The 57,671-nt window shown below is 40.3% G+C and carries 49 protein-coding genes and 5 tRNA genes (1 of these 54 running past the window's edge); 30 read left to right on the top strand and 24 right to left on the bottom strand.

What is annotated here, in order from left to right; genetic code table 11:
• Nucleotides 1-2,928, bottom strand: the 5' portion of a protein-coding gene (locus NU887_RS15070; protein ID WP_258424206.1) for a TAT-variant-translocated molybdopterin oxidoreductase. Its footprint begins 153 nt before the window's first position; the window shows 2,928 of its 3,081 coding nt (coding positions 1-2,928); its start codon is at nt 2,926-2,928; its stop codon lies off the left edge, out of view.
• A gap of 39 nt (nt 2,929-2,967) precedes the next feature.
• Nucleotides 2,968-4,230, bottom strand: coding sequence for a c-type cytochrome (locus NU887_RS15065; RefSeq protein WP_258424205.1), 1,263 nt, complete (start codon nt 4,228-4,230; stop codon nt 2,968-2,970).
• A gap of 367 nt (nt 4,231-4,597) precedes the next feature.
• Between NU887_RS15065 and NU887_RS15060 the strand changes: the two genes are divergently transcribed.
• The 4 genes from NU887_RS15060 (at nt 4,598) to NU887_RS15045 (ending at nt 5,841) form a co-directional block, all read left to right on the top strand.
• Nucleotides 4,598-4,667, top strand: a tRNA-Cys gene (locus NU887_RS15060).
• Nucleotides 4,668-4,987: 320 nt separating this feature from the next.
• A tRNA-Cys gene (locus NU887_RS15055) sits at nt 4,988-5,057 on the top strand.
• 125 nt (nt 5,058-5,182) lie between these two features.
• A tRNA-Cys gene (locus NU887_RS15050) sits at nt 5,183-5,252 on the top strand.
• A gap of 518 nt (nt 5,253-5,770) precedes the next feature.
• Nucleotides 5,771-5,841 (top strand) — tRNA-Cys (locus NU887_RS15045).
• A gap of 105 nt (nt 5,842-5,946) precedes the next feature.
• On the opposite strand, the gene NU887_RS15040 is transcribed toward NU887_RS15045, so the two are convergent.
• From NU887_RS15040 to NU887_RS15030, 3 genes are all read right to left on the bottom strand, one after another.
• Nucleotides 5,947-7,131, bottom strand: coding sequence for a hypothetical protein (locus tag NU887_RS15040; RefSeq protein WP_258424204.1), 1,185 nt, complete (start codon nt 7,129-7,131; stop codon nt 5,947-5,949).
• Between the two features lie 206 nt (nt 7,132-7,337).
• Nucleotides 7,338-9,131 (bottom strand): 30S ribosomal protein S1, encoded by a 1,794-nt coding sequence (gene rpsA / locus NU887_RS15035; protein WP_258424203.1) that lies wholly within the window; start codon nt 9,129-9,131, stop codon nt 7,338-7,340.
• A 232-nt stretch (nt 9,132-9,363) separates the two neighbouring features.
• A complete protein-coding gene (locus tag NU887_RS15030) occupies nt 9,364-10,536 on the bottom strand; it encodes a 6-bladed beta-propeller (RefSeq protein ID WP_258424202.1) in 1,173 nt (390 codons plus the stop codon).
• Nucleotides 10,537-10,776: 240 nt separating this feature from the next.
• Here NU887_RS15030 and NU887_RS15025 point away from each other — a divergent pair, with 240 nt between their 5' ends.
• The 5 genes from NU887_RS15025 to NU887_RS15005 all read left to right on the top strand — a co-directional run bounded on the left by NU887_RS15025 (nt 10,777) and on the right by NU887_RS15005 (nt 15,484).
• A complete protein-coding gene (locus tag NU887_RS15025; RefSeq protein WP_258424201.1) occupies nt 10,777-11,505 on the top strand; it encodes a lysophospholipid acyltransferase family protein in 729 nt (242 codons plus the stop codon).
• Nucleotides 11,506-11,604: 99 nt separating this feature from the next.
• Complete coding sequence (locus NU887_RS15020; RefSeq protein ID WP_258424200.1) at nt 11,605-12,900, top strand: DUF2851 family protein; 1,296 nt, start codon at nt 11,605-11,607, stop codon at nt 12,898-12,900.
• Nucleotides 12,901-12,951: 51 nt separating this feature from the next.
• Nucleotides 12,952-13,590, top strand: a complete 639-nt coding sequence (locus NU887_RS15015; RefSeq protein ID WP_241126205.1) for an acetyltransferase — start codon at nt 12,952-12,954, stop codon at nt 13,588-13,590.
• A gap of 54 nt (nt 13,591-13,644) precedes the next feature.
• Nucleotides 13,645-14,658: an oxygen-dependent tRNA uridine(34) hydroxylase TrhO gene (trhO, locus tag NU887_RS15010; protein ID WP_258424199.1), complete on the top strand. Its 1,014-nt coding sequence runs from the start codon at nt 13,645-13,647 to the stop codon at nt 14,656-14,658.
• Nucleotides 14,615-15,484 (top strand): nucleoside phosphorylase, encoded by an 870-nt coding sequence (locus tag NU887_RS15005; protein WP_258424198.1) that lies wholly within the window; start codon nt 14,615-14,617, stop codon nt 15,482-15,484. Before trhO ends, NU887_RS15005 begins: the two co-directional genes overlap by 44 nt.
• Before the next feature lie 15 nt (nt 15,485-15,499).
• On the opposite strand, the gene NU887_RS15000 is transcribed toward NU887_RS15005, so the two are convergent.
• Nucleotides 15,500-15,775: a hypothetical protein gene (locus tag NU887_RS15000; protein WP_113925238.1), complete on the bottom strand. Its 276-nt coding sequence runs from the start codon at nt 15,773-15,775 to the stop codon at nt 15,500-15,502.
• 102 nt (nt 15,776-15,877) lie between these two features.
• Complete coding sequence (locus NU887_RS14995) at nt 15,878-16,504, bottom strand: response regulator (protein WP_241143411.1); 627 nt, start codon at nt 16,502-16,504, stop codon at nt 15,878-15,880.
• 275 nt (nt 16,505-16,779) lie between these two features.
• On the opposite strand from NU887_RS14995, the gene NU887_RS14990 reads away from it, so the two are divergent.
• Both NU887_RS14990 and NU887_RS14985 read left to right on the top strand, forming a co-directional pair.
• A complete protein-coding gene (locus NU887_RS14990) occupies nt 16,780-17,490 on the top strand; it encodes a DNA alkylation repair protein (RefSeq protein ID WP_258424197.1) in 711 nt (236 codons plus the stop codon).
• A gap of 48 nt (nt 17,491-17,538) precedes the next feature.
• The gene (locus NU887_RS14985) at nt 17,539-18,126 is read left to right on the top strand and encodes a hypothetical protein (RefSeq protein WP_258424196.1); all 588 of its coding nucleotides are present in this window, start codon (nt 17,539-17,541) and stop codon (nt 18,124-18,126) included.
• An 80-nt stretch (nt 18,127-18,206) separates the two neighbouring features.
• Here the strand turns inward: NU887_RS14985 and NU887_RS14980 are convergent, their stop codons facing one another.
• Nucleotides 18,207-19,562, bottom strand: a complete 1,356-nt coding sequence (locus NU887_RS14980; protein WP_258424195.1) for a DEAD/DEAH box helicase — start codon at nt 19,560-19,562, stop codon at nt 18,207-18,209.
• A gap of 133 nt (nt 19,563-19,695) precedes the next feature.
• Between NU887_RS14980 and NU887_RS14975 the strand changes: the two genes are divergently transcribed.
• The 9 genes from NU887_RS14975 (at nt 19,696) to NU887_RS14935 (ending at nt 27,275) form a co-directional block, all read left to right on the top strand.
• Nucleotides 19,696-21,039 (top strand): dihydroorotase, encoded by a 1,344-nt coding sequence (locus NU887_RS14975; protein ID WP_258424194.1) that lies wholly within the window; start codon nt 19,696-19,698, stop codon nt 21,037-21,039.
• Between the two features lie 77 nt (nt 21,040-21,116).
• Nucleotides 21,117-21,192: transfer RNA gene (locus NU887_RS14970), tRNA-His, on the top strand.
• A gap of 102 nt (nt 21,193-21,294) precedes the next feature.
• Nucleotides 21,295-21,435 carry a hypothetical protein gene (locus NU887_RS14965; RefSeq protein WP_258424193.1) on the top strand — a complete coding sequence of 47 codons (141 nt, stop codon included), beginning with the start codon at nt 21,295-21,297 and terminating at the stop codon, nt 21,433-21,435.
• Between the two features lie 109 nt (nt 21,436-21,544).
• Complete coding sequence (locus NU887_RS14960) at nt 21,545-23,461, top strand: amylo-alpha-1,6-glucosidase (protein ID WP_258424192.1); 1,917 nt, start codon at nt 21,545-21,547, stop codon at nt 23,459-23,461.
• Between the two features lie 9 nt (nt 23,462-23,470).
• Nucleotides 23,471-24,754, top strand: coding sequence for a glycosyltransferase family 4 protein (locus tag NU887_RS14955; protein WP_258424191.1), 1,284 nt, complete (start codon nt 23,471-23,473; stop codon nt 24,752-24,754).
• A 2-nt stretch (nt 24,755-24,756) separates the two neighbouring features.
• Nucleotides 24,757-25,971 carry a glycoside hydrolase family 57 protein gene (locus NU887_RS14950; RefSeq protein WP_258424190.1) on the top strand — a complete coding sequence of 405 codons (1,215 nt, stop codon included), beginning with the start codon at nt 24,757-24,759 and terminating at the stop codon, nt 25,969-25,971.
• A 71-nt stretch (nt 25,972-26,042) separates the two neighbouring features.
• On the top strand, nt 26,043-26,552 hold the full coding sequence (locus NU887_RS14945) for a RidA family protein (RefSeq protein ID WP_258424189.1): 510 nt from the start codon (nt 26,043-26,045) through the stop codon (nt 26,550-26,552).
• On the top strand, nt 26,549-27,007 hold the full coding sequence (locus NU887_RS14940; protein ID WP_258424188.1) for a hypothetical protein: 459 nt from the start codon (nt 26,549-26,551) through the stop codon (nt 27,005-27,007). The genes NU887_RS14945 and NU887_RS14940 overlap by 4 nt, the downstream gene beginning before the upstream one ends.
• Entirely contained in the window at nt 26,997-27,275 is a 279-nt protein-coding gene (locus tag NU887_RS14935) for a hypothetical protein (protein ID WP_258424187.1), read from the top strand. Before NU887_RS14940 ends, NU887_RS14935 begins: the two co-directional genes overlap by 11 nt.
• 5 nt (nt 27,276-27,280) lie before the next feature.
• On the opposite strand, the gene NU887_RS14930 is transcribed toward NU887_RS14935, so the two are convergent.
• The 10 genes from NU887_RS14930 to NU887_RS14885 all read right to left on the bottom strand — a co-directional run bounded on the left by NU887_RS14930 (nt 27,281) and on the right by NU887_RS14885 (nt 37,379).
• The gene (locus NU887_RS14930; RefSeq protein ID WP_258424186.1) at nt 27,281-27,961 is read right to left on the bottom strand and encodes a DUF2461 domain-containing protein; all 681 of its coding nucleotides are present in this window, start codon (nt 27,959-27,961) and stop codon (nt 27,281-27,283) included.
• Between the two features lie 105 nt (nt 27,962-28,066).
• The gene (locus NU887_RS14925; RefSeq protein ID WP_258424185.1) at nt 28,067-28,678 is read right to left on the bottom strand and encodes an alpha/beta hydrolase; all 612 of its coding nucleotides are present in this window, start codon (nt 28,676-28,678) and stop codon (nt 28,067-28,069) included.
• On the bottom strand, nt 28,671-29,621 hold the full coding sequence (locus tag NU887_RS14920) for a ring-cleaving dioxygenase (protein ID WP_258424184.1): 951 nt from the start codon (nt 29,619-29,621) through the stop codon (nt 28,671-28,673). Before NU887_RS14920 ends, NU887_RS14925 begins: the two co-directional genes overlap by 8 nt.
• Nucleotides 29,622-29,707: 86 nt before the next feature.
• Entirely contained in the window at nt 29,708-30,235 is a 528-nt protein-coding gene (locus NU887_RS14915; RefSeq protein ID WP_258424183.1) for a YceI family protein, read from the bottom strand.
• Between the two features lie 94 nt (nt 30,236-30,329).
• Entirely contained in the window at nt 30,330-30,779 is a 450-nt protein-coding gene (locus NU887_RS14910) for a MarR family winged helix-turn-helix transcriptional regulator (protein ID WP_258424182.1), read from the bottom strand.
• 104 nt (nt 30,780-30,883) lie between these two features.
• Nucleotides 30,884-31,684 carry an alpha/beta fold hydrolase gene (locus NU887_RS14905; RefSeq protein WP_258424181.1) on the bottom strand — a complete coding sequence of 267 codons (801 nt, stop codon included), beginning with the start codon at nt 31,682-31,684 and terminating at the stop codon, nt 30,884-30,886.
• A 146-nt stretch (nt 31,685-31,830) separates the two neighbouring features.
• Nucleotides 31,831-33,423, bottom strand: coding sequence for an amidohydrolase family protein (locus NU887_RS14900; RefSeq protein WP_258424180.1), 1,593 nt, complete (start codon nt 33,421-33,423; stop codon nt 31,831-31,833).
• A gap of 106 nt (nt 33,424-33,529) precedes the next feature.
• Nucleotides 33,530-33,985, bottom strand: coding sequence for a hypothetical protein (locus NU887_RS14895; protein WP_258424179.1), 456 nt, complete (start codon nt 33,983-33,985; stop codon nt 33,530-33,532).
• A gap of 204 nt (nt 33,986-34,189) precedes the next feature.
• The gene (locus NU887_RS14890) at nt 34,190-36,709 is read right to left on the bottom strand and encodes an ABC transporter permease (protein ID WP_258424178.1); all 2,520 of its coding nucleotides are present in this window, start codon (nt 36,707-36,709) and stop codon (nt 34,190-34,192) included.
• Entirely contained in the window at nt 36,702-37,379 is a 678-nt protein-coding gene (locus NU887_RS14885) for an ABC transporter ATP-binding protein (protein ID WP_258424177.1), read from the bottom strand. The genes NU887_RS14890 and NU887_RS14885 overlap by 8 nt, the downstream gene beginning before the upstream one ends.
• A 144-nt stretch (nt 37,380-37,523) precedes the next feature.
• Between NU887_RS14885 and NU887_RS14880 the strand changes: the two genes are divergently transcribed.
• Together NU887_RS14880 and NU887_RS14875 are read left to right on the top strand one after the other, a co-directional pair.
• On the top strand, nt 37,524-38,192 hold the full coding sequence (locus NU887_RS14880; protein WP_258424176.1) for an arylesterase: 669 nt from the start codon (nt 37,524-37,526) through the stop codon (nt 38,190-38,192).
• 151 nt (nt 38,193-38,343) lie between these two features.
• On the top strand, nt 38,344-39,315 hold the full coding sequence (locus tag NU887_RS14875; protein WP_258424175.1) for a cytochrome c: 972 nt from the start codon (nt 38,344-38,346) through the stop codon (nt 39,313-39,315).
• Between the two features lie 34 nt (nt 39,316-39,349).
• Here NU887_RS14875 and NU887_RS14870 read toward each other — a convergent pair whose 3' ends face one another.
• On the bottom strand, nt 39,350-39,706 hold the full coding sequence (locus tag NU887_RS14870; RefSeq protein WP_258424174.1) for a YraN family protein: 357 nt from the start codon (nt 39,704-39,706) through the stop codon (nt 39,350-39,352).
• Between the two features lie 80 nt (nt 39,707-39,786).
• On the opposite strand from NU887_RS14870, the gene lipB reads away from it, so the two are divergent.
• The 6 genes from lipB to NU887_RS14840 all read left to right on the top strand — a co-directional run bounded on the left by lipB (nt 39,787) and on the right by NU887_RS14840 (nt 46,274).
• Nucleotides 39,787-40,503 (top strand): lipoyl(octanoyl) transferase LipB, encoded by a 717-nt coding sequence (lipB, locus tag NU887_RS14865; RefSeq protein WP_258424173.1) that lies wholly within the window; start codon nt 39,787-39,789, stop codon nt 40,501-40,503.
• Nucleotides 40,504-40,643: 140 nt separating this feature from the next.
• Nucleotides 40,644-41,045: a hypothetical protein gene (locus NU887_RS14860; RefSeq protein ID WP_258424172.1), complete on the top strand. Its 402-nt coding sequence runs from the start codon at nt 40,644-40,646 to the stop codon at nt 41,043-41,045.
• A 151-nt stretch (nt 41,046-41,196) separates the two neighbouring features.
• Nucleotides 41,197-41,931 (top strand): 3'-5' exonuclease, encoded by a 735-nt coding sequence (locus tag NU887_RS14855; protein ID WP_258424171.1) that lies wholly within the window; start codon nt 41,197-41,199, stop codon nt 41,929-41,931.
• A gap of 548 nt (nt 41,932-42,479) precedes the next feature.
• Nucleotides 42,480-44,669, top strand: coding sequence for a ribonuclease R (gene rnr / locus NU887_RS14850; protein WP_258424170.1), 2,190 nt, complete (start codon nt 42,480-42,482; stop codon nt 44,667-44,669).
• Nucleotides 44,644-45,630 (top strand): polyprenyl synthetase family protein, encoded by a 987-nt coding sequence (locus NU887_RS14845; RefSeq protein ID WP_258424169.1) that lies wholly within the window; start codon nt 44,644-44,646, stop codon nt 45,628-45,630. Before rnr ends, NU887_RS14845 begins: the two co-directional genes overlap by 26 nt.
• Nucleotides 45,631-45,644: 14 nt before the next feature.
• Nucleotides 45,645-46,274: a rhomboid family intramembrane serine protease gene (locus NU887_RS14840; RefSeq protein ID WP_258424168.1), complete on the top strand. Its 630-nt coding sequence runs from the start codon at nt 45,645-45,647 to the stop codon at nt 46,272-46,274.
• A gap of 34 nt (nt 46,275-46,308) precedes the next feature.
• On the opposite strand, the gene NU887_RS14835 is transcribed toward NU887_RS14840, so the two are convergent.
• The 5 genes from NU887_RS14835 to rplU all read right to left on the bottom strand — a co-directional run bounded on the left by NU887_RS14835 (nt 46,309) and on the right by rplU (nt 53,475).
• Nucleotides 46,309-46,620 (bottom strand): HPF/RaiA family ribosome-associated protein, encoded by a 312-nt coding sequence (locus tag NU887_RS14835; RefSeq protein WP_258424167.1) that lies wholly within the window; start codon nt 46,618-46,620, stop codon nt 46,309-46,311.
• A 268-nt stretch (nt 46,621-46,888) separates the two neighbouring features.
• Complete coding sequence (locus NU887_RS14830) at nt 46,889-49,474, bottom strand: zinc-dependent metalloprotease (protein WP_258424166.1); 2,586 nt, start codon at nt 49,472-49,474, stop codon at nt 46,889-46,891.
• Between the two features lie 182 nt (nt 49,475-49,656).
• Complete coding sequence (locus NU887_RS14825; RefSeq protein ID WP_258424165.1) at nt 49,657-52,725, bottom strand: WD40/YVTN/BNR-like repeat-containing protein; 3,069 nt, start codon at nt 52,723-52,725, stop codon at nt 49,657-49,659.
• Between the two features lie 145 nt (nt 52,726-52,870).
• Nucleotides 52,871-53,131, bottom strand: coding sequence for a 50S ribosomal protein L27 (gene rpmA / locus NU887_RS14820; RefSeq protein WP_241128279.1), 261 nt, complete (start codon nt 53,129-53,131; stop codon nt 52,871-52,873).
• A gap of 32 nt (nt 53,132-53,163) precedes the next feature.
• A complete protein-coding gene (gene rplU, locus NU887_RS14815; protein ID WP_258424164.1) occupies nt 53,164-53,475 on the bottom strand; it encodes a 50S ribosomal protein L21 in 312 nt (103 codons plus the stop codon).
• Nucleotides 53,476-53,997: 522 nt separating this feature from the next.
• On the opposite strand from rplU, the gene NU887_RS14810 reads away from it, so the two are divergent.
• Together NU887_RS14810 and NU887_RS14805 are read left to right on the top strand one after the other, a co-directional pair.
• Nucleotides 53,998-54,978, top strand: a complete 981-nt coding sequence (locus tag NU887_RS14810) for a ribonucleotide-diphosphate reductase subunit beta (protein WP_258424163.1) — start codon at nt 53,998-54,000, stop codon at nt 54,976-54,978.
• A gap of 33 nt (nt 54,979-55,011) precedes the next feature.
• Nucleotides 55,012-57,417: a ribonucleoside-diphosphate reductase subunit alpha gene (locus tag NU887_RS14805; protein ID WP_258424162.1), complete on the top strand. Its 2,406-nt coding sequence runs from the start codon at nt 55,012-55,014 to the stop codon at nt 57,415-57,417.
• Nucleotides 57,418-57,671 lie beyond the last annotated feature (254 nt).

Below are 57,671 nucleotides of genomic sequence, written 5' to 3'. Positions count from 1 at the left end.
TTTACTGTTGGCATCATTCATGTCTCCAAAAACAATAGCAGTAGTAGGACATGCCGAGGCACAGGCTACGTTGATTTCACCGTCTTTAACTTTCCTACCCTCTCTCTTGGCAGTCAATTTACCTGCTTGAATTCTTTGAACACACATAGAGCATTTTTCTATAACACCTCTTGCTCTGACTGTTACATCAGGATTCAATACCATCTTGCCCATGTCGTCGTTTTGTGCCACGTTAACAGCAGCAAAATCTTTGTTGTCATGATACTTGAACCAATTGAATCTCCTTACTTTATATGGACAGTTATTGGCACAATACCTTGTTCCAATACACCTGTTATAAGTCATTTGGTTTAATCCTTCTGAGGAGTGGGTTGTAGCAGCAACCGGACATACTGTTTCACAAGGGGCATTGTTACAATGCTGACACATCATCGGTTGGAAGGTAACCTCTGGATTATCTGCCGCAACTTCCAATTCTTTATTTGAGGTAGCTTCAGCCGGGGAGCTATAGTACCTGTCAATCCTAATCCAGGCCATTTCTCTTCGGTTAAGCACTTCCTGCTTTCCTACTACAGAAACGTTATTCTCAACCTGACATGCGATCGTACAAGCACCACACCCGATACAAGAATTCATATCAATTGCCAGTCCCCAATGGTGTTGGCTATATTGGTGTCCTTTCCAAAGTGAAATTTTAGAAGGTTTGACAAACTCCCCTTCTTTGTAAATTTTTGGCTGATATCGGCCTGCAGATGCGTCTTCTTTATATTCACCTAAGGTAGCTTCTTGAATCACAAACTCTCTTCCCATGTAAGTTTGATGGGTTTGTGTTTGTGCAATTTTATAAACCTCAGAAGTCAATTCGATAGAAATACCTTCAGTTACATCGAAATTTGTAAAGCCTTTTGAGCTATCTACCAATTCATAGGCATTCACTCCGACTCCATCTGCTACCCTTCCTGCTTTGGTCCTGCCATATCCTAAAGCCAAACCAACTGTTTCGTCTGCTTGACCAGGCTGAACCAAAACCGGTACTATAAGAGATTTACCTCCTACTGTAATTTTTGCTTTCTTAGTCTCACCTTCAGACATCTTTAAGCCATTCTCATTGGCCCATTTTTGAGAAACGGTAAGATAATTATCCCATGTAGCTTTAGAAATTGGGTCGGACATTTCCTGAAGCCAAGGGTTGTTTGCAAATGTTCCATTGCCAATTCCGACTTTGGTATAAATGGCCAATTCTGTGCCTGCACTCTCTGCTTTGTAAGCTTTTGCTACATAAGAGGCTGCGGAAGCCAAATCAGCTACATTGGCAACAGGTGTTGATTCAGATGGAATAGAATACACCCCGTTGAATAGTGATCTATCCCAAAATTCCTGAAAATTTGCTGTTTCAGTTTGGGCTGCAAATAGGGTTGTATTCCAGTTTTGCTGCAAGAAATCATAATAATTGGTTGCAGCGCCTGCCCAAACTAAAAATGTATCCTGCGCTTGTCTCGAATCAAATAATGGAGAAATCGCAGGTTGGCTTAAGCTATATTCTCCTTTTCTTGGATAGAAATCATTCCATGATTCAAGATAATGGTGATCAGGAGCAATGTATTGTACCATGGAAGCTGTCTCATCCATAGTGGAGTTGGTGGCCACTGACACTTTCGCTTTGGCAATTCCTTCAGCTACTTCAGCCCCTTTGGCAAAATCATAAACAGGATTACAATTATAGAAAATCACTCCTCCTATCAGGCCTGCTTTTAGATCCGCTACAAATTGATTCATTTTTGAATCGTCTCCTTTTCTGAAATAGGATGGCTTGGAAAAATCTACGGTAACGCCATTGTTTTCGAGTAAGTCATTGATGGCGTTTACGACAACCTGCACATTAGGATCATTTGAACCTGATACCACGATGGACTTACCTTTGTTAGCCCAAAGTTCCTTTGCAGCTTTATCAAGGTGAGCGATTTCAATTGCACCTGAAACGGTAGCTACTCCGGCCTGCTTTGCAATGGCATTGTATAATGCCAATACTGCAAGTCCGCTTTGAGAAGGTTTTATTGGAGTTCTGTAATCTGCGTTTGCTCCGGTAAGGGAAAGGTTGGATTCAAACTGAAAATGGCGGGACATTACAGGTTTTTCTTTCGAAATTTTTCTACCCTGTCCATATTGCTTAGCAAACTCTATGGGAGAAATCCATGTTCCCAAAAAGTCAGCTCCAAAACTCACGATCACATTGGCTTTATCGAAGTTATAGCTTGGAAGCATTGCTGTTCCATAAGACGTTTCAGCAGCCTTGGTTATTCCATAATTGGAAATAGGATCGTAGGTGATGACTTCCGCGCTACCAAATACCTCGGCAAATTGCTGAAGAACTCTTTCAGTCGATGGAGAAATTACTGTATTGGTAACAATTTTAACTGTACCCGCTGATGCCAATTTGGCTTTTACTTCAGAATCGATAGTTGCCCAATCTGATTTCGTCCCATTGATGTATGGGCCAGCAAGTCTTTGTTTGTCGTACAAAGAAAGAACTGAAGCTTCAACTATGGCACTGATGCCTCCTTTGTTTATAGGAGAAAGTTCATTACCATCTATTTTGATAGGTCTTCCTTCCCGGGTTTTTACTACAATAGAGGCATAATCACCGCCGGAAGAAAATGTTGAAGCATAATAATTAGGAATGGATGGATTGACGTCAACAGGTTTGTTGACATATGGAATTGCCTTTCTCACTGGAGCTTCACAAGCGGCCAAGGATGCAGCCGCCAAACTAAAACCCATCAATTTTAGAAAATCCCTCCTAGATGCACCTTCTTCATTTCCTAAGATTGTTGGCATTTCAGGAAATTCCTTCTCTGCATTCTTAACAAATTCAGGATCATTTGTTAATTGCTCTAAACCTTTCCAATAGGTCTTTTTATTTTCTGTCATTGTATATTCAAGAAAAGTAAGTTCTGAATTATTTTTTAATTAATAATGGCACTTTGCACATTCCAATCCTCCGATATCTTTCACCTTGAGTGCTTCTTTGGAATTGCTGTGTAACTGTACCAATTTATCGTAATATTCATTCCCTTTGGAATTGATGTCTGTCTGCCGGTGACAGTCTATACACCAACCCATTGTAAGCGCACTGTGCTGATAAACTACCTCCATTTCCTGAATTGGTCCATGACAAGTCTGACATTCTATTCCGCCTACAGCTACGTGCTGCGCATGGTTAAAATATGAAAGATCCGGAAGGTTATGGATACGTACCCATTCAATTGGCTGATTATTATCAACCGCTGCATAAATTTTTGCAATTTCAGGAGAGATACCTTCTTTACCGCCAACATTTTGAATATGTGTATGACAATTCATACAAATATTAGCAGACGGTATATTGGCAGATTTACCGATTTCAACACCTGTGTGACAATATTGACATTCAATCTCATATTGTCCTGCATGAAGCTGATGAGAAAAAGCGATAGGTTGCTTTGGACCATATCCCTGCTGAACACCTATAGTCAAAATCTCATCAAGAGCAGTTTTTACAGTAAATGCGATTACAAGTGTTGTGATTATAACTACAAAACCATCGGATTTGATCAGTTTCTTAAAATCAAATTTTTGGTTGATGTATTCTTCATCAGCAGCATCAAGTTTTTGGCTTCCCAAATATTTGGTCAAAATAGATATGATGAGCCCTAAAACAATCAAAATTAAAAGTAATACTACTACGAGTACAACCAATATTATGGTAAGGTATTCACTTGGAATCCCTGATCCTCCCGTAGCACCTGCTTGAACGCCATCGGCAGGTGCCGCAGCTGCAGCTGGGTCAGCTTTATCACCGTATTCAATATATGCCAACAAATTCATCAGGTCGGTATCCGAAAGGAATTCATGTGCCGGCATTACCAGATTATTGAATTGGCTTGAAATAGCGACCGCTTCGGCATCTCCTGAAGCGATCAGTGCTTGTGAATTCTTGATAAACTTTTTGGTCCACTCTATAGAATGACGGTCGGTAACCCCTCTTAAGGCGGGTCCCACATTCTTGGAATCAAGCCTGTGACAAGTCCTACAGTTTGCATTGAATACGGTCTTTCCTGCAGCAATCGCCTCCTCACTGTTGGAAACATCGGGATTTACCGCATAGACTTGTGTCCCTGACAACTGGAAGAATAGCAACAGTAAGAGGCTAAATCTTAAAGGAACACTTAATATTGAGCGATTGATCGACATATTTATTACTTATTAAACAGTTTAAAGCACGTTTTTTGATAAACACTGCAAATGTACTATCGCAATTCTATTTTTCAAACTTGAATCAATTTGAATTGACAACCATATTTTTATAATTATAATTAATTTAAGTATTTGTATTTCAGTGTATTAAACAGTATTTGCTTTAGGTGTATTCAATTTAGATTCATTATAAATAAAATTATATTTGGATTAATATTACCATGAATTAAGCCGATTAAAAATCTTCAAGTTTCTTTTTCAACTTTTAATAATTCACACTTTCGAAAATTTGAGTTTTTATTAAAAAAAAATTAAAAAAAGTTTGTCAATTTAAGGTTTAGTGATTTTATTTGTTTTTATATAAGGTCGAGTGGCCGAGTGTTAGGCGTTAGTCGGCAAGACTTTCTACGGTGGTTCAAATCCATCCTCGACCTCAAATAAAGAACGTTTTAATCACCCAAGGTAAACCGTTCCATCAAATTTTATCATAAAGCCTTTTGGCCAACTGTGTTGGATTAAATTCCTTTCTCATTTGTCTGAAGGTCAATAGTTTTTATAAGGTCGAGTGGCCGAGTGTTAGGCGTTAGTCGGCAAGACTTTCCACGGTGGTTCAAATCCATCCTCGACCTCAATACAGGAATGGTTTTCAGTCCAATCAAAATTCCTTCCCATCTTTTAAAAAAGGCTTTTTAGCAAAGTTGTATTTCGTTTATTTCCGGATTCAGGTTTCTATTAAGTCAAATTGTTTTTATAAGGTCGAGTGGCCGAGTGTTAGGCGTTAGTCGGCAAGACTTTCTACGGTGGTTCAAATCCATCCTCGACCTCAAATAAAGAACGTTTTAATCACCCAAGGTAAACCGTTCCATCAAATTTTATCATAAAGCCTTTTGGCCAACTGTGTTGGATTAAATTCCTTTCTCATTTGTCTGAAGGTCAATAGTTTTTATAAGGTCGAGTGGCCGAGTGTTAGGCGTTAGTCGGCAAGACTTTCTACGGTGGTTCAAATCCATCCTCGACCTCAAATAAAGAACGTTTTAATCACCCAAGGTAAACCGTTCCATCAAATTTTATCATAAAGCCTTTTGGCCAACTGTGTTGGATTAAATTCCTTTCTCATTTGTCTGAAGGTCAATAGTTTTTATAAGGTCGAGTGGCCGAGTGTTAGGCGTTAGTCGGCAAGACTTTCCACGGTGGTTCAAATCCATCCTCGACCTCAATACAGGAATGGTTTTCAGTCCAATCAAAATTCCTTCCCATCTTTTAAAAAAGGCTTTTTAGCAAAGTTGTATTTCGTTTATTTCCGGATTCAGGTTTCTATTAAGTCAAATGGTTTTTACAAGGTCGAGTGGCCGAGTGTTAGGCGTTAGTCGGCAAGACTTTCTACGGTGGTTCAAATCCATCCTCGACCTCAGAAGCTTCCCACAATTGGGAAGCTTCTTTTATTTTATCAAAAAATGAAATTTTATTAGAACCAAAATTAGGTTAAACTCCGTTTGATTTAATTAGTAGAATCCCTACATTTGCATTCCGTAAAAACGGTCGAGTGGCCGAGTGGCTAGGCAGAGGTCTGCAAAACCTTGTACAGCGGTTCGAATCCGCTCTCGACCTCACAAAAAAAGCATCCTTGAAAAGGGATGCTTTTTTGTTTTTCAACGTTAGGTATCCCCAATGTTCAATAAAATTGCAATAATGAATAATTCAACGGATGGTTTTCTATTTACCCACTGGTTGCACTTTATAAATTCTTAAAAAATCTTCTTCCTCTTCCCTATTTGGAGCTTTTTCCATCCATAGAAACCCGCCGCCTGAGGCAAAACCGCTTACATTAACTCCTTCGGGAAAATCAAGGTTTCCAATTACTTCCAAAGTCTTTTGGTCCAATATCAAAATTCCCTGATTGACTTCACTTTCAATTTTTTCATAGAGCTGTTCAGCTTCCGCTTCACTTCCAGAACTATAAAGCGCTTCTAATTCCTTCTTTTTTTCCTCGGGAATTCCACCATAGTATTGAACCAAAATTTTGCCTTCTACAACATGTATGTTTCGAATAGCAGGTGTGCCACCTTTTATAATAACCGTACCTTCGGCAAATTCAGCCCTTGGCGTTACAGGCAGTTTGCCAAAGCCGGGTAAATCAAGCATGACCACCGTATCCAACTCTGCTCCCTCAGGACTCAGGTCATATACATTCAACCGCAGTTCCCCACCCAAGGAAATATAAAGTTTGCTTTCGGAAGCCTCTAATGCCGGAGCATAATCACTTTCAAAATAGCCATTTCCATCCAAAAACTGACTTCCTTGCTCAAAGGGTATAATTTCAATGAATTTCTCTTCCTCAATATCGATAAGTTCCAAAGCCCTGAAGCTGTCATAAAATTTTTGTTCTCCAGGAAAAGTCTCCCGAGTTCTGACAGATTTGCTAAGCAAATACTGCTTTCCATGAAGTATTGCCGTTTCCATTCCTTTACCCGAAAAACTCATAAATCCAGCACCTCCCAAAGACTCAGGATGCGCAAGTTTTTTAATCATATTGCCGTCTAAATCATATATAAAAATCCCATTCATCCCGGCCAGGGCGAGTTGATCTTCATTGACGAAACCGGGGGATTCCATCAGGAATCCATGGGAATCAGGGGTGTCTTCTTTTTTCGAAAACTGGCTCAAAATAGCTCCTGAGCTGTCCGTGATAATAAATTCGCGGTTGGCAAAATCATAGAAGACAATCCGATCCGCTTTTGGGCTGACATCAACAATAAGGGGATCTCCCAAAATATTTAGATCCAACGAATCAATAACCTCAAACGAATAAGTGGTAGGAATTTCTTGCTCCTTTTTTTCTGGGTCCGAACAGGAGCAAAAAATTAGGAGGACGAGCGTATAAAGTTGGAGATGTTTCATAACTCAATTTTAAAAAATAATTTTTAAAAATCAATTTTATTTTTAGTTCATTTTATTCGAATTTGATCTATCCATCCTTTTGCTCCAAATTCAGACCAAGCAAGAAATTGTGATGGGCATAAAAAAAGTGTCCACCTTTCGGCAGACACTCTTCTATATTTAAGAATGAGCTAAGATCTCATGTCTTATATCTCATATCTCAAGTCTTACTTCTTTCCGCCTTCCATCTTCTCCTTCAGCTCAGCCAAAGCATCGATGTCACCGAAAGTTGATTTCTCTGCAGCAGCAGGAGCCTCAGCTTTTGGTTCGTCAGCTTTTTTCTTGCCTTTCTTATCTGCTGCTTTTGCTGCTGCAGTTGCTGTAGCTTTAGCATCTTCCTTGAAAGTAGCAGTGTGGGAAAGGACAATTCTCTTATCGTCTTTAGAGAATTCAATCACTTTGAAATCCAAAGATTCACCGACTTCAACTGTAGATCCGTCTTCTTTCTCCAGGTTTTTGGAGGTTGCAAAACCTTCCAAACCATAAGGTAGCTCAAGAACTGCACCTTTGTCATTTTTGGAATTCACAGTACACTTATGTACTGATCCGATAGGGAATACTGTTTCGAAAGTATCCCAAGGGTTTTCTTCCAATTGCTTGTGTCCAAGTGCCAATCTTCTGTTGTCAACATCAAGTTCCAAAACAGCTACAGCCAATTCGTCACCGACTTTCACAAACTCAGATGGGTGTTTGATTTTCTTGGTCCAGGAAAGGTCAGATACGTGTACCAGACCGTCGATTCCTTCTTCCAATTCAAGGAACAAACCGAAATTGGTCAAGTTTCTTACCACTCCTTTATGTTTGGTTCCAACAGCATATTTGGCAGCCATGTCACCTTTAGTCCAAGGATCTTCAGTCAATTGCTTGATACCAAGAGACATTTTTCTTTCGTCTTTGTCCAAAGTCAAAACAACAGCTTCGATTTCGTCACCGACTTTTACAAAGTCAGCAGGATTTCTCAAGTGCTGTGACCAGCTCATTTCAGAAACGTGGATCAAACCTTCAACGCCAGGAGCCAATTCCAAGAATGCACCGTAATCAGCCACATTGACAATCTTACCTTTCACTCTTGAACCAACTTCCAATTCAGCTGACAAGGCATCCCAAGGATGTGAAGTCAATTGCTTCATACCCAAAGAAATTCTCTTCTTGTCATCATCGAAGTCAAGCACAACAACCTGAACTTTGTCGTCAAGGTTAAGTACTTCTTCCGGATGGTTGATTCTACCCCAAGAGATATCAGTGATGTGAAGCAAGCCATCTACACCACCCAAATCGATGAATACACCGAAGTTGGTCATGTTCTTGATAACACCTTCCAATACCTGACCTTTCTCAAGGTTGTTGAGGATTTCTGCTTTTTGTTTCTCAAGGTCTTTTTCGATCAAGACTTTGTGCGAAACAACTACGTTATCGTTGGTGTGGTTGATTTTAACCACTTTTACTTCCATTTTCTTACCTACATAGATATCAAAATCCCTGATAGGCTTCACGTCGATCTGAGAACCTGGCAAGAAAGCCTCCACACCGTAGATATCCACGATAAGACCACCTTTGGTTCTTCTTTTTACAAGACCTTCGATTACGCTGTCATTGGTAAGGGCATCTTCGATGTCAGTCCATGCACGTACCATTCTTGCTTTTTTCCTTGAAAGGACAAGCTGTCCCAAGGAGTTTTCCTGCTCTTCGATGAATAGTTCTACCTGATCACCGATTTTAAGATTAGGAAGATCACGGAATTCGGATACTGGAACCAAGCCATCAGATTTGAAACCGATGTTGATGATCACGTCCTTGTCATTGATACCTACTACGGTGCCTTTGATGACTTCTTTTTCTGTGATCGTGTTCAAAGTTCCGGCATACATGGCTTCCATGTCGGCCTTTTGTTCTTTGGAATATCCGTCACCAAAACCTTTGGTGGAGAAATTATCCCAGTTAAACTCTTTTTGATTAGACATATTGTGTGATTGACCCTGACATTCCTCTATCCTAGGGTCATGGGATTGAGGCTTTTAGTTGATGAAAAGTCGCTGAGAATCAGTCGCAGAGACCCCGTTCACCCGAACGGACTGCAAATGTAAGGTTTTTTTGGAAAAGGAGAATTATTGAAAGGAAAAATGTATTTGGTTTGCGATCAAGATTCTTTTAAAAACGAAACCCCTGAAATCTCTCAGGGGACGAAGAAGTAGCTTACTTTTTTAATTTATACTTGGCCAAAATCAAAAAATCATCTCTAGTGATCTGCGTGGCAAGTTTTGTGAAATTATTGTCTTGGTCTTTTAATTGATCAATGTTCTTTTCATAATGTTGGAGGATTTCTTCCGGTTCAAAAAATGAATAAAAGTAATCGTCATCCATCCTTTTGATAATACCAAATCCTAGCCCACCATCCACGTCATTCACCGATTTTGAAGAAAGATAAGGGATCTTGTCTTTCATGTCATATACAAAAAAATCAAATCCGGTTTTTTTCCTAAAAGCAGATGTCAGGTATCTTGAATTCCCAAATAGATGAGGCATGTGTATCGATATATTTTTAAATGCTTCTCCATTAAGTACTTTCACCAAATCAGGAATGGATAGTCCATATAACTTTGACAAATCATTTTGTTCAGAACCAAAATCAAGGAAAAACTTTTTTTCGATGCCATCTTTTGAGAGCATATAAATTGTATCACAAAAGTTCGAAGAAAAAAGAACCGTTTCTCCCAATTTAAAAAGATTGTTTTTTTCCCCCATACCATTTATTTTTTCAGGAAAAACCGGATCAAAAATAGGTTCTAAACTATCTAAATCAGTTGAGTAATTGTATAGAATTGCTCGGTCAATTCCTGCTCTTAGTTCCGGTGCCAAGACCTCCGGAAAATAAAACAAATACTTTTCACCATCCAGTTTTAAAAATTTATAAGGCCTGTTCCTTAATTCAATTTCATCAATAAATTCATCTTCTATACTGTACGTGATTAGGTGATTTCGTGAAACAACAATCAAATTATTGTTTGACTCATCAAAGTCGACATCTGTAATCTGAACATATTCACCCGGTCCTTCACCGAATCTACCTATGGGATTGATAAATTTACCATTTTGGTCGTACCTAAATAAGGTATGGTTGCTCCAGAAGTCCGCCAAAATAATTCCCCCGTCAAAAACAAATAATTTGTCGGCTTTAACAAAAGGCTTATTGGGGTTTTCAAAAACTATATACTCGATATTATCTATGATTTTTGAAAGGAATTGAGGTTCTGAATCTCCGACGAGAATTATTTCTACATTTTTGTCTATTGGTTTGGAATTGCATCCGAAAAGTAAGGATCCGCAAAAAACAATGTGAAGGAGGAGTTTAAGTTTGTATTTCGACATAAAATTTTATTAAAATCAAAATGGCATTAATACCAAGAGTTTATTAACTAAAAGACAATGTACAAAAAAAATTATAAAGTCAATTCTTTGAAAATCAAAAATCTTCCTTTGGTTTTTTCCCACTCATACCTCACTTTCTAAAAAAACGAAACCCCTGAAATCGCTCTCAGGGGTTGTTTGCAAGTAAAGAGTTAGTAAATTTATTTAAGGATTGCCAAAATTACCCAAACCTTTTCGGAAATGAAAATCATTCAGTGGATTTATACCCTTTATGCAGCTGTATTGTTTATCCTGTTGATGTTGGTATTTGGATTGTTTATTGTCATTCCTTTATTGGTCAGTTCCAGAGGCGGAAAAGTATCTTTCGTTTTTATCCGTCTTTGGGCAGGGATTTGGTCTTTTTTGGTTGGCATCCGCTATGAAATCCACGGTCGGGGACACATTGACCCGAAGCAAGCGTACATCTATATTTTCAACCACCGGTCCTTTATCGATGCTCCGGTGATTCCGATGGCTATCCAACAGGAAGTAAGGGCTATAGGCAAAAAGGAACTTTCCAAAATCCCGGTTTTCGGGTTTGTGGTTTCAAGAGTGGCGGTTTGGGTAGACAGAAAGGATACCGCTTCGCGAAAAGCCTCCGTGGACAGGCTGATGGAGATTCTCAAAAAAGGCATTTCCATTGTTGTCGCCCCAGAGGGGACAAGAAACGATACCGGGCAAGTTTTGCTTCCATTTCAAAAAGGGGCTTTCAGAATAGCTATCGAAACAGGGACACCCATCATGCCGATGGCAGTCATCGGTGCGGACCGAATTATGAAGCGGGGCTCAATCTTACTGAGGCCGGGAAAAGTCCTAGTCTATTTTTCAGCAGCCATCCAGCCCGGTTCATTCTCGGGAGAAGATGGTTTTTTGAAGTTGGCTGACAAATGCTACAACAGGCTAGAGGCAATGATTCTGACCCACGAATAATATTAGTCGACTAAAATCGCCTCCTGACGGCCTTGGATTTTTTAATCATTGGAATAATCTTGAAATTGATTTTTCCAATTTCAACCCAATTTTTAAGACATGAATTTTCAGGAAGACTTTCTGCAGACGGTGTGGAAATACCAATATTTTGACAAAAATTCCCTTCAGACTACCGAAGGAATTCCCATTGAGGTCAAGAAAATCGGTTACCACAATTTCCATGAAGGCCCTGATTTTTTGGAAGCCCATATCAAACTTGGCAAATTGGATCTTTTCGGACATGTGGAAGTGCACCGCAAAGCCTCAGACTGGAAATCTCACGACCACAATGCAGACCTCAGGTACAATTCTGTCGTGTTGCATGTGGTTTGGGAAGAGGACAAAACCATTCTCAGAAATGACGGAAGCAAAATTCCTACTTTGGAGCTGAAGGGAAAAATCCTGCTTGATGTCATTCGAAATTATGAAAGGCTGACGAGTAGCCGGGATGAAATCCTCTGTGGCAATCTATTAGAAAAGATTCCTTCCATCATCCAATTTTCTATGTTGGAAAAAACCCTTGTAGAGCGGTTGGAAAATAAGTCTGCGGTACTTGTCAGGATATTGAAATCCACAAACAACAATTGGGAGGAAACCGCTTATCGCTGGCTTTTTCAGTGCTTTGGATTCAAGACCAATGCCAACACCATGCTCAAACTGGCAGAAAGTGTTCCTTACAAAATTCTGCAAAAACACGGAAACCAACCGCAGGTGATCGAGGCCATCCTTCTTGGACAAGCTGATTTGATTCCCATAGACCCATTAGATGAATACAGCCTTTTTCTGCAAAAAGAGTATGATTTTTATCAGAAAAAGTACAGCCTCCAAAAAACCATCCACCACCACGAATGGATCATGATGGGAGTCCGTCCACAAAACTTTCCCCCGCTGAGAATCGCACAATTGGCACAGGTATTCACCAAAAACCCAAATCTTTTTTCATCCGTCATCCACCACAATGAGCATTTTGAACAGTTCAAAAAAGTCTTCGATATCGAGACTCCTGAGTATTGGCTTTTCCATATCAAAGTCGGAATACCTTCACAGAAAAAATTGGCCAAAAAACTCAGCAACAATACCTTATCCCTACTTACCATCAACTTTGTCATCCCGCTTTGGTATACCTATGGGCAGTACATTGAGGAAACCGATTGGAAAGAAAAATGCTTTGACCTCCTTCAGGAAATACAGGCCGAAGAAAACTTTATCATCCGCAAATATGCGGCCCACAAATGGAAGGCAAAAACCGCTTTTGACAGCCAAGGGATGATCGGACTCTATCATGATTATTGTAAGCCTAAAAAGTGCCTTGACTGTAAAATCGGACAGAACCTGCTCAAGCCGGATAGGAAATGATTTTTGTTTAAAACCTGATTTGCGTACTTTTGCGATCCGAACAGGAAAAAAATGGAAAAACCAGTTATAATTCTTGGAGCGAAAGGCATCGCCCATCCAGCATTAGAGATTTTCAACAGCAACAAAGTCATTGTCTATGGCTTTTTGGATGAAGATGAAAAGCTCCACGGCACAGAAATCAATGTCGTCCCAGTTTTGGGAAATCCTGAAGATGATGGTTTCCTGAAACTTATCGGACAAAAGTGTGAAGCCTTTGTCGCGGTCGATGACAATAAGTACCGTCAGTTTCTGGTCAAAATGCTCAATGAGCGTAGGAAAGTTCAACCGATCAATGCCATACACGAGTCCTCTTATGTCTCGACAGATGCAGTATTGGGACACGGCAACTTTATCAACGGCAGGGTAAATATCGGTGCAGGAACCAAAATCGGCAGCCATTGTATATTCAATACCGGTGCTATCATTGACCACGAATCAGTTTTGGAAGATTTTGTTCAGATCGGCGCAGGTTCAATTGTCAACTCAGGCGTTACGATCAAAGAAGGTGCGTTTATCGGCTCCGGAGTAACTTTGGTCTCAGGTATCACTGTCGGCAAAAACGCAAGAATAGGAGCCGGATCGGTTGTGATCTCCAATGTCAAAGACGGAGAAACCGTATTCGGGAATCCTGCTGCTCCGATCAAAAAGTAATTATTGAAATCTTATTTATAAACCAAAACACCCTGCCGAAACAGGGCTCAAGTTATGGAAAATCAACCCTACAGCATTCTGCTTTATTATTGCTATGCCACCATCGAAGACACGGAGGCATACCGAGAGGAACACCATCTTTTTTGTATTGAGAATAACATCCGTGGCCGGATCATCATTTCGCCTGAGGGACTGAACGGGACTGTTTCTGGACTGAAGGAAGATTGTGAAAAGTACATGGCTTATATCCATGCCGATCCGAGATTTGCCAAGACGGAATTCAAAATTGAAACCTTTGACAAGCATGCTTTTGCAAAAATCCATGTCCGCGTCAAGCCTGAGATCGTTCACAGCAGCCTTCGCCACCTCGATCCAAATGTCAAGACAGGCAAACACTTAGCACCTGAAGAATTCAAAGCACTCAAAGACCAAGAAGACGTGGTCATCCTCGATGTCCGGTCCAACTATGAGCATGAACTTGGAAGATTCAAAGGAGCCCTGACTTTGGATATTGATAACTTCAGGGATTTTCCCGAAAAGGTAAAAGAACTTGAGCATCTAAAAGGCAAAAAGGTTTTAACCTACTGCACGGGTGGTATCAAATGTGAAAAGGCATCGGCTTTTCTTTTGGAACAAGGCTTCCAAGATGTCTACCAACTCCACGGTGGGATCATCAAATATGGTATGGAAGCAGGAGGCGAGGATTTTGAAGGCAAATGCTATGTGTTTGACAACAGGATCGCGGTCGATATCAACAAAGTAAATCCAAAAGTGATTGCAACCTGCCATATTTGCGGTACCGAATGCGACCGCATGGTCAACTGTGCCAATCCAACCTGCAATGCCCACCTTCCGATATGTGAAAAATGCGGATGGGAAATGGAGGGCGCCTGTTCTGTGGAATGTAAAGACAATCCTGAAAAACGTACCTATGACGGGACAGGCTATTACCAAAAAAATACAAACGGTTACAATCCTTACAAAGGCCTGATACGAAGACAGGACAAAGCAAAACAACCTCTCCATGAGCAAAAGGATCCCGGAATCAGAGCTGATCATCAATCCTGACGGAAGCATTTATCATTTGAACCTGAAGCCAGAGCACCTGGCTTCAACTGTTATTGCGGTGGGAGATCCCGAAAGAGTTTCTAAAGTCTCTCGGTACTTTGACGAAATCGAATTTTCGATCAGCAAAAGGGAGTTTGTAACCCACACAGGTTATTATAAAGGCAAAAGATTGACCGTGATGAGTACCGGAATGGGTACCGACAACATCGAAATCTTTATGACTGAATTGGATGCTTTGGTCAATATTGACCTGCGAACAAGGATCCCAAAGGAAAACCATACCACGCTCAATATCATCAGGGTAGGAACTTCCGGCAGCATGCGGAAGGAAATTCCCGCAGGTACCATGCTTGCTTCGGAATATGGCATTGGGCTTGACACTCTGATGGCATTTTACAATACAGAATACTCCCATTTGGAACAAAAAGTCGGAAGGAAAATCCAGGAAGACCTGGAGCTTTCATTTACTCCCTATTGCGTGAAGGGTTCGAAAAAACTGCTGGATCTCTTGGGAGAAGGACTTTTGATAGGAAATACGGTTACCTGTCCGGGATTTTTTGGCCCTCAGGGAAGGGAAGTCAGAATCAAGCCTGCCATTCCTGATATCATCGAAAAATTAGGAAATATGGACCTGGATGGGTTTAAGCTTTCCAATTTTGAAATGGAGACTTCTGGCTATTATGCGATGGGAAGACTTTTGGGCCATGAAGTTTTGAGCCTCAATGCAATCATTGCTAACAGAATCACCCAAGAATTTACAAAAGGTGCATACGGAATTGTGGACAAGCTGATCCAACATACCTTAAAAAAATTGGCGGACAATTAGTCCGCCAATTTTTGATCAGGCATTGCTTCTCACGTAATAGTGGTCTTTCTCTAGCTTCAAATGATCCCAATCTCTGTAGTCTATATTTTTGATCATTTCGTTCATTGCATCCATACATTCCTTTTTGGCAAGATACACCCCGAACACAGCATCATTGTTATTGACTAAAAATATCCTGTTAGCCTCAAACAATTTCTTCAAACTTTCCCACTCGGACAAAACTAGTAGCTCGTCCTCATTACTGACAGACTGAATTATTTTAAACATTCCAAAAGTACAATGAATATTCATTTCTTTGTATTTAAATAATTTATCCAAAAATAAGCCAATTGTGTTGGTATTTCAATACGTATTAATACTTAATTTTATGGATTAAACACCAAAAAAGGAATTTTAGTATATAATTTCCTTATTTTTTTGCACCCATATCAACAATGAGTTGTGTTTTTTGTCCAGATCAAGTTTTTTGATAATGTTGCTTCTGTGCTTGTCGATCGTCCTTTCTGCGACAAATAATGTCGATGCTATTTCTTTGGTAGTCAGACCATCTGCGATATACCTGATGATTTTTAACTCAGATGGGGTCAGGTTGGAAGGTTTTATTCCAGTATTTACAACAGCCTTTTCAGAAAGAATCCGATCACTCAGGTAGGTTTCGTTTTTAGAAACCAATTCGATGCAATCGAGCAATTCCTCTACGGCATAATCCTTTGGCACGTATCCGGAAATATTCAGTGATTTGGCTTGTTGGTAGATGTAGGACTCTTTGTGAAATGTCAGGAGAATAATTTTTGTTTGGATATCCTTTTCATGACACATTTTAGCCACTTCCAAGCCACTCATTCCCGGCATATCAAGATCGAGTATGGCCAGATTCGGTTCAATTTCCTGAATAAATTTCAAGGCCAAGTTCCCATTAGGTGCCTCTCCTATGACATCGAAATTGTTCTCTTCCAAAAACCCTTTGAGGCCTTTGAGGAAAAGAGGATGGTCATCGGCAATAAAAATCTTTTGTTTCATAAAAACAGTAAAAGTTAAACTCTGATAAATGAAATTCAAAACGAGTGAATCAGTAGATTATTTGGCCGTTTTGAGAAAAATTGGTCTTTGTATACCTTTCAAATATATCAAAAAAAATGCCTAAAATCCTTTAACCTCAGAGATTCATGAGAATTTATCCAAATATTTTCAATGAACGAAATAAAATTTACTTCCAATGATTCATCCAAGGGAAATTTGGAAGAAATTGAAATAAAAAAACAGCAAATTAAAGTCTCCAAAATGTGTATTGAACTATGAAAATTAAAGATCAAATCGAGGAAGCACTTCGGCAAAAGGCAATTCCTGAAAAAGCCGCTTTTTTCCCAAGGTTTTTCAAAACAGGAAAGGGTGAATATGGAGAAGGCGACCTGTTTTTAGGAGTCACAGTTCCGGAGCAAAGAATAATCGCCAAGAAATATTGGAAAGATTTGCCTGACCAAGAGCTTGAGATTATGATCAAAAGTCCCTTCCATGAGGTCAGGTTGACATCCATCCTCATCTTGGTCCTGAAATTTCAAAAAGCTACAAGCAACGCAGAAAAGAAGTCATGGGTTGATTTCTATCTCAAAAACAGGTCTTGGGTCAACAATTGGGATTTGGTGGATAGTTCGGCGCATCTCATCCTCGGGGATTACCTCTTTGACAAAGACAGAAGCATACTCTATGATTTGGCAAAATCCGGGATTCTTTGGGACCAAAGGATTGGGATCATGAGCACTTTTTATTTTATAAGGAAAAAAGATTTTACCGACACTTTAAAAATTGCAGAAATACTACTCCACCATCCCCATGACCTTATCCATAAGGCTGTAGGATGGATGATCCGTGAGGTCGGAAACCGTGATTTCGAAACTGCAAATCAGTTTTTGCTGAAGCACTATCAATCCATGCCACGAACCATGCTGCGGTATGCGATTGAGAAGTTTGACGTGGATGCAAAAGCATTTTTTATGAAAAAGGATTAAATCAGACCTAAATCCACTAACTTAGTGCAACAACAAACCCGGTCAACCATGAAAACTTCCCTCCTATTTTCGATTCTTTTTCTTATTGCTTTCTCTTCCTTTGCCCAATCCATTCCCTCCAAAGAAGTACAAATCAAAACTGCTTTGATGGCCGCTCCTGAGGATAAAAAAGAAGGGGCGACGGTTTATGGATTTGATGAAAAAGGGGAATTTGCCATTTTGAGAAAGGGGACCAATGAAATGATCTGCCTGGCTGATGACCCAAACAGCCCTGGATTCAATACTTCCTGTTACCACAATACTTTGGATCCTTTTATGGAAAGGGGACGACAGTTGAAGAAAGAAGGAAAAACCGCCAAAGAAACTTTTGACATCCGTGAGGAAGAAGCCAAATCCGGCAAACTGATCATGCCCAAAGATGGCGCGACATTATTCGTTTTGAATGCCGATGCAGCTGATTACAATCCCGAAACAGGTGAAGTAAAAGACCCCTACCTGCGCTATGTGGTGTATATCCCTTGGGCCACAGAAGCGAGTACAGGTTTGCCCCTGAAGCCATCAGGTCCGGCTATGCCTTGGATTATGGATCCCGGAACGCATAGGGCGCACATTATGATCAATCCTCCAAGGAATTAGAAAAATCTAAAAAGCCTCCAAATTTACTCAATTGGGAGGCTTTTGGTTTGGGGCATTTCAAAATCGCAGGACTGTTTTAATTACTTTTTCCACTTCGCCTGTGTCTTCATCTGGTTTCTGTTTCTTTTCGCTTTGGAATTTTTGTTACCGCGTTTCTTTTCGACTTTGTTGGGATTGGCTTTTGGAATGGCTTTTTTCTCGTGAAAACCGCCTTTGAAATCAGGATTCATCTTTCTCTTCTGCCCATCGATTTCCCTTTCGTAAGCCTGCTTTTCTTCAAAAGGTGTTGGGACAGTTTCCACCTCAACCGGAATCTGCACAGTCGGCACTTCCATGCGGATGATTTCTTCTATTTTCTCAAAATGATATTCTTCCGCAGGATTGACAAAAGTGATGGCAATCCCTTCGTTTTCTGCCCTTCCGGTCCTTCCGATGCGGTGTACATAATCTTCGTAGATCAGCGGCACGTCAAAATTAACCACGTGGCTGACCATACTTATATCAAGCCCTCTTGCTGCCACGTCTGTCGCCACCAAGATTCGGACATCCCCTGCTTTGAAATCCTCCATGGAGTTGATCCGGGTATTTTGTCCTTTGTTGGCATGGATGACACGCATAGACCCGAGTTTCTTTTTGTCCAGGTAGCTATAGACTAACTCGGCATTTTTCTTTGACTTGGTAAACACCATGATCCTTTTGACATCTTGGGCTTCCAGGATATGGATCAAAAGGTTGGTTTTGGTTTTGATATTGGGGATCAAATATTTGACCTGATGGATGGTCTCGGCGGTAGTAGCTTGTGGAGAAACCTCTACGCGCTCGGGAAATTCCAGAAACTCGTAAGAAAACTTCTCTACCTTTTGGCCAAAAGTGGCCGAGAAAAGGAGGTTTTGACGCTTGGTCGGAATGATCTCGAGTATAGACCTGATCTGTGGCATGAAACCCATGTCCAGCATTTTATCAGCCTCATCCAAGACCATGGTTTTGATCTCTTTGGTGACGATATCTCCTTTTCTATATAAATCCAAAAATCTTCCCGGTGTGGAAATAATGATATCCACACCTTTTTGAAGCTTTTCGATCTGGGTTTTTGGCCCAAGCCCACCGTAAAGGGAGACGAATCTCAGGTCTGTATTTTTTCCAAAAACGATTACCGCCTCTTCGATTTGCATGACCAATTCGCGGGTTGGCGCCAATATCAATGCCCTTGGAAGCATTCCTTGGGCATATTTGATTTTCATCAGGATGGGAAGGATATAGGCGGCTGTTTTGCCTGTTCCAGTTTGGGCGATGCCCAATACATCATGCCCTGCAAGAGACAATGGGATTGCCTTTTCCTGAATCGGAGTTGGTTTGGTATATCCGGCCTCCTTGACAGCGTCTAGGAGCTGTTTGTTTAATTTAAAATTTTCGAAACTGTGAGGGCTATCGGACATGTTTTGTATTTTTGAAAGGTGAGAAACGCCAAAAATGAAATTTAATAGCTTTGATTTTCTTTAGTTTTTGGAAAATCAGCTGTTTAGGATTGGGGTTTCATGGATCAAATTTCCCATCTCATAAAGAATATTCATGAAAAGTATTTTAATCACCGGTGCAAATATAGTGAATGAAGGCAAGATAACCCTCGCCGACATTTTTGTTAAGGACGGAATGATCTATAATGTAGGCACGGATCTGTCAGATTTTGAAGCGGATATACATATTGATGCTACTGGCAAATATGTTTTCCCGGGACTGATCGATGATCAGGTTCACTTTAGAGAACCGGGATTGACCCACAAAGCGGATATTTATACCGAAAGCAAATCCGCCGTTGCAGGTGGCGTCACTTCCTATATGGAAATGCCAAATACCGTCCCCCAAAGCACTACTATCCCACTTTTGGAGGAAAAATATAATATTGCTTCCCAAAAATCGCTGGCCAATTATTCCTTCTTCTTTGGTGCCACCAACGACAACATTGCCGAAATCCTAAAAGTAGATCCTGAAAATGTCTGTGGCGTCAAGGTGTTTCAAGGTTCCTCGACAGGTAATATGTTGGTAGACAATCCTGAAAGCCTCGAAAGAATATTCGCGGATTGTAAATTGCTGATTGCCACTCACAGCGAAAATGACAATATCATTAAAGCCAATCTGGAAAAGTACAAAGCCGAATATGGTGAAGACATCCCTGTAAAGTTTCACCCCATAATCCGGTCTGCAGAGGCTTGTTATGATGCATCCAAGAAGGTGGTCGCATTGGCAAAGAAGTACGGCAGCAAACTCCATGTTCTTCATATCAGCACTGCCCAGGAAGTGGACCTTTTTGACAATTCCATTCCTTTGGAACAAAAGCGCATCACAGCAGAGGCTTGTATCCACCATCTTTGGTTTTCGGAGGAAGATTACGAAGAAAAAGGGAATCTGATCAAATGGAACCCTGCGGTAAAGTCAGCCAAAGATCGGGAGAGAATCCTTCAAGGTGTATTGGAAGACAGGATAGACGTCATCGCCACTGACCATGCTCCTCATACTTTAGAGGAAAAATCAAGGCCATACAACTCTGCTCCATCAGGAGGACCATTGGTTCAGCATAGCCTTGTGGCCATGCTTGACCTTTATCATGAAGGCAAAATCAAGCTGGAGCAAATAGTCCAGAAAATGTGCCATAATGTCGCCATCCTTTTTGAAATAGACAAAAGAGGCTATTTACGTCCTGGATATCATGCGGATCTGGTGATCGCAGACTTGGACAGTCCCTGGAAAGTTGAAAAATCCAACATTCTTTCAAAATGTGGATGGTCTCCATTTGAAGGTCATGTCTTCAAATCAAAAGTCACACACACAGTGGTTTCCGGACATTTGGCCTACGAGAACGGGATTTTTCACGAAGAAAAAAAAGGGGAACGTCTAAAATTTTCAAGAAAAATTTGAGAAATGTTATTGCTTTAGGAATAGCGAAATATTACCTTTGCAGTCCAATCTGATAAAAGATCAGAATAAATAAAAATGGTGGTTGTAGCTCAGCTGGTTAGAGCGCTGGTTTGTGGATCCAGAGGTCGCCGGTTCGAAACCGGTCTTCCACCCTCAAACCCCTGTCTCGGATAGGGGTTTTTATTTTTTACTACTTTCAATGAACCCAAATGGCACAAATTTTGTATTAGTGGTTAAAATTAAATTTGAAAGGCAATGTTTACATTATTCAACTCCTCGCCAAGATTTCCTAAAGTCAATCCGGTAAATCTCAAATTCGTACAGCAGTATATTATCAAGTTTGAGGAATCCCTCCGGAACTTTGAGGAACTGCAAAAAGAAGGGTCGCTCTCTTAATTCAAGAATAATTCAAGGTTATGGAAACATAACCTTTATTTTTGTCCCAATAAATTTTTCTTTCGCATGCAAAAAAGTATTTTTATAGAAATCTCAAACTTTTGACCAAATGAGTTATATCCACTTTGACAAAACCCAATTAATTAACCTCAATTACTCACTTGACAGGGAAATAATTCGAACAAATAGAGGAGGATGTTATACAAGCACCACAATAATCGGCTGTAATACAAGGAAATACCATGGATTATTGGTTGTTCCTCAGCCACAGATCGACGAACAGCTCCACGTGATGTTGTCCACTATCCACGAGACAGTCATTCAAAGAGGTGCAAGCTTCAATTTAGGGATCAGTAAGTTTCCCGGAAACTATTCCCCAAGAGGTCACAAATATTTAGAGGATTTCGACACAGAACCTATACCGAAGCTCACCTATCGTGTGGGAGGCGTTTTGCTTCAGAAAGAACTCATTCTCGATACCAATAGGGATCGTGTGATGATCAAATACACTTTGTTGGAAGCCCATTCCCCAACCAAAATCAGGATTAGTCCTTTTTTGGGATTCCGAGGCTACCATAATCTCTCAAAAGAGAACAACAGGATCAACAAGGAATTTGAAAAAGTTCCAAATGGGGTAAAATTTCAACTTTATCCCGAATATTCCCCTCTTTATCTACAGTTTTCCAAAAGGAATGAATATAATTCCAAGCCGGAATGGTATTTCAATGTAGAATATATCATGGAACGAGAGCGTGGCTATGAATATCAGGAAGATTTGTTTGTTCCAGGCTATTTTGAATTTGATATTGCCAAAGGAGAATCTGTGATTTTTTCTGCAGGATTAACGGAAGCTGACCCTAGTACTAGACAAAGGGCCTTTGAAAAAGAACTTGCAAGAAGGATTCCGAGAAATAATTTTGTCAATTGCCTCAAAAACTCTGCAGGTCAATTTATCCAGAAAAGAGATGGCAAAACACACGTCATAGCAGGTTATCCATGGTTTGGATGGTGGGGCAGAGATACTTTTGTTTCGGCACCTGGATTGGTTTTGACCCAAGGTGACAAAGATACTTTTCTTGATATCATGGATACCATGGTGTCAGACTTACACGGTCCGTTGTTCCCAAATGTAGGAAGCGGTGTGATGAGAAACCTTGCTTCAATGGATGCTCCGCTATGGTTCTTTTGGTCATTGCAACAATACATCCGATTTACGGGAGACACCAAAACGATCAAGAAGAAATATCTCGATAAAATGAAAGGTATTATTGATGGATTTCGTAAAGGTACAGATTACAATATCCACATGCTTGAAAATGGCCTCATTTATGGTGGGCAGGAAGGCGTAGCACTTACTTGGATGGATGCAGTGAATTCGGATGGACCTGTTACTCCACGAATTGGATGTCCAGTAGAAATCAACGCATTGTGGTACAATTCCCTTTGCTTTTACCATGAATTGACGAATGAAACTGAAATCAAAGATTTGGCTGAACAGGTTAAGAAATCTTTTACAGAAGTGTTCTGGGAAGAGAAAAAAGGCTATTTGGCAGACTATGTGAGCGGAGATTATAAAGATTGGGCGATCCGACCAAATATGGTAATTGCTACCTCTTTGCCTTATTCTCCATTGGAAGAAAGCCAAATGAAGAGTATATTGGAAATTGCCAAATCAAAACTTCTTACTCCAAGAGGATTGAGATCACTTGCACCGGATGATCCCGGATATAAAGGCTATTACCATGGGAATCAATATACCAGGGATATTGCCTATCACAATGGAACCGTTTGGGCTTGGTTATTAGGTCACTTTGTGGAAGGATATCTCAGGCTACATGGCAAAGCAGGGAAACATTTTGTAGAAAAAATAGTGCAGGCATTTGACGATGTCATGCCACAATACGGTATAGGAACTGTCGCAGAGATATACGATGGAGATCCTCCACACAGACCAAAAGGCGCCATATCTTCGGCATGGTCCATCGGTGAATTATTAAGAATGATGTATATTTTGGAAAAAGTTTAATTCGGTTTTATGAAGATATTGATGTTCGGTTGGGAATTTCCCCCACATATTTCCGGAGGCTTGGGTACCGCTTGTTACGGGTTGGTGAAAGGCTTGAACCACCACAATCAAGAAGTTATTTTTGTGGTGCCGAAATTATGGGGTGATGAAGAACCATTGGCGGATTTTGTCAATGCGAGTGATGTTGTCATTGATTACCGTGAGAGGAAATTCAAAAAGATCTGGAAAAATCTTACTTACCTTGAAGTTAGCAGTTTTCTTGTGCCATATCTCGGTCCTGAGGAATTCAAAAAGTACACTGACTTTACCATCCATGACAGAACAGATGTTGATGAAAGCGTTTTTTCCAATAAGTTTGAGTTTAGTGGAAAGTACGGAAAAGACTTGATGAAGGAAGTTTCCAGATATGCCCTTGTGGCCGCACAGATCGCAAAATCCAAAGAACATGATGTCATTCATGCACATGATTGGCTTGCATATCCTGCAGGAATAGCTGCAAAAGAGATCAGTGGCAAACCACTAGTAGCCCATATCCATGCCACAGAATTTGACCGTTCTGGGGAATCTGTCAACAAACCCGTCTATGACATTGAAAGGGCCGGAATGCACGCGGCAGACCATGTTGTGGCAGTCAGTCATTTGACCAGAAAAGTAGTAATTGAAAAATATGGAGTCCATCCTGACAAAGTCAGTGTTTTGCACAACGCTGTTTTGGATGCCAGCATCATAAAATCAGATACAAGGAAGCATGTGCCTGAAAAAATTGTAACCTTCCTTGGCAGGATTACTTTCCAAAAAGGTCCTGAATACTTTGTGGAAGCAGCCAAAAAAGTAATAGATAGAGATCCAAATGTCAGATTTGTAATGGCAGGAAATGGCGATTTACTCAATAGAATGATTGAGAGAGTGGCGGAATTAGGCATGGGCACAAAATTTCATTTTACTGGATTTCTGAAGGGAAAAGATGTAGATGACATGTATGCCATCAGCGACGTATATGTGATGCCATCAGTATCGGAACCATTTGGCATCGCACCCCTCGAAGCTGTAAGACATAATACCCCTGTAATCATTTCCAAGCAATCCGGTGTCGCAGAGGTCTTGGTCAATGCAATAAAGGTGGATTTTTGGGATGTGGATGCAATGGCAGATGCGATTTTTGGATTGCTTCACTATGAAAGTATTTCCAAAATGTTCAAGGAACTTGGTAGCGAAGAATTGAAAAAACTGAAGTGGGAGCATGTTGCCGCAAAACTAGTAAAAGTATACGAACAGATGACCTTAAAACAATAGCCATGAGAACAATATGTTTTTACTTTCAGGTACACCAGCCTTTAAGAATCAAGCCTTATCGCTTTTTTGATATCGGTGACGATCATTATTATTGGGACGATTATAGCAATAAAAGTATCATCCGAAAAGTAGCTCAAAAATGCTACTTACCTATGAATGCCCTCCTACTTGATCTGATTCATCAATATCAGGGAAGATTTAAAGTGGCTTTTTCCATTTCGGGTGTTTGTTTGGATCAATTTGAGGCCTTTGCTCCTGATGTATTGGAAAGTTTCAAAAAATTGGTCGCCACAGGTCATGTTGAAATCCTCGCTGAAACCGATGCCCACGCCTTGTGCTCGTTAAAAAGTAAAGGGGAATTCACAAGAATGGTCGGAAGACATGCCGAAAAAATAAAAAGACATTTCAACGGATATACCCCAAAAGTATTTAGAAATACTGAATTGATTTATTCTGACAAAATCGGTGGAATGGTAGCAGAGATGGGCTATGAAGGAATGCTCACTGAAGGTGCCAAACACATATTGGGTTGGAAGAGTCCAAACTTTGTATACCAGAACTCTATAGATCCAAACCTTAAAATCCTACTCAAAAACTTCCAGCTCAGCGATGACATTGCCTTCAGGTTTAGCAATAAGACTTGGGCAGATTATCCTTTGACCACAGAAAAGTTTGTAACTTGGCTGAATGCCGTGCCAAAAGAACAAGAGGTAGTGAACCTGTTTATGGATTATGAGACATTCGGTGAGCACCAATGGGCAGAGACCGGGATATTTGAATTCATGAAAGCACTTCCAAATGCAGTATTTAAGTATACTGATTTCGGATTTTCAACTCCTTATGAAGTGGTTAAATATGGAACTCCCGTAGCTAAAATTCATGTTCCTACGCCAATCTCTTGGGCAGATGAGGAAAGAGATTTGACAGCCTGGTTAGGAAATGACCTTCAGAATGAGGCCTTCTCCAAGCTATATGAAATGGAAAGCAGGGTCAAAAATATTGAAGATGAAGAAATCCAAAGAGATTGGAATTACTTACAGACTTCCGATCACTTCTATTACATGTGTACAAAATTCTTTTCTGATGGCCACGTCCATTCTTATTTCAGCCATTACGACACACCCTATGATGCATTTATCAATTACATGAATGTATTGAGTGATTTTATCCTCCGTGTCAAAATGAAAGAAAGTGAAATGACTGAAGCAGAACAATAAAAGAAATATTGAATCAATAATTAGAGGCTTGGTAACACAAGCCTTTTTAATTCCTGAAAAATAGACAAGCGATGAAAAATATACTTTTCCTTCTACCCATGTTTGCTTTCCTTGGTTCCTGTATGGTCACTACAGAGAAAAAAGAAGTTACCGAAGAAAAGGAGGGATTTATTGTAAGATATGACCGACCCGATGCCGCCATTTTGAGGGGTGTGTATATTCCAAAAGGCGCAGCATATTTCTATACTTCGGGCTTGGTTGCTCCTGTCAAAAACGAGAATGCGATTCCGGGCACATATGGTCGGTATGGCAACACTTATGAGCAAAGTATCGGAATATTGGAAAGAATTAAAGAAACTATTGGGGAAGGTGGATTTACTTTAGAAGATGTGGTTTTCCTTAGGGTTTATTTAGCGCCTGACAAAGATGGAAAAGTAGATTGGGACGCTTGGTTCAAAGCATATGGAGAGTTTTTTAACAATGAAGAAAACCCAAACAAGGTTGCGCGATCTACAATCGCAGTCCATTCGCTTGCCAATCCAGAGTTGTTGATTGAAATAGAAGCCGTCGCAGCAAAATGAAAAAAATCAGTCCAATCTATTTTCTTTTAATTTCCATATTTGTCAGTTCCTGCGCATGCGATGGAGAGACAATGCTCAAAGGTATGATGTGGGGATTTAGCAAAATCGCCGGAGAGGGCTACATTCCTTCAGCAGAAATAATAGCTTTGGGAGAATTTGAAAGTGTAGAAGTCAATGTATCGCAAGAATACACGGATGGCGAAAACCAAGGCACAATCGAACTTAGGTTATTCAATGGAAAAAGTCCTGAAATGAGAATGAGTGAAGAGAATGTTGCCAGAAGATGTGCTGAATTGTATTCCCAAGGATATTCAAAAATTGAGGATTACAAGACCATCAAAATCTCTTTTATACAAACTGATCCTTTCAATGCTGAAAATTATGCCATCAGCGAATATACATTTGAAGTAAAAGATTTGTTAACCTCTCAAAACTCCCAAGAAAATGGAATTTGACTACAATGCGGAATTCAAGCATCCACCTGTAAAAACAAGCGATTGGTTTTTGACAATACTGATAGCAAATATTCCCGTCATTGGTTTTATCATGCTCATTGTATGGGCAGTCGACAAAACCGGAAACCCCAACAAAGCCAATTGGGCCAAAGCCAAATTGATTTGGTATGCCATCGGATTCGGTTTGTTGGTTCTGTTTTTATTGATGATTGGATTTGGAACGGTCTCAGGAGTATTTGATGAAATCGACTGGAACGATTTCCAATAAATCCATCACATCAACCCGTCTCCGCTATCCGATTCATCTATTGCGCGAGAAAGAAAATCATGGAATGGCTTCATCAATTTGAAGCCTTCCACTGCTTTTTTCTTAAAACTTCCTGATGAAATTTCCACATCGGAAATCGGATTGGATACTATAAAACTCTTATGCTTGAGCAATTCAATGTAAGGGTGATCCATTTCATAACCCTTTGGCATATTTTTGAGTTTGTCTCCTTCCAATCCTGAAAAAGTCTTTTTGAACTTCGGTTCATTCAAAATGGCATCCAATTCCTTGCCTGAATAGTCAATCTCCTGTCTTATTTTTTTCAGGCTTTCGGATTCCGGCATCCATATTCCCCCTGCCAAAAAGCTATTGCCAGGCTGTACATGAACATAGTATCCCGGGCCTAGGGATTTCTTTCCCCCAACAGAGAAATATGCAGCAAAATTGGTTTTGTAGGGGTCTTTGTTTGCTGAAAATCGAACATCCCTGTTTTGTCTAAAAACACAGTCTTTTGCTTTGAAAGAAGATAAGGCCGGTTCCCAAACAGAAACTTCAGCGAGCATTTCGCCCACATCATTCAAAAATTCCTCTTTGACAGCAAGGTACCACGCTTTGTTCTCATCCATCCATGATTTATGGTTGTTTTGAGAAAGTGCCTCTAGAAATTTCAAGTATTGATTTGCCATATTCAAATTTAGCTAATAACAAGGAAGCTAGGCATAAGTTTTCCAAAAAATCAGTTAACCAAAAAGCCTGACAGGTAAAGTCAGGCTTTTTGGTTTAGTTTTCAATTACTTCAAAATATTCTTATTAACCCAATCAATCTCCTCTTGACGGATGGTATGCTGCGTATCGGCAAAAAACAAGGTTTTTACTTCTGCGCCAAGATTTTTTATCAATTCCGCTGAAGCTTCAATCCTGCTTAATGGAACATGCATATCCTTGAGACTTGATCCGATAAAAACAGGAGTTCCGAGAAAATCACCTTTGTACTTAGCGGGATTTAATTTTTCCCCAATCAATCCTCCGGTAAATGCTATCACCCCGCCGTACTTTTTGGCGTTTTGAGAAGCATATTCCAAAGAAAGACATGCTCCCTGAGAAAATCCGATAAAATAGATTTGATCCGATCGGAGTCCTTTGTCAAAGAGATCTTGAACAACCTTGTTGATTATCTCAATAGAATTTGAAAATGCAGGTTCATTATTTGAATCCGGTGCGATAAATGAATAAGGATACCAAGTCCCTCCAGGTGCCTGAGGAGCCAATAAGGCAAATTCATCCAGATTCAAATATTGCTTCAAACCTAAGATACTTGAAGCATTTGCTCCTCTGCCATGAATCATGATCGCAACTTTGGAGGATTCATCCAAAGGTTTACCTGATCTTATTATCTCAGCCATATTGCTCAGGTTTCAGTTCAACTTTAGCCAATCTAGATTCTAGCCTTGACCTTTGTGGCTCAATCCACTCCGGCAATTTCAACAATTCCCCCAAATGTGCTTCATCTTCATCAATTGCAAATCCCGGTTCATCGGTTGCGATTTCGAACAACACTCCTCCCGGCTCGCGGAAATAGATGGATTTGAAATAATTTCGATCCTTCACTTCTGTCACATGGTAGCCATTTCGCAATAAGATTTCCTGTATCTCCAATTGGCTGTCAACGTTTGCAGTTCTAAATGCGATGTGGTGAACAGTTCCCGCACTTTGCACTTCCTGTCTCCCATTTGGATCAATGACGATGTCTACGATATCACCCGGTTCTCCCTTTGTTCCATATCGGAATCGACCGCTTTCATCCCCAATAAAACGATAATCCATAAATTGAGTGAGCAAATTCGCTGTCAGTTCTTTTGCTTTCAGATTTAATGTTGCACCGTAAAATCCTCTTATGGAATATTTCAATGGGATATTTCCATAAGTCCAACCCTTTCGATCGTCATTGTCATTGGCGATCAATTCGATCCCCATGCCGTCATGGTCTTCAAACCTGATCAATTTGTCACCAAATCTTGTCAAAGGGGTGGAAATTGGAATGTTGAATTTTGCGAGTCTATCCATCCAAAAACCCAATGCATCCACAGAAATTGAAAATGCCGTATAGGTCAATTCTCCGGTTCCTTTGGTTCCTTTTCTAGCTCCCTCAAACGGGAAAGTCGTGAACACAGTCCCGGGCGCACCCAATTCATCCCCAAAATAGAAATGATAGACATCAGGCGCATCAAAATTGATGGTCTTTTTCACCAACCTCAAACCCAAAATTCCTGTATAAAAATCCAGGTTTTTTTGTGGATTGCCTGCAATTGCGGTGATATGGTGGATTCCGGAAATTAAAGGGGACATGGCGTAAGGGTTTTTGGGTTATATTTTTTTGTTATTTGGTTAATGGTTATTGGCAATAAACCAATAACCATTAACCATTTACTAAATTACTGCTTTACTATCTGAATGTTTGCCAGAATTCTGACTTGATCACTTACTACTACACTTCCTGCTTCGGTTACGGCATTCCAAGTCAAACCGAATTCTTTCCTGCTGATTTTTCCTTCCAATTCAAATCCGGCTTTGGTCTGCCCGTAAGGGTCCTGTACAATTCCTCCAAAATCTGCGGAAAGTTCAACATCCTTGGTTGTCTCTTTTATTGTCAATTCACCTTTCAGCTTGTCGCCTTCCAAAATTCCTGTGAAAGTCATTTTCGGATATTTTTCAGCATCGAAGAAATCAGCAGATTTCAAGTGATTGTCCCGGTCAGATTGGTTGGTATCTATGCTCGCAATATCGGCCGCAAATGAAATCTCTGCTCCTTGAAAATCATCTGAATCGCTTTCTACTCCTCCTTCAAATGATTTGAAATTACCAGTCACGGTAGAAATCACCAAGTGCTTAACTTTGAACGATACTTCTGAATGTGTGGGGTCAATTGCCCATTTGGTTGCTGTTACTGTTGTAGTACTCATAGTTTTGTTTGTTTTATTTTTTGTTAGGTAAATATATTTTTTGAATGAAATTCATATACATTAAATGTCTATACATGTTTTAAATGAAATTTTTTTATCCCCTGAGTTTATCAAGCAAGAAATTCAACTGATCAACTTCTGATGCATCCAATTTGATCAGATTTTGATTTTGATTAAGGATTTCTTGTTGTAGTTGATTCAATAAATCCAAGCCTTTGTCAGTAATGATAATATCCACTTGTCTTCTGTCTGCGGGACATTCATTCCTAATCACCAATCCTTTTTGTTTAAGTTTCTCTACTAACCGTGAAGCATTGGACATTTTGTTGAGCATACGGTCTTGAATGGATGATACTGTAATGGGATTCCCATTCTGTCCTCTTAGAATTCTAAGGACATTGTATTGCTCCGGGGATAGTCCAAATGGTTTAAGAAAACTATTCTGTTTAGTGACGATGTAGCTATGTGTAAATAGGAGGTTGACAGTCGCTTTGTTATAAGCATCCTTAAACTCCTTTTGCTGAATCTCGTCTTCTAACCTCATTTGTATAAAATGTCTTTGTATTAAATGTATATACATACAAATATAATAAAAGGTTTCATACAACCTCAATTTTATTTTAAATTATTTTGCTTGGCTAAAAAAAATCAAAACTGTTTCATCCAGTCTCCAATAAGCCTGTTGATTTCTTGGGGTTTTTCAATGCAGCTACTATGACCTGCTCCCGGCACCATGTGCAAGACCGAATTAGGGATTGACATTTGGATAAACTTGGCCTTTTCCGGTTTAGTGGCAATGTCCTCGTCCCCTACCACGATCATTGTAGGACTTTTGATTTGCCGGATTTCTTCCTCTATCCCTTTTCTGTAGATTACTGCCTCTACGGATTTGGTGATGGTTTTTTTGTTTGACTGAAGCTCTTTGATCCACTTTTTGTAAGAATCCGCATTTTTCGGATTTTCAAGCCAGCTCTGTGCAAACATAATCTTCATCACTGTTCCGGCAACAGTTGGAATAATCCCAAACCATTTGACAATTCCGGTCAATAATTTATACTTTGGCAAATTTTCAACAGGCTCCGGACTAGCTGAGGTTTCCAATAGAATCAAACTTTTAACCTTTTCAGGGAACCTGGCAGCAAGGCGCATCCCAACAAATCCTCCCATGGAAAGCCCTACAAAGTGTACCGGTTTCCCAACCATCTTGTCAATCAACTCCATGGCATCCAAGGCAAGCATATCCATGTCATACGGTCCTGAAGATACTTCAGATTGACCTTGTCCTCGATGGTCATATGCAATGACTGTATAATCCTTTTTCAAAAAATCAATCTGACTTTGAAACATCTTATGACTCCAAAGCAAACCATGGGAGAAAACAATTACTTCCTCTCCCTGACCCTCTTGGATATAAAATAACTTGGCAGAATTAAGTTGAATGTGTGGCATATTTCTATTGTACGAAGTATTGTGTACAAAGTACCATGTATTAAACAAAAGATTTGATTTTCCTTATTATCAATTTGCCGACTCTTTCACTTATCTATACTTTTTAACAAATTTTGGGTCTTGGCACTACGTATTTGATACTTTTTTCACCAATCCAATCCCGGCTGCTTTAATTTCCTGGACTCTTCCCTGTCTTTATGTTGTTGTACTAAATTACGGACGTCAAGAAGCAGTTGTTTGGCATCATATACTATTCCATCCTTCACGGTATACTTTACCCCGCCAACTCTGATAGGCTCATTGTTTTCATCTATCCGGATGGCACCAGTCCCATACAATACCTTGAGGTTTTGAAGTGGATTTTCTTCCAAAATCACAAAGTCTGCCAACTTCCCGACTTCCACAGTTCCGATTTCTTTTTCCATTCCCAAAGCCTCGGCGGCGTACATTGTGGAAGACCTGATGACTTCCAAAGGATGAAATCCAGCTTCCCTCAACAATTCCATTTCCCTGATATAAGCAAATCCATACAATTGATATATAAATCCTGAATCCGAACCTGTAGTCACACGGCCTCCACGGTTTTTGTATTCATTGACAAAAGTCATCCAAAGGCGGTAATTTTCCTTCCATTGGATCTCCTCTTCTGTAGTCCAATCAAACCAATAGGATCCGTGGGACTCGCGGCTCGGCTTATAAAATCGCCATAAGGAAGGAAGCGTATATTCCTCATGCCACTCTGCCCTTCTCGCCCGCATCAGGTCCCGGTTTGCTTCATAGATATTGAAAGTGGGATCCAAAGTAAAATCCAGGTCCAACAGCTCCTGCATCACTTTATTCCAATGCTCAGAATATGGTGGAGCAGCCTGCTTCCACAATTTTCCTGCTTCTGCAAATCTGTGCTGTTCATTCTGATAATTATAATCCAGCCTGTAATCCTGAATGGTCCTATCGGCAAAAAGGGCTTCGGGGAGGCCATACCAATGCTCCATCGTTGTCAATCCAGCCCTAGCAGAATGTAGGACATTCCATCTCGCCACGTCCATCTGGGCATGATGCATCGAAGACCTCAAACCGATTCTTTTGTTTTCTTCCAAAGCTGCCTGCATCACTTCAGGTTTTGCACCAAAGAATTTGATACCGTCAGCTCCTTTTTTAGCATTGTCATTTACCCAAACCCTGGCCTCAGCGGCATTGGTAATGGGTTTTTCTGAACCCTGCCCAAAACTTGTGTACGCAAACAAACGCGGTGCTGTGATGGTGTTGGCTGCAGATTTTTTCTTATGTTCAAGCACCCAACTCAGCCCATTACTTGTAGAGGGGTCTTTTATAGTAGTGATGCCATGCGACATCCAAAGTTTGAAAACATATTCAGCGGGAGTGCCCTGTCCTGAACCTCCTATATGCCCGTGCATATCGATAAATCCCGGCAAAAGGTAATGTCCTGCAAGTTCCATCACTTTGTCATTTGGCCCGGCTTTTGGCCTTTTGTCTTCCTTGATAGGAATACCGGGATAACCTACGACTGTTATTTCCGTGATCCTGTTTTTTTGTACGACGATATCGACAGGACCAATCGGAGGTGAACCTGTCCCATCTATCAATGTCACTCCCCGAAAGATCAGCCTGTCATATGGACCTTCTCCTTCCTTTCTGTCCGGAGAAGGCATAATCTGAGAAAAAATTTCTGAAGTAAAGAAAAAGAGGCTAAAAGCGAATAGAATAAATGATTTCTTCATGATAGGTGGTTTTTATAGGTTCAAAATAATCCTTTTCCACCCAATAAAAAAACCGACCATCCCAATGAAAAGGATAGTCGGTTCTGTCAAGTAGGAGGTCTATATACTAATCTTTTTCCTTCCTGAAAGTGTAGCGCAGACCGATATTCGTCCTAATAGAAAGATCTCCTGACCCTGGGGAGAGATATACATTTGGAGTCGCTTCCATCAAAACAGCAAAATTACGATGGGCAGCTATTGGCTTAAAGGTTAGGCCCAAAGGAATGCCAAATCTACCGTCACCTTCGTCATTAATTCCCAACATAATCCCTGCATGTAAATTTACCCATTCCCCCCGTCTAAAATTTCTATGAAACATCCCTTCCACACCAAATGGGAAATCAATAAGATCAGTTGCATCCAACCTCAATTCCCCGAAATACTTTTTTTCATTATCCGTACCAACACCAACTTGGTTAATTATCCCACTATGGTACACTCCAACATGCACTTGTGCATGAGCCTGAATTGAAATAAAAAGGCCGAAAATCAAGATAACGGCAAAGGATCTGAATTTATTCATGTTTTTTATTGGTTTGAATTATATAAGACAAAAATAGTTTTTAAATCCAATCTACCAAAAAGAAAGTTGGTTTCTGTCTGCGACAAAAAAAGGCCTCCGGGAATTGATATCCCAAAGGCCTACATCGGTCATCCGTCATCGGTCTTCCGACTTAATTAATAAAGAATATTCGGTTATTGGAAAGCTTCCAGATAACCTTCGAAACTATCCCCTCAAAATCTCCATCGGAGGCATCTTGACGATCTTTCTGCCATTGAGCCAACCCAGTAAAATAGTCAATGCTGTAATTGCCAAATAAACAATCAGTGCCTCTTTATACGCTCCTCTAAACGGCAACTCAAACACAAACTCGCTCAGCAACCATGTTGCCAAAAAGGAAAGTAATATCCCGCTCAGCGAAGCCAAAGAACCCAAAAAGAAATATTCCAAAGTATTGATCTTGCTAACCAATCCACTGTCCGCTCCCAAAGTACGTAGCAAGATACTTTCCCGCATCCTTTGGTACTTGCTGATGATCAATGAGCTGATCAAAACCAAAATCCCGGTAATGATGCTGAAGAAGGCCATGAATTGGATCACAAAGCTGATCTTGCCGAGAATCTCTTCCAAGGTTTCTACTATTGCCCCCAAGTTGATCACGGAGATATTTGGAAACTCTCTCACAATCTCTGATTGGACATCTGCCGCCTGACGGTCATTTTTGGTTTTGGTGATGACCACATGAAACTTTGGCGCATTGTTTAGTACATTTTCAGGAAATAAGACAAGGAAATTTGTTGATACCTGATTGAATTTGACATCCCGGAAACTACCCACATAAGTTGTAATTGGTCTTCCCTGCACATTAAATATAATTTCATCGCCTAACTTGATCCCTGTCCGCATGGCATAACCCTGATCAAAAGAAACAAATATGGAATCTTCAGGATTGATTACTTTCCTAAGTTCACCACTTAACAATCTTTCCGAACTGATCAAAGTGTCTCTGTAGGTCACCCTAAATTCCCTGTTGTACAATCCTCTCGAACGTTTTTCTTCCTCAGGCAATGTGTCATTACCTTTTTTGGTCAACCCATTGATAGACTCCAAGCCCATGGTGACAATGGGAACCTGCTGCATGATTGGAAGATCCTTGCTTCGAATCTTATCCGCGACAGCCTCCACCTGATGCGTTTGGATATCAAAAAGCAGCATATTGGGTTGGTCTTTTTTGTCTGCAAACTTCGCTTCATCCAATAACTGGTTTTGGACAAAAAACAAGGTACTGATCATGGCCGTACCCAATCCGATTGTCGCAATCAGGGAAACGGTTTGGTTGTTTGGTCGGTAAAGGTTTGCCAACGATTGTCTAATTGGATACTGCAGTGAGATCGGAAGGAACTTCCGGATCAACCACATGATTCCAATTGCCACTGACCAAAGGATCAAAAAAGCAAAAACAACAAATCCAGTAAACCCAAGTGCTGTTTGCCAACCATTGAGCAGGTAAAAGCTAAAGCCATAGACGAACAAGAGTATTCCTACGACAACTGCCCATCTCAATGGGTCTTTGTTGATTTTTGTCTCACTTTCTTCCGGCCGCAAAGTAGCCATCGGAGATACTTTTCTGATTTTCAACAATGGCAACAAAGCAAATAAAATGGAAACCAATAATCCGGTGATCACCCCAAATCCTATGCTTTTCCAAGAAAGTCCAATATTGACATCAATTGGTAAAAAATCAGCAAAAACTGCAGGAAGGATAAATTGAAGCAGACTTCCCATCAGTGATCCAAAAACCGCACCTGCCAATCCCATGATCACGATCTGAACAAGATAAATCTTCATAGCTGTCCAAGCGGATACGCCAAGACATCTAAGCACCGCTACAGAAGCCAACTTTTCTTTTACGAAAACATTGACCGCACTCGCAACGCCAACACATCCGAGAAGTAGAGCGATAAAAGCAACCAAACTCAGGAAATTGGATAGGTTTTCAAATGACCGGCCTGTCTGTCTTTTCCGGTCTTCCACTGTATCTGCATCGACTTTTTCTTCCTCCCACTGTTCCTCATATTTCTTGACCAAATCATCAGGATTAGTCAAATCATCCAATTGGTAATACCTGACATATTCCAACCTACTGCCATATTGGATCAGTCCTGTTTCTTCCACATATTCCATGGGAATATAAACTGCGGGTGCAACTGTAGCGGTGATTCCGGTTTGACCTGGGACTTTTTGCAATTCTCCTTCTATATAAAAAGAAACGTTACCGACTTTGATGCTGTCACCAATTACCGCATTGAATTGTGCCATCAGGAGTTTTTCTACCAAAGCTCTTTTGCCTCCTTTTCGAAAGGAAGCTTCTGCTTCGGCTGGTATGGTTTCCAATTTTCCATAAAAAGGAAAATTCCCTTCCAAAGCCCTGACTTGAGTTAACCGGCTCGCCCCTGTCGAAGGGAATGCAACCATACTTGCAAAGTTTATCTCCTCAGCAGTACCAATTGCCAAGGAATCGGTAGGCTGCGGTCCAAGCGGTTTGTTATTTTCCAATACCAAGTCAGCACCGACGAGTTCTTTGGATTGTTGGTCGATACCCTTTTTGAGATTTTCACCAAAGGAACTGATGCCTACCAAGGCTGCAATCCCCACGACCATGGAAGAAACAAAAAGGAGGAGCCTTGAGAAATTTTTTCTAAAATCCCGGAAGGCCATTTTCAAAACCCAAGAAAAATCAGACATGGCTGCCCTCCTGGATTTTACCGCCTTTGATATTGATGATGCGGTTTGTTCTTTTGGCTAATTCCGGATCATGGGTCACTAAGATAAGTGTGGTGCCTTGTTCCTTGTTCATATCAAAAATCAGGTCTTCGATCATTTCACCTGTTTCGGTATCGAGATTTCCTGTTGGCTCATCGGCAAAAAGTATTTTTGGTTCATTTGCAAAAGCCCTTGCAATAGACACCCGTTGTTGTTCACCGCCCGAAAGCTGAGAAGGATAATGAGTTATTCTATCTCCCAGACCAACTTTGGTCAGTAACTCGGTGGCTTTTGCTTTGGCATCTTTTCTTTTTTTGAGTTCTAGGGGAACCATTACATTTTCCAAAGCGGTAAGGGTTGGCAGCAATTGGAAATTTTGAAATATAAACCCTATGTTTTTGCTCCTGACGGCAGCCCGCTGATCTTCAGACAGCTTCTCGAAAGCATTTCCGGCCAAGACAACTGAGCCTGTACTTGCGGAATCCAAACCTGCACAGAGGCCTAGCAGCGTGGTTTTTCCACTTCCTGAAGGGCCTACGATGGAGATGCTTTCCCCAGCTTGGATATCAAAATTGACCTGATCTAGGACAGTCAGTTTTCTTGTGCCGCTTTGGTAGGTTTTGGACACATCCTTTACACTCAATATGTTCATAAAAATCTTTGTGGATTGGTTTTGACAATAACACCATCAAACGTGCTAATGGTTTGAATCGTTGACTTTAAATATAAAAGGAAAGGACGGGCTTTGAACAAAATAGCTGAAAAATTGTAGATTTGATGGTAACAAGAATAAAAAATGAAAACATTCAGTAATTACTCAATTCTTTTTTTGTTGGTTTTTTCAATTGCCTGTGGTTCAAAAAACGAAAAAACATCTGAATCTGAATCAACCTCAAAAACTGAAACAGCTCAATCAAAAAAACTAATCCTCTTTTTCGGAAACAGTCTTACTGCCGGATATGGAATTGAGGCCGAGGACGCATTCCCGGGATTGACTGCCGCTAGGATAGACAGCCTTGGCTTGGATTACAGGGTTATCAATGCCGGATTGAGTGGAGAAACAACAGCTAGCGGTTTGAGCAGGTTGGATTGGTTTTTGGAAGAAGAGCCTGCTATTTTCATTTTGGAATTAGGAGGAAATGACGGTTTGCGGGGAATCACGCCTTCAGAGACCAAGAAAAATCTGAAAGGAATCATCCAATTGGTGCGGGGAAAATATCCTGAAACAATTATAGTTTTGGCTGGAATGCAGATTCCGCCCAATATGGGTCAGGATTACACCAAAGAATTTTCAGAATTATTTCCCCAAGTAGCTGCTGAAGAAAATGTGATTTTGATTCCATTTTTATTGGAAGGAGTGGCAGGAAATCCGGATCTCAACCTTCCGGACGGAATCCACCCTACAGAAGAAGGCCACAAAATTGTATTTGAGACTATTTGGGATACATTAAAAAACCTGCTTTAATAGGCATTTATTCATTTTCTAAATTAAAATCTGCCTTATTCTCCACAAGGAAATTCCAATCTTTTCTTCCGTTTTTATCGAATATTCAGGTAGAAGTATTAAATTTTGGATGAATTGTGAATTTTTATTTCATCCCCTAACCACTACCTGAATGAAGAAGATTTTGAAGATTGCTGCATATCTGGTGACAGCTTTAGTTTTGGCAATTATTGGAGCCGTGGCCTATGTTTCTTTTGCCTTACCCAACGTCGGTCCTGCTGACGCAGATTACAAAGTTGAAATTACTTCTGAAAAAATTGAACATGGCAAGTATTTGGCAAACCATGTAATGGTATGCATCGATTGTCACTCCAAAAGAGATTTTAGCCTTTTTTCAGCACCCCCAGTTCCAGGAACAGAAGCGACAGGAGGAGAAAGATTTGATGCTACGATGGGATTTCCAGGGGTATTTATTTCTCCAAATATTACCCCTTTTGGAATTGGGGAATGGACAGACGGTGAATTATTCAGGCTTATCACCACGGGAGTAAAGCGGGATGGAAGTCCAATCTTCCCCATCATGCCATACCACAGTTATGGCAAAATGGATGTCTCGGATATCGAGGCGGTGATCGCCTACATCAGAAGCATGGATCCTGTCGAGACGAACCATCCTAAATCTGAACCAGATTTTCCTTTCAGCCTAATCATGAGGACCATGCCTGTAAAGGCTTCATTTACCAAGAAACCAGATCCAAGTGACCAGGTAGCATACGGCGGTTATTTGGTTACATCCAGTGCATGCGCAGATTGCCATACCAAATTTGAAGATGGTGCCTACACAGGTGTCCCTTTAGCTGGAGGACGAGAGTTTGCCTTTCCGGATGGCATTCTTTCCACATCCAATTTAACCCCACATGCGTCAGGACTTGGAAATTGGACAGAGGAAATGTTTGTACAGCGATTTAAAATGTATGGGGATAATTTTGTTCCCGAGAAACTAAAACCAGGGGATTTTCAGAGTATCATGCCATGGGTGATGTATGCTGGGATGAAAGAGGAGGACCTCAAAGCAATATTTGCTTATCTCCAATCATTACCACCTGTCGATAATCAAATTGAAAAGTTCAAACCAAACAGCTGATTGACAAATCCTGATCTTGAGATCAGGATTTTTTTTAATAAAAAGCATCCTCAAACTGCTTGAAATTTACATTCCCGTTTTGGTCTCTGTACACTCCGATGATATCAAACCGGATGTCATTGTGCCAATCGCGTTCATACACAAAATTATCAGCAGCTTTTATCAACAGTTTCCTTTTGGTACCGTCCACAAATTCCTCTGCATAGCCAAAACCGGTACCGCTTCGGAATTTAACCTCCACAAATACCATGATGCCTTTGTGTTTGAAAATCAAGTCGATTTCAGCGTGTCCGCTTCGATAGTTGGCCTCCACAAATTCATATCCCCTACCTATCAACCAGTCTTTGGCCAAGTTTTCAGCTTCCTTTCCTTTGTCATTGTGCACTGCCATGGGATATTTGTTTATTTTTAGCCCACCAAAAAGAACCTTCATTTTGAAGTTCCTGTTCTTTTTGGATATACATAAAAACTGTGAATCAAGTTATCAATAAAAAAGTTAAGTTTATCGATCTCGGCATAAAGGATTACAAAGAAACTTGGGATTTCCAGGAAGAGCTTTTTGCAAAGACCGTTTCACTTAAAATCCAAAACCGTCAAAACGGCCCTGAATCGCAAATTTCCACCGGCAATTACTTGATTTTTGTCGAGCATCCACACGTCTATACTTTGGGGAAAAGCGGTGAATTGTCCCATCTTTTGTTGGATGAGAGGGGATTGGAAGAGAAAGAAGCCTCGTTTTACAAAATCAACCGCGGAGGTGATATCACCTACCATGGTCCCGGGCAATTGGTGGGCTACCCTATCATTGATCTTGACAATTTCTTTACCGACATACACAAATACCTGAGACTTCTCGAAGAAGCTGTCATTTTGACTTTGGCTGAATATGGGATCGAAGCAGGAAGAATCGAGGGATTGACCGGAGTTTGGCTTGATTACCTTGAGCAGAAAAACCCCAGAAAAATCTGTGCGCTTGGCGTAAAATCAAGCCGATGGGTAACCATGCATGGCTTCGCTTTTAACATCAATGCAGACATTGGCTATTTCAACAACATTGTACCTTGTGGCATAGCGGACAAAGCAGTCACTTCTATGCATCTAGAACTTGGACACAACCTAGACGAAACTGAAGTAAAGGAAAAAGTCAAAAAACATATTATTAAACTATTTGGAATGGAGTTGATTTGAAAAATGGAAATACAGTAAAAATATGATTGAAGTACAATAGAATAAGGTTGAAATAAAGTGATATAACTACCGTAAACATCCTTTGATTCTTATTTTTTCAAATCTCAGATCTCACGTCTCACATCTCAAATCTTAAAAAAATGAAAAAAGACATCGACTTTCACCCTGTCACGGGAGTCAAGCTTGCCATTGCCAAAGAAGAAACCAACGGCAATACCGAATGGTCGGTTTACATCATCAATCTCAACCTGATTGAATTGAATACTGTGATGATTACCTCAAAAGGCTATGGCCAAATCGGTGGAGAAGAAAAGAAAACCTCGGTTTTGAGACATATGATCCAAGAACTTGGATCAGAATCCATTGCCAAAATCGAACCGATTGACCCTACCCTTTTTGCTTTGACCAATGAATATTGGGTAAGTTATTATATCCTAAATCAGATTTTTGACAAAAAATTCATTTTCGCAGAAGGGAGTATGGATCCTTCCAATCTGAGCTTTATCCCTGAATTGGGATTGGAAGGTGTTCTCCATTCATAATGGCAGAATTGAATTTATATGATTTTTTGATTTTTAGTTGAATATTAACTAATATCCCAATATCTTAATGAGTAATTGGATCAATTCCGGAAATAGGATTGCCCAATGTTTATTTGGAAGATAGAAAGGAAACAATCTAAAAATCATTTATATGGGAAATTTTTTGAGTGAATTAGGGGATGTCCTTTTTTTGGATATCGAGACTGCTTCTTTGGAATCCGATTTTAGGGAATTACCACCGCGGCTACAGGAAGAATGGCTTAAAAAAGAAAAGCATATCATGCCCAAGGAGGAAGAAGGAGAACCGGGAAGTTTATTTTTCCAAAAAGCAGGAATTTATGCTGAATTTGGTAAAGTCATCTGCGTGGGAGTCGGATACTTTCATTATTTGAAGGAAGAAAATAAATTGGAATTCCGGACCAAAAGCTATGGGGAAGAATTGGAATACGACACCCTGACTGCCTTTTGTGAATTACTCCAAAAGAAAAAATGGGTCCTGTGTGCCCACAACGGAAAGGAATTTGATTTCCCTTACCTCAGCAGAAGGATCTTGATAAATAGGATTCCCCTTCCTGAACCATTGCAGATCGCAGGCAAAAAACCTTGGGAAGTCCGTCACCTTGATACTTTGGAACTATGGAAATTCGGGGATTATAAGCATTACACAAGGCTCGAATTGCTTGCAGCCATTTTTGACATCCCTACTTCCAAGGAGTCCATCGACGGTTCTCAGGTCAATGAAGCCTATTATATCCAAAAAGACCTGGAATCTATTCGAAAATATTGCCTTCGTGATGTGGTGGTAACAGCCCAGATATATTTGGCTTTTCAAGGACTGCCGCCTGATATCGAAATGGAAGTGATTAACAAGGACAATGAAAGATGATCCAAATCAGAAACTACATAAAGCAAATACGCCCAAATTGACTCTTTTCGAATATAGAAAAACTAATAGACCACATGTCAATTCAAAATTGAACGTATGTAATTTCAAAGTTTATATCGTGTTATTTCAAAGTTTATGTCATGTTATTTCAAAATTGAACCTGTATAATGTCGGACTCAAAAAGTTCGAAGAAATCTCACAAATCCAAAACCTGAAAAAAGTCTTGGTATACGGCGGCAAGGAGTCACAAATACGCAGCAGCGGTAAGTTGCTTTCTTGGAAGGATTTTGGTTAATAAAACCAAATTGGAACCAATTCTGCTTTAAGTTTTTTATTAACTTTAGAAAAAGTAACAACACCTTTTGAGAAAATCCATTTTTGATACGGTTACAATTATTCATTTTTTTGAGGATGAAGAAAAAACATCTCGAATTTTAAGTAATATATCCCTTAATCCGGAATTGACTTTCTCGGAATTTAAAAAAAACAACACAGCCCATTTCGCACAGATTCAGGGCTTATCATTACACAATTGGAAATAAACTTTCATGGGAAGAAAATCAAATAATCAGGGCAAAAAGGGCAAAAAAAGCGGAAAGGTGATAGATGCCGCCCAACTGGCCAAAAAAGTACTCAATTTTTTGGATAACAATTACGGCAAAGAATTCAATGCCAAACAGATTATCAAGAAACTTGAAATCCGCGACTCCATCGCCAAAGGCGGTGTAGAACCGATGTTACATAAACTTGCCGCAGCAGGCAACATATCCAAATCACCTAGAAATTATTTTGCTTCGGTCAAAGAACCTGAGTTCATCGAAGGGGAAGTGGATTTTGTCAATCCCCGCTTTGCATTCATCAAACCTGACGCAAAACATGGATTGGAGGAAGATGTCCTCATTAAAGAAGCCGATCTAAAACATGCTTTGGATGGCGACCGTGTCAGAATTATGGTATACCCCGTCAAAGGAAGTACCGGAAGGCTCGAAGGAAAAGTATTGGAAATCGTAAGCCGAAGCAGGGATGAGTTTGTCGGTAGGGTAGAAATATCCCCGAGATTCGCCTTTGTCGTGCCTGATTTCAAAAAGATGCACTATGACATTTTTGTCCACAGAGGTGACCTTGGCGGTGCCGAACACAACCAAAAAGTAGTTGTCAAACTCTCCGACTGGCGCGAAGACGACAAAAATCCGACAGGGAAAGTCACCCGTGTTCTCGGCAAAGCCGGAGAACATGAAGTAGAAATCCATTCTATCATGGCGGAGTTTGGCTTGCCCTTCGAATACCCACAAGAGGTCGAAGATGAAGCAAACCTGATCCCCGAGGAAATTTCACCTGAAGAAATCAAAAACCGCCGCGATATGCGGGACATTCCCACATTTACCATCGATCCGGCTGATGCCAAGGATTTTGATGATGCGATATCCTACAGGGTATTGGAAAACGGAAACCTTGAAATAGGTGTCCATATCGCTGACGTGACCCACTATGTCAAGCCAAAAACCAAATTGGAAAAAGAGGCCTACGAAAGGGCTACTTCGGTTTATTTGGTGGATAGAACCATCCCGATGCTTCCAGAAAGACTCAGCAATGGACTTTGCTCGCTGAGACCAAATGAGGACAAATTGACTTTTTCCTGCGTTTTTGAAATGGATGAAAATGCCGATGTACTCAATAAATGGATCGGCAGGACCGTAACACATTCCGACAGGCGATTTGCTTACGAAGAAGGGCAGGAAAACATCGACAAGCAGGAAGGTGATTTCTATCAGGAACTCACACTTTTAAATGACCTTGCCAAGAAGCTCCGAAAAAGAAGGTTTGATAAAGGTGCTGTCAATTTTGAGACTGTGGAAGTCAAATTCAAATTGGATGAAAAAGGAAAGCCACTTGGTCTCTTTGTCAAGGAGAGAAAGGATATCCACAAGCTCATTGAGGAATTTATGCTATTAGCTAATAGGACTGTGGCAGAATTTGTCTTCAACAAAAACAAAGGCAAGGATACATTTGTATATAGGATTCACGACCATCCGGATGCGGAGAGGTTGGAGACCTTTGCCAATTTTGCCAAGAAATTTGGCCATGAAATGAAAATCGGGGAAGGAACGAGGATTTCTATGGCCCTAAACAAACTGATGGAGGAGATTCTCGGAAAACCGGAACAAAATGTCCTCGAGCAACTTGCAATCCGTAGCATGGCTAAGGCCAAATATACGACAGAAGCTAAAGGCCACTTTGGCTTAGCCTTCCAACATTATACCCACTTCACTTCTCCTATCAGAAGGTATCCGGATATGATGGTGCACCGATTGTTGCAGCATTATCTTGATGGCGGCAAGTCGCCTGAGGCAGAAACTTGGGAAGACAAGTGTCTCCATTCTTCCGAAAGGGAAAAAAGGGCTGCTGATTCAGAGAGAGCTTCCATCAAATACAAACAAGTGGAATTTATGTCCCTTGCTGAGGAAAAGGATTATGACGGTATCGTTACCGGAGTGACAGAATGGGGAGTTTTTGTGGAAATCACCGAAACCAAGTGTGAAGGAATGATCAGGGTTCAGGATATGAAGGACGATTATTACCAATTTGATGAAAAAAATATGCGTCTCATTGGGACAAGAAATAAAAAAATGATCACTTTGGGTGAAAAAGTAATGGTACGTGTAGTAGCCACGGACATTGATAGAAGAACTATAGACCTGGAATTTGCAGATAATGAACCAAGAAATAAGCGTAGATAAAATCTTACAGGATTTAGAAAAACATATCCAAAGACATTCTTACGGACAATCACCCCAAGAACTTTACGAGCCGATTTCATACATCATGAGCCTGGGCGGAAAAAGAATCCGCCCTTTGCTTACCCTGATGGCTTATTCGCTGTATAAGTCTGACTACCAAAACATCATGAATCCCGCGTCAGCAGTGGAGGTCTTTCACAACTTTACCCTGATGCATGACGATATCATGGATGATGCCCCGCTACGAAGGGGAAAAGCTACTGTCCATGAAAAATGGAATGCCAATACGGCGATTCTTTCCGGGGATGTGATGCTGGTCAAAGCTTATGACATGCTCCTGGACATTGAACCCGGTAAATTCTGGGAATCCATCCGCCTGTTTAATCAAACAGCTGCCGAAGTTTGCGAAGGGCAGCAGCATGACATGAATTTTGAATCCCAAAATTCTGTCACGGAGGAAGCCTATATCGACATGATCAGGCAAAAAACAGCTGTTTTGCTCGGATTTTCACTTCAGTTTGGGGCGATTTTGGCCGATGCTTCGATCGAAGATGCACAAAAACTCTATGATTTTGGAGTCAATATCGGTATAGGTTTTCAACTCAAAGATGACTTGCTCGATGTCTATGCCGACAAAGACAAATTCGGCAAGCAAGTCGGTGGCGATATCATTTCGAACAAAAAGACTTTCCTGCTTATCAAAGCCAACGAATTGGCTGAAGGAGATGCTAAAATGAAATTGGAGTACTGGCTGGAGGCTAAGACTTTTAACAAAGAAGAAAAGGTTGCTGCTGTTACGGCCATTTATGATTCTCTGGGGATTAAAAGCCTGACCGAAGCAAAAATGAAAGCATACTTCGACAAAGGATTTGAGCAATATGCTGCTCTTGAAGTTCCCAACAAGAAAATCTATATATCTCTTCTTCAACTCACCCAAGACCTGGTGCACCGGGAAAAATAATCAAACATTGCTTCATGGAATTATCTGCAACGGTCATAATCATTGCGCTGACAGTCTTGTCTTCATACTTAGCTTGGCAAAAGCCCAACCTGTTGGAAAGATGGATGTTTACACCCTACCAAATCCAAAAAAGGAACCAATGGGATCGTTTTATCCTTTCAGGCTTTATCCATAAGGACGGGACTCATTTACTCTTCAACATGTTTACTTTCTATTTTTTTGGAAGGGTAGTTGAAAGTTTTCTTACGATCAAATTCGGACAAGCAACAGGGATAGGATTGTATATTCTATTTTATATCGGGGCGATTGTAATTGCAGATATCCCGACCCATTTCAAGCATCAATCCCACTTCTACTATCGGGCCCTAGGCGCATCCGGTGGGGTCGCGGCTACGGTGTTTGGCAGCATTATCTTGATGCCTCTGTCTGACATTTGTCTTTTTGGTTTGCTTTGTCTTCCGGGTTTTGCGCTGGGGGTCTTGTTTTTGATTTACAGCATCGTGCAATCCAAAAAAGGTAGCGATGGCATCAACCATGACGCCCACTTGTATGGCGCATTATTCGGAATTGCTTTTATTCTGATCGTGTCCCCACAAAGCGCTTTGAATTTTATAGATCAAATAAAAAGCTTCAGGCTTTTTTGACCTGAAGCTTTAAATAAATTTTCTGAAAAGATTCCTATTTATCCTTTTGAAGCATACGGATATTTTTGTCAGTGACACTCCTTAGCATCGTATTCCATCTCTCCTTTCCTTTTTCCTCAGAATAAACATCCGGGCCGGGAACACCAACCCTCATACCTAAAATTCTTTCAGCTGTTTTTCCTTTTCCTGAAATATTAAAATAGATATCTACAGCATTGATATTGTCGGTGAACCTAGAGATTTTGTCAATTGATTTTCTGATTTGGGCCTGCAAACCTTCAGGCAAATCTACCTGTGGTGCCTGCACATCAATTTTGATTCCGTTATAATTTTCCGTGTAATTCATGGTACAGTATTTTGAGTTTATAAACGTGATTCTTTTACCTTTTACAGTAATTAAAGCTAGTCTAAATTTCTATTTCAACCGAATTTTAGGACACAAAAAACATGAAATTTTTAACCAAAATACATTAACAAACCTTCCAAAAAATCAGATTATCATCCAATATCCAAGTACACAGAAACATTCCTTATTGGTACAAATAATTACTGGAATAAAAAAAACCTCAGACCTGAATGGCCTGAGGCTAAAGAAACAATGTTTCGCTTATTTTTTACTTCACATCCTCAAGTGTATTGTTGATGACCAATTTCAAGTGGTCTTTGTGCGCCTTTGACGATACATTTCCTGAAGAATTATTCACTTTGGTTTTGATATAATTCAGGTTATACAATGCAGCAGACTTGGCAAAGTTGTTATACCTATTACTCTGAGGTCCAGTCACCATACCTTTTAGAGTATTGACATATTCAATCTGAAGGTTTTGTCTGAAGGTATTGACATTACCATTGATGTCTGCATCGAAGATTGCTTTTGTCAGATCACTCATATAGGTTGCCATGTTGTATTCATTGCCATACAATTCCGAATCTACCATTCTTTGTAGGGTATTTGGATGTGTCATATGGGCTAAGACACTCCTTTGGGAATTCAAGACCTGCTGGTGAATTTTTGGATCTTCCGGTCCACCAAAGAAATTGAAGCCCCTTCTTTGCCTTGCTAGGTAATTGATCAGGTCTTCAGGGATTTGATATGCATTTGGGGCCAACATGTATTTACTGATCGCATCCAATGCCCTTTTCTGGTCTTTAAGACTTACCGGAGTATAAGGCTGGGTAGCACCTTCCTGGCCTGCCATGGCACGGTCTACATACACACCACCAATATACCTTGACATCACGCCTCCCGCAGTAGTATAAGTACCCATCAGGACACTATATGCCTGTGTCAACTCTTGGTAGGACTGGCCTTCTTTTGAATATTTTTCTTTGATCCCTTCCATAAGTTTCTTGGAAGTTTCCATCATGTGAATGGAATAGGCAATCTGATCATTGGAAAGGTCACCGATCATCACTCTTGGATCAATGGCTTTGCCCGGTGCTCTCATGTCATCTGCATCATTGCCAAATGTAAGTTCGGGCTTTGTAGAAAGTGCCAAAATCGGATCCAGCTCAGCTTGGGATTTGACAGGTGTGTATCCTGCCTGAATCGCCCAAACATCGTATGGCCCTACTGTAGTGGAGAAATAATGACCTTGGGTGTTCTTATCAGGAGAAAGATTGATGGCTAGGTAATCCATCACAGAACCTGAAAGGGCTTTCCCTTCTATAACATTCTTGTCAGCCAATTCTTTTGGTGAAAAAAGCTGGGAAGCTTTCATGTTATGATTCAAGCCAAGGGTATGGCCAACTTCGTGCATCAGCAATTCAGCCATGGCTTCTTTTTTCATGCCTTCCATCTCCAAGTCGGAAGCTCCATGTGCTCTCAAAAAAGCCTGACCAAACATCATGTTGTTTTGAAGGTGTGCCCCTACAAAACAAAAATGTGGTTGGTTGCCAAGAGAAGTGTGAGTTTCCAAAGCTGCTTCTTCCCCGAAGAGCTTGTCATAAACAACCCTGTTGGTATGGTAGACAAATTCCAACATGATGTCCGCACCTAATATCTGTCCTGTTCTTGGATTGACAAAGCTAGGTCCATAACCGCCAAAAGGAGGATTTGGTGAACTTGTCCATCTTAATACATTGTATCTGATATCACCTGCATCCCAATCTGCATCATCAGGCTGGATTTTCACCTGAACAGCGTTTTTGAATCCTGCTTTTTCAAATGCTTTGTTCCATTCCAATACCGCATCCATGATAGTCCCTCTCCATTCCATTGGGGTTGAATTTTCTATCCAAAACACAATAGGTTCAACAGGGTCAGAAATAGCCGCATTTGGATCCTTTTTTCTCAAATCCCACCTGTGGATCAAATCCCGGAAGGGAGTTGCACTTGCAGAAGTCATGTCTGTCACTTCAGTAGTGAAAAAGCCCACCCTCGGATCGTCAAATCTCGGCTCATAGCCATTGTCAGGTAATTCAATCAAGCTATGAAAAACCTTGATGCTCACATTCCTTCCGTCAGTGACCGCAGAAGAGCCTCCATTCAGAACAGAGGGATTGTTGTACACATATTCTACTGCGAGGTCTGTGTTTTTCTCATAACTTCTGATGGCGAGCACTTTTGTTTTTTCACTGTCAAGATTACCTAACCTGAATGCCATCGGAGATTCACCCGGGAAAGGCGGGTTTTTGATCTGCGAAAAAGTTTCTTTCAAAAAGAGGTTATCTGCTTTGATAAGGATTGTTCCCTTTTCGGCATCTTCAGCTTCGATTTTGGCGCTTGCCATGATTCCCGGACTGATATTGGCATCCGCTGATCTGCTCAGAGGATTGGAAGGATCGAAATAGTGGGAAACGTTTTGCTTTACAAATTCGACGCGGTTGAAATACCTGACGATTTTAAAGATGTTGTTTTCTCCATAAGCACCTCTAAAAGTTCCTGCATCAGTGACACCATCCCCGATCTGGGCAAAATAAATAAACTCTTTTCCCAATTGGTCTTTGGCGACTTCCATTTTCAATTCACCGCTCACAGTGTCTTGGTAAAATGTAAATAGCCCCTCAAATTTTTTACTTCCCTTGGTAAGTTCGGCAATAGACTTTTTCTCGGGCTTTTTCTCAGGAGCCGGGGCCGCCACCACCGGTGCGTCTGATTTCTTTTTCTTTTTCTGTGCCAAAGCCTCGTTCATGGGCAAGGCCACAGTTACCATCACAACCGCCATTGTGAGGAGTAAATTCCTTTTAAGTCTTATCATAATGTTCTAAATAATTTGGTGGTAGAAATAATAATTATGTATTGTTAAAATTTGGGTAGTAATGTACAAATTCTTTCCAAGGCCTTAAAATTACAGGAGTAAGCAAATGAAAATTAAGAATTATTAACAAAAAAAATCCCTACCAATTATCTCGATAGGGATTTTTGAAAATTGAAAATCAGTTACTTCTTTTCTATTTCGGCTTTCATCTCTTCTATATTGAGGATTTTAGAAATCTGGGAGCTTTCAATTTCTCTGAATTTTTTCAACTGGATATCAATCAAACCAGAAATCTCCACTTTCACTTCTTCAGCTCCTGCAGTTGGACGGTAATCGCCGTTACCAACGACAGAATTCAGATGGGCCAACTTATTGTTAAGCCTGATTGGGAAATTCAAAGGATCCTGTCCGCTTCGGTTTTGGGTTTGGTACAGTTCCTTTTCGATATCCGAAATAGCATTTACAATTGGTTCGATCCTTTTTTTCTTTTTAGGATCTTTTTCAACCAATGCATTCAACTCATCCCTATATTTTCTGATGATGATGATGGTTTCATGGGTTTCGGTCAATTTATCCCTGACACCTAAAAGAAATTCATATTGTGCCAATAAATCTTCCTGCGAGGATTCGTAACGTGGATCAGCCAACACTTTGAAAGACTGTTCCTCTGCCTTGCCATCCACAATTAACTTCACTGTATAATCGCCGGGAACTATCTTTGGACCGCGCAAAGGTCCTCCCCACATGATCATTCCTTCAAAACTTTTAGCATCCGGAATTCTCAGGTTCCAATTAAATTCATTGGAACCGGTCTTGTACTTCAAAGTATCTTTTTCAATTCCTTTGGAAGAAAATTCTCTCAGAAGATTTTTATTGTTGTCATAAAACTCGATCTTAACTTCTTCTTTTGGCTCTTCCTTAAGGTTATAATATACCAAAACACCTCCAGGTCTATTGGTCCCTGCTGTTTTGGACTCTCTTTTTACTCCGTCCATTCTGTAAGAATCCTGAGGTTTGAAAAGGTGAAATGGCTTCGTACCCACTTCATCTGACAATTGGTGCAGTACCGTCAGGTCATCTATGATCCAAAAACTCCTGCCCTGCGTCGCTGCTATGAGGTTATTGTCTTTGATCGTTAAATCTGTAATGGGAACGATCGGAAGATTGAGTTGGAATGGCTTCCAGTCCGCCCCGTCATTGAAAGAGATATACATACCTGTTTCGGTTCCTGCATAGAGTATTCCTTTTTTAGCAGGGTCAGCCCTGACTACCCTAGTGAAATGCTGACCGTCAATACCACTGGTTATTTTGGTCCAGGTTTTTCCATAATCAAAAGTTTTGTACATGTATGGTGCGTAATCTCCGTTTTTGTATCCCGTAGCAGCAAAATACAATCCACCTTCCTCAAATGGATGGCCTTCGGTACTATTGATCTGTATCCATTCGGGAAGGCCTTTTGGAGTTACATTTTCCCAAGTCTTACCATTGTCCTTAGAAACATGTACCAAACCATCATCCGAACCTGCCCAAAGCACTCCTTTTTTCAATGGTGATTCGGAGGCTGTAAAAATGGTACTGTAGTATTCTACAGAGGTATTGTCTTTGGTAATTGGTCCACCGGAAGGCCCTAATTTTTCTTTTGCATTTCTTGTCAAATCCGGGCTGAAAGTCTCCCAAGATTGCCCGCCATCAGTAGATCTGTGAAATTGATTGGAAGTAGTATAGAGGACTTTAGGGTCATGTAGGGAAAAGAAAATAGGGAAATTCCATTGGAAGCGATACTTCATATCTTCTGCGCCATGCCCCATCGGATTGTTTGGGTACACATTGACCGTTCTGGAGGTTTTTGTTCTATGGTTTTCTCTGGTCAAATACCCGCCATACGACCCGCCATACACAATGTCGCTGTCGTTCGGATCGGGTGCAATCCAACCACTTTCTCCACCGGCAGTAGGCTCCCAGTCATCTTCAGTAATCCCTCTTCCATCATTTCGGTGGCTGATACGGAGCGTGGAATTATCCTGCTGTGCTCCATAGATTCTGTAAGGAAAATGATTGTCCGTGGTTACCCTGTAAAATTGGGAAGTCGGTTGATTCATATAAGTTGTCCAAGAAGCTCCTCCATCGAAAGAAACCTGCGCTCCGCCGTCATCAGCGATGATCATCCTTTGGTTATCTTTTGGATCAATCCACAGGTCATGATGGTCCCCGTGAGGGGCATCATAATTTTTGAATGTCTTGCCTCCGTCGGTAGATTTATGATAATCGACATTCAGTACATACACCGTGCTGTCACTTTGGGTATCGGCATAAAGTCGCGTGTAGTACCAAGCTCTTTGTCTGAGGTTTCTTTCTTCATTGGTCTTCTCCCAAGTCGTCCCTCCGTCATCTGACCTGAACAATCCACCATTTAGGTTTTCGACCATGGCCCAGATTCGGTTTGTATTGACTGGTGAAATGGTAACTCCAATGATTCCCAATGTACCTTCAGGCAATCCTTTGTTGGTAGAAATTTCGGTCCAATTCTCACCTCCATCTACACTCTTGAACATTTTGGATCCGGGTCCGCCACTTTCAAGACTATAAGGCGTTCTTTTCAATTCCCAGGTTGTAGCAAACATAATATCCGGATTTTTTGGATCCATTACCAAATCCACGGCACCGGCTGTGGGGTTTACAAATAGTTTTCTATTCCAAGTTTTCCCACCGTCAATGGATTTATAAACACCTCTTATCTCTGTTGGTTTGAAGATATCTCCCATCACTGCAGCAAGGACAACATCCGGATTGGTGGGATGAATTCTGATACGAGATACAAAGCGGGATTCTTCCATTCCTAGACTCGTCCAAGTCTTTCCGGCATCGGCACTTTTCCAAAAGCCATAGCCATAAGAAACATTGCCCCTGACGGTCTTTTCTCCCCCGCCGACATAAATGATGTTGGGATCGGAATCTGCCACTGCAACTGCCCCAATAGAACCACCGAAATACCCGTCGGAAATATTTCCCCAGGTTTTTCCTCCGTCGGTAGTTTTCCATACCCCACCACCTGTGGAGCCAAAATAAAATGTATTTCTTTCAGAGGCTACCCCTGCAACGGCCGCCGAACGTCCACCTCTGTGTGGACCGATATTTCGCCATTGTATGGCTTCATATATTTTTTCATCATAGGATTGGGCGCTTGTCTCTAGGCTGATATAAAAAGCCAAAAGAAACCCGATTGTCCAAATCAATCGTATAGTTTTGATCATTGTAAGAAGGTTGGTTATGTATGACGGAATTTAATTCTTTAAAAAGGAAAATTTTATAAAAAGTGATTTCTGGCAATTTTTTAGTCTAAAAATAAAAAAGACTTCCCTGTTAGGGGAAGTCTTTCTGTATCTAAGAAAATAAATGTTATGCTTCAGCGGGAACTACATTGACGTAAGATTTACCATCAAATTTCCTTTTGAATTCAACTTTTCCCGGTACTAAAGCAAATAGTGTATGGTCTTTGCCAATACCTACATTTTCACCTGGGTGATGCTTGGTACCTCTTTGTCTAATGATGATGTTTCCGGCAATAACCGCCTCACCACCAAATTTCTTCACACCTAGTCTTTTGCTGTGTGATTCTCTACCGTTTCTGGAACTACCGACGCCTTTCTTGTGAGCCATGATTTTATACGTTTAGGACTTCTTGCGAAATCTTATAATGAAATGTTTTCAATCAATACTTTAGTAAAGTTTTGTCTGTGACCATTTTTCTTTTTGTAACCTTTTCTTCTCTTCTTTTTGAAGACGATTACTTTGTCACCTTTAACGTGATCAAGAATTTTTCCTGATACCTTGGCCCCTGCAATGGTGGGTGCCCCAATTGATACTGTACCATCGGCTTCAGCCAATAATACCTCATCAAATTCCACGGAAGCGCCAGCTTCGCCTTGCAACAATGGTGCATAAACGTGCTGATCTTTAGTTACTTTGAACTGCTTTCCTGCGATGTTGACAATTGCGTACATATAATGATTTTAATTGCTTTAGGAAATTGAGGTGCAAATATAAAAACTCTTTCCTTAAGAAAAAAGTATCCAGGAGAATAAGCTTACTTTTCTATAATTCTCGACCTCTATATGGTGGCTTTTGGTAAAAATACTGAGTTTTGGTTAAACTAAAAAGAACTACATCCTTCCAGTATAAATTAATTTTGACTTTTATTCAAAAACTGCTTTAAAAATAGGTCAGAAAAAAAATTTATGGACTTTTAAAAAAGTTTTGATGCCTCATACAGCTATATTTGATTAAATTTTTACTTTATATAAATTATTTTAAAATATTGATTTATAGGTTTTTAATTATTTTTTGAATTAAGTTCAAAAAACGATACTTTTAGACATTTAAAGGGTTTTATTTTTGGAATTTGTTCATCATATTTGTTGAAGGCTGTTTCGAAAAAAATGGCCTTTTCTTTCCAGCAATATTTTGAAAACAATATAGCCTTCTAATTCCTTTAAAGAAGACTAACCCCAAAACATTTAAGAGTAATGCAACATTTTGAACCAATTCTCCAGGAGAATAAAAATCGCTTTGTTTTATTTCCCATCCAGCACGATGATATATGGCAATACTATAAAAAGGCTGAAGCAAGCTTTTGGACGGCTGAAGAAATCGACCTGAGCCAGGATCTTAAAGACTGGAAAAACCTCAATGATGGTGAAAGACATTTTATATCGCATGTTTTGGCCTTTTTCGCAGCCAGCGATGGGATAGTTAATGAAAACCTTGCTGAGCATTTTGTTGCAGAAGTTCAATATACTGAAGCCAAATTTTTTTATGGATTTCAGATTGCCATGGAAAATATCCACTCGGAGACCTACAGTTTATTAATAGACACCTACATCAAAGACAATGTTGAAAGGGATAGATTGCTCAATGCCATCGAACACATTGAATGTGTAAGAAAAAAGGCAGATTGGGCATTGAGATGGATAGATAATGGTAATTTTCAAGAAAGACTTATTGCTTTTGCTGCAGTGGAGGGTATATTCTTCTCTGGTTCATTCTGTTCTATTTTCTGGATGAAAAAAAGAGGCCTTATGCCAGGCCTTACATTCTCCAATGAATTGATATCCAGAGACGAAGGATTACACTGCGATTTTGCTTGTCATTTGTACACCCAGCATGTTGTCAATCACTTGCCAAAAGAAACGGTAACAAGGATAATTGAAGATGCAGTAAACATTGAGAAAGAGTTTGTCACAGATGCATTACCGGTAAAACTGATTGGCATGAATGCCGATTTGATGTGCCAATATATTGAGTTTGTTGCAGACAGGCTTCTTGTCGAGCTCGGTTGTTCCAAAATTTGGAATAGCACCAATCCATTTGACTTTATGGACATGATTTCCCTCCAGGGCAAAACCAACTTCTTTGAAAAAAGAGTGGGTGATTACCAGAAGGCCGGAGTGATGAAGTCCAAAGAATTGGTCGATTCACCTAAGTTCTCCATAGGAGAGGATTTCTAAAATTATTTCACCACCAACCCAAATCCATTTGTCATGTTAGTAATTAAAAGAGATGGCCGTCGAGAGTCAGTGCGTTTCGACAAAATAACCGCCCGGATAGAAAACCTATGTTATGGATTGGATATTAATTATATCCATCCAATAGAAGTAGCAAAAAAAGTAATCGATGGCCTTTATGACGGTGTAACCACCACAGAGCTTGACAATCTTGCAGCTGAAGTGGCTGCTTCATTGACAGTAAAGCATCCTGATTATGCTATTTTGGCTGCTAGAATCGCTATTTCAAATTTGCATAAAACTACCTCACAGTCTTTTTCCAATACCATGAAAAGGCTCTATACATATGTCAATCCAAAAACAGAGGAAAATGCGGCCTTGATTGCTCCGGACGTGTATGGGGTGGTAAAAAATCATGCAGCCAAGCTGGATGAAGCCATAGATTATAACAGAGATTTTGACTATGATTATTTCGGATTCAAAACTTTAGAAAAAAGTTATTTGATCCGTTTGGACAATAAAGTTGTAGAAAGACCTCAGCACATGTTGATGAGGGTGGCGGTAGGTATCCATAAAGAGGATGTTGATGCAGCCATCGAAACTTACCACCTTCTTTCCCAAAAGTGGTTTACACATGCCACTCCAACTCTTTTCAATGCCGGTACTCCAAAACCACAACTTTCTTCTTGTTTTCTTTTGACAATGAAAGATGACAGCATTGATGGAATCTACGATACTTTAAAGCAATGCGCCAAGATCTCCCAATCAGCAGGTGGAATAGGACTTTCAATTCACAATGTAAGAGCAAAAGGAAGCTACATAAGAGGAACTAATGGTGTTTCTAATGGTATCGTGCCTATGCTCCGAAATTTTGATATGACTGCTAGATATGTGGATCAAGGAGGTGGAAAGAGAAAAGGAAGTTTTGCGATTTACTTGGAACCGTGGCATGCAGATGTGAAGGATTTCTTGGAATTGAAAAGAAATCATGGCAAAGAAGAAATGAGAGCCAGAGACCTTTTCTATGCCATGTGGATTCCAGATCTTTTCATGAGACGTGTGGAAGAAAATGAAGATTGGTCACTTTTCTGTCCAAATGAGGCACCGGGTTTGGCAGATTGCCACAGTGAAGAGTTTGAAAGACTTTATGAAAAATATGAAAGAGAAGGCCGAGCTCGAGAAGTCGTAAAAGCCCAAGAGCTCTGGTTTGAAATTTTGGAATCCCAAATCGAAACAGGGACGCCATATATGTTGTACAAAGATTCTGCTAACAAGAAGTCCAACCAACAAAATCTTGGAACAATAAAATCTTCAAACCTTTGTACTGAAATTCTAGAATATACCTCTCCTGATGAAGTGGCGGTATGTAATTTGGCATCTATTGCACTTCCTAAGTTTGTCACTACAGGACCTGATGGAAAGAAATTCTTCGACCACCAAAAGTTGTATGAAATTACGAAAGTTGCTACCCGAAACCTTAACAAGGTAATTGATGTCAATTTTTATCCTGTAGAAGAAGCCAAGAGGTCAAACTTTCGGCACAGACCAATAGGACTAGGTGTTCAGGGATTAGCAGATGCTTTTATCATGCTAAGAATGCCATTTGAATCTGCAGAGGCAAAAGGTCTCAATGAGGATATCTTTGAAACCATATATTTTGCTGCCATGGAAACATCTATGGAGTTGGCGAAAATACATGGCCCTTACGAAACATATGAAGGTTCCCCTGCCTCAAAAGGAATATTCCAATTTGATATGTGGGGTGTTACTCCAAAATCCGGCAGATGGCAATGGGATTCTCTTAAAGAACAGGTAGTAAAACATGGTGTTCGTAATTCATTGTTGGTCGCCCCGATGCCTACTGCATCAACGTCACAAATACTCGGAAACAATGAATGTTTCGAACCATATACCTCCAATATTTACACAAGAAGGACTCTTTCGGGTGAATTCATCATCGCCAATAAGCACCTGATGAAAGACCTGATCAGCTTAGGCCTATGGAATGACAACATGAAAAATAGGCTAATAGCTGCTAATGGATCTATCCAAAAACTACCCGATGTTCCACAAAACATCAAAGATCTATACAAAACAGTTTGGGAAATTTCTCAAAAAATAATCATTGACATGGCTGCTGATAGGGGCGCCTATATTTGTCAATCTCAAAGTATGAATGTTTTCATGCAAGATCCAAACTTTGGAAAATTGACCTCAATGCATTTTTATGCATGGAAAAAAGGACTTAAAACAGGTATGTATTATTTGAGATCTCAAGCTGCAACTGCTGCTATTCAATTTACAGTAGATAAAGGAGCTTTGGAACCCACAAAAACTGTCGTTGCATCTACACCAACAATGGATTTAACCAAAGGACAAAAGCAAGGAGCAATAGCCTGTTCCCTCGACAATCCCGATGAGTGTGAAATGTGTGGAAGTTAATTCTTACTTTTGACAATCTAAAGCAAAGAGCGTCTGACTTTGTCAGACGCTCTTTTTTATTTAGAAATTCTTGATTAAAATTATTTTTGAAAGTTTTTTTTGGAATAAGAGTAAAACCAAATCAAAGTTTAGGTATTATTTTTAATCAGAAATTATGCAATAAGATTAAGGTTTAGTATATCAAAAAAACCTCAATGTTCTTAAAACGGAAAAAGCCTTTGGATTACTCCAAAGGCTTGTGATAATGTGGCGGC

The sequence above is a fragment of the Aquiflexum gelatinilyticum genome (genome assembly GCF_024741135.1).
GTDB lineage: Bacteria > Bacteroidota > Bacteroidia > Cytophagales > Cyclobacteriaceae > Cognataquiflexum > Cognataquiflexum gelatinilyticum.
This window is presented reverse-complemented; position numbering and strand designations above follow the sequence as displayed.

Excerpts from the sequence above, each read along its gene's own strand:
- NU887_RS14910 (WP_258424182.1), bottom strand. The coding sequence starts at position 30,779 with ATGAGGTTAGAAGACGAGATTCAGCAAAAGGAGTTTAAGGATGCTTAT.
- NU887_RS14930 (WP_258424186.1), bottom strand. The coding sequence starts at position 27,961 with ATGGCAAATCAATACTTGAAATTTCTAGAGGCACTTTCTCAAAACAAC.
- NU887_RS15015 (WP_241126205.1), top strand. The coding sequence starts at position 12,952 with ATGGAAAAACCAGTTATAATTCTTGGAGCGAAAGGCATCGCCCATCCA.
- NU887_RS14880 (WP_258424176.1), top strand. The coding sequence starts at position 37,524 with ATGAAAACATTCAGTAATTACTCAATTCTTTTTTTGTTGGTTTTTTCA.
- NU887_RS14860 (WP_258424172.1), top strand. The coding sequence starts at position 40,644 with ATGAAAAAAGACATCGACTTTCACCCTGTCACGGGAGTCAAGCTTGCC.
- NU887_RS14870 (WP_258424174.1), bottom strand. The coding sequence starts at position 39,706 with ATGGCAGTGCACAATGACAAAGGAAAGGAAGCTGAAAACTTGGCCAAA.
- NU887_RS15065 (WP_258424205.1), bottom strand. The coding sequence starts at position 4,230 with ATGTCGATCAATCGCTCAATATTAAGTGTTCCTTTAAGATTTAGCCTC.
- NU887_RS14890 (WP_258424178.1), bottom strand. The coding sequence starts at position 36,709 with ATGTCTGATTTTTCTTGGGTTTTGAAAATGGCCTTCCGGGATTTTAGA.
- NU887_RS14835 (WP_258424167.1), bottom strand. The coding sequence starts at position 46,620 with ATGAATTACACGGAAAATTATAACGGAATCAAAATTGATGTGCAGGCA.
- NU887_RS14995 (WP_241143411.1), bottom strand. The coding sequence starts at position 16,504 with ATGAAACAAAAGATTTTTATTGCCGATGACCATCCTCTTTTCCTCAAA.
- NU887_RS15040 (WP_258424204.1), bottom strand. The coding sequence starts at position 7,131 with ATGAAACATCTCCAACTTTATACGCTCGTCCTCCTAATTTTTTGCTCC.
- NU887_RS14945 (WP_258424189.1), top strand. The coding sequence starts at position 26,043 with ATGAAAAATATACTTTTCCTTCTACCCATGTTTGCTTTCCTTGGTTCC.
- NU887_RS14845 (WP_258424169.1), top strand. The coding sequence starts at position 44,644 with ATGAACCAAGAAATAAGCGTAGATAAAATCTTACAGGATTTAGAAAAA.
- NU887_RS14855 (WP_258424171.1), top strand. The coding sequence starts at position 41,197 with ATGGGAAATTTTTTGAGTGAATTAGGGGATGTCCTTTTTTTGGATATC.
- NU887_RS15000 (WP_113925238.1), bottom strand. The coding sequence starts at position 15,775 with ATGAATATTCATTGTACTTTTGGAATGTTTAAAATAATTCAGTCTGTC.
- NU887_RS14935 (WP_258424187.1), top strand. The coding sequence starts at position 26,997 with ATGGAATTTGACTACAATGCGGAATTCAAGCATCCACCTGTAAAAACA.
- trhO (WP_258424199.1), top strand. The coding sequence starts at position 13,645 with ATGGAAAATCAACCCTACAGCATTCTGCTTTATTATTGCTATGCCACC.
- NU887_RS14805 (WP_258424162.1), top strand. The coding sequence starts at position 55,012 with ATGTTAGTAATTAAAAGAGATGGCCGTCGAGAGTCAGTGCGTTTCGAC.
- NU887_RS14955 (WP_258424191.1), top strand. The coding sequence starts at position 23,471 with ATGAAGATATTGATGTTCGGTTGGGAATTTCCCCCACATATTTCCGGA.
- NU887_RS14915 (WP_258424183.1), bottom strand. The coding sequence starts at position 30,235 with ATGAGTACTACAACAGTAACAGCAACCAAATGGGCAATTGACCCCACA.
- NU887_RS14975 (WP_258424194.1), top strand. The coding sequence starts at position 19,696 with ATGAAAAGTATTTTAATCACCGGTGCAAATATAGTGAATGAAGGCAAG.
- rnr (WP_258424170.1), top strand. The coding sequence starts at position 42,480 with ATGGGAAGAAAATCAAATAATCAGGGCAAAAAGGGCAAAAAAAGCGGA.
- NU887_RS14985 (WP_258424196.1), top strand. The coding sequence starts at position 17,539 with ATGAAAACTTCCCTCCTATTTTCGATTCTTTTTCTTATTGCTTTCTCT.
- NU887_RS14875 (WP_258424175.1), top strand. The coding sequence starts at position 38,344 with ATGAAGAAGATTTTGAAGATTGCTGCATATCTGGTGACAGCTTTAGTT.
- NU887_RS14920 (WP_258424184.1), bottom strand. The coding sequence starts at position 29,621 with ATGTCCCCTTTAATTTCCGGAATCCACCATATCACCGCAATTGCAGGC.
- NU887_RS14960 (WP_258424192.1), top strand. The coding sequence starts at position 21,545 with ATGAGTTATATCCACTTTGACAAAACCCAATTAATTAACCTCAATTAC.
- NU887_RS14895 (WP_258424179.1), bottom strand. The coding sequence starts at position 33,985 with ATGAATAAATTCAGATCCTTTGCCGTTATCTTGATTTTCGGCCTTTTT.
- NU887_RS14905 (WP_258424181.1), bottom strand. The coding sequence starts at position 31,684 with ATGCCACACATTCAACTTAATTCTGCCAAGTTATTTTATATCCAAGAG.
- NU887_RS14925 (WP_258424185.1), bottom strand. The coding sequence starts at position 28,678 with ATGGCTGAGATAATAAGATCAGGTAAACCTTTGGATGAATCCTCCAAA.
- NU887_RS14825 (WP_258424165.1), bottom strand. The coding sequence starts at position 52,725 with ATGATCAAAACTATACGATTGATTTGGACAATCGGGTTTCTTTTGGCT.
- rpmA (WP_241128279.1), bottom strand. The coding sequence starts at position 53,131 with ATGGCTCACAAGAAAGGCGTCGGTAGTTCCAGAAACGGTAGAGAATCA.
- NU887_RS15005 (WP_258424198.1), top strand. The coding sequence starts at position 14,615 with ATGAGCAAAAGGATCCCGGAATCAGAGCTGATCATCAATCCTGACGGA.
- rpsA (WP_258424203.1), bottom strand. The coding sequence starts at position 9,131 with ATGTCTAATCAAAAAGAGTTTAACTGGGATAATTTCTCCACCAAAGGT.
- NU887_RS14830 (WP_258424166.1), bottom strand. The coding sequence starts at position 49,474 with ATGATAAGACTTAAAAGGAATTTACTCCTCACAATGGCGGTTGTGATG.
- NU887_RS14885 (WP_258424177.1), bottom strand. The coding sequence starts at position 37,379 with ATGAACATATTGAGTGTAAAGGATGTGTCCAAAACCTACCAAAGCGGC.
- NU887_RS14990 (WP_258424197.1), top strand. The coding sequence starts at position 16,780 with ATGAAAATTAAAGATCAAATCGAGGAAGCACTTCGGCAAAAGGCAATT.
- NU887_RS14980 (WP_258424195.1), bottom strand. The coding sequence starts at position 19,562 with ATGTCCGATAGCCCTCACAGTTTCGAAAATTTTAAATTAAACAAACAG.
- NU887_RS14900 (WP_258424180.1), bottom strand. The coding sequence starts at position 33,423 with ATGAAGAAATCATTTATTCTATTCGCTTTTAGCCTCTTTTTCTTTACT.
- NU887_RS14965 (WP_258424193.1), top strand. The coding sequence starts at position 21,295 with ATGTTTACATTATTCAACTCCTCGCCAAGATTTCCTAAAGTCAATCCG.
- NU887_RS15025 (WP_258424201.1), top strand. The coding sequence starts at position 10,777 with ATGAAAATCATTCAGTGGATTTATACCCTTTATGCAGCTGTATTGTTT.
- rplU (WP_258424164.1), bottom strand. The coding sequence starts at position 53,475 with ATGTACGCAATTGTCAACATCGCAGGAAAGCAGTTCAAAGTAACTAAA.
- NU887_RS14810 (WP_258424163.1), top strand. The coding sequence starts at position 53,998 with ATGCAACATTTTGAACCAATTCTCCAGGAGAATAAAAATCGCTTTGTT.
- NU887_RS15030 (WP_258424202.1), bottom strand. The coding sequence starts at position 10,536 with ATGTCGAAATACAAACTTAAACTCCTCCTTCACATTGTTTTTTGCGGA.
- NU887_RS15020 (WP_258424200.1), top strand. The coding sequence starts at position 11,605 with ATGAATTTTCAGGAAGACTTTCTGCAGACGGTGTGGAAATACCAATAT.
- NU887_RS14840 (WP_258424168.1), top strand. The coding sequence starts at position 45,645 with ATGGAATTATCTGCAACGGTCATAATCATTGCGCTGACAGTCTTGTCT.
- NU887_RS14940 (WP_258424188.1), top strand. The coding sequence starts at position 26,549 with ATGAAAAAAATCAGTCCAATCTATTTTCTTTTAATTTCCATATTTGTC.
- NU887_RS14950 (WP_258424190.1), top strand. The coding sequence starts at position 24,757 with ATGAGAACAATATGTTTTTACTTTCAGGTACACCAGCCTTTAAGAATC.